This is a genomic window from Kocuria sp. 2SI, from assembly GCF_005502825.1.
GTDB lineage: Bacteria > Actinomycetota > Actinomycetes > Actinomycetales > Micrococcaceae > Kocuria > Kocuria palustris.
On record NZ_SCNB01000011.1, the window covers coordinates 1 to 56,580 of the forward strand.

Below are 56,580 nucleotides of genomic sequence, written 5' to 3' on the forward strand. Positions count from 1 at the left end.
CCACCGCCCGGCGACGGAACTCGTCGGTGTAGTTCTTCCTTGCCATCCTTGGATTCTCGCTTCCCCAGCATCGTGCTGGATTCCGCGTGTCCAAGATCAGGGGTTAAGCCCCCTGGGCCGTGTTCGGCAGCGCGCGCGAGGCTGAAGCCTTGTGGCCGCGAATCACGCAGGATGACATTGGAAAGCCTGTAGTGATGTCGTCTAGGTCCCAGGACGTGTCGAAACTTACGTGGAGTGACTCTTCCTTGGACGACCATGACCCGGTGCGAAAAGCTGCGTGGGACTGTCGGCTCAGAACGCCGTGGGGCATAACGAACGCGTAGGCACCGCCTTCACGCAGGTAAAGCTCGGCCGCGCGGGCGACGAACAGGGTCGACAGATCGCGCCCGGCTACGCCACGCCCACTGAGGAGTTTTTTCTCCTTCGCCATCACCCGGTATCGGTCCTGCATCGCCGGGGTCATCTTCGAGAATGCGAGCCACGGAGGATTGCCAACCAAGACATCGACCTTGTTATCGCCTCGGGTCAGCCACAGGGGGCGGATGAGATTACGGATGTAGTAGCCCCAGATGTGGTTACGACCAGAGCGATGCAGCTGGCGCCAGGTGTCGAAGGTCGTGATGAGCAAGGCTCGGTCTGACGTGCGCTGATCATTGTCCGGATCCTCGATCAGACGCGCACGCCGTAGAATTGGCTTCATCACGGTGGCGGCTTGCTGGGTGTCCTTGCGAGGATCCACAGCGGCGTCGGCCATCTCTGAGACGAGACGGTCGAATACACCCGCATCGTCCAAGATGCTCTGGGGGAAGCGCAGGTCGTCGCCGAAGAGGGCGCCGCCACCGCCCTCGATGAGGTCCTCGCCGCTGGTGGAGATGGTGATGTGGTTCGTTCCGGTGAGCAGGTCACGACGCTGCTCCCACTGGATGCTGTCACCGAGGTAAACAGGGATGGAGACCGGCCCGCGGGAGGGGTCCTGCAGGCGCCGCGTACCGATCGCGATCAAGTAGGTGACGCGGGCAAGTGCTACAGCAACGGGGTGGATGTCCATACCGATCACATGACGCGTCGTGCTGGCAATCGCCTCCCCGGTGCTCATGCCAGCCTGCTCGGCGGCCTCGAGGTGGGCAGTAACGGCATGCATGACGAAGGTCCCGGACCCGCAGCTGGGCTCCAGCAGGCGCATCGATAGAGGGTCGGTGTAGACGTCGGCAACCATTTTCTCAGCAAGCCAGTCGGGGGTGTAATACTCGCCGAGTGCTTCCCGGACGCGGGGAGAGATGACTGAGGTGTAGAGCGCTTTGAGGACGTCGTGGTCGGTGGTCTTGCTCCAATCGAAGCGCGCGATTCGTCGGGTGAGATCCGTGATGAACTCGGCGCCACCCTCGATGTCGAGGACCCAGTCGAAAAAGTCCTCCTCGACAACTCCGAAAATCTGTCCGTCGTGGAAGCGGGTGCCGCGCGCGATGTCCGAAGCAGTCAGCCCGTCGTGGGTCAGATCAAAACCGGCAACGGCGTGTGCGATAGCCTCGGCAGTCAGAACGAGCAGGGTGTGGTTGATGAACAGGTCCGGATCATCATTGAACCCGTGGCCAAAGGCGGTGCGCAACAACTTGGCCCATAGATCCCGTTTGACCTGAACCTCGGGATTATCTCGTCCTACGGCATACAGGCCCGCAAGTGTATCGCGGTCGAGCTTGTGCCCTGGGGAGTCGGCTCCTAGCCGCGCTTCGATTTGCGTGGACGTCGGGATGATGTGTGCTGCCGTGGCCAGCACGGACTCGAGCCAAACGAGCAGCCCGTCGGCATCGGTAGAGGCAGCGTCGAGAACGTCGACCTCAATGAGGGTGCCGTCTACGAGGCGATGCAGGTGCCACCGAGCTCCGTCGGTGAGGATGCCAACGTATCGCTGGCCGTAGGTCCGCGCCTGGTTCAGCACGTATCCGGCCAGCTGGGCCCGCGCATCAGTCAGAACATTGCCAACGCGTAGATCCTTCTTCACCTCGATGCAGCAGTGACCGATCTGCACGTCCAGACGACGCCGGGTGCCGTCTTGCGTCTGAACCTCAAGCTCGGCGACGTCGTCAACCTCTAGGTTCAGGGCACCCATAGTGAGCAGCTGGTAGATCTCGGCCTGCAACTGCGCCTCGGGCCGTTTCGGATCCCGTCGACGAATGCGGTCTACGACTTCAATAACCTGCTCCGTTGCCATGACGACCATCCTAGGCTTGAACGTCTCACACGCCCGGGCGTGTCGGACTTCTCAAGAACTAATCTGGTTACGCCTCCGGCACAGCCTCCCACGGGATCAAAAAGCCCTCCATCCGCACGGGGGTGTCATAGTGTCGTAGCAACACTCCCGGTCGGCGGGGGCCTGGAGGTGTAGGGCGGGCGTGATGGCGCGTGCAGGACTGACGTTCACCAACAGAGTGGAGATCTCCACCGCGACGAAGGCAGCCTGGGGGATCCGGGACATCGCGCACCACCTTGGGCGATGCCCCTCGGTGGCCTCCCGCGAGATCCGCCAGAACACCTCCGCGACCCGCGGCTATCAGGCCGTCACCACGGACGTCCGCGCTCAGCGCCGCCGCTCCCGCCCCCCAGCAGCGGAAAGTCGCGAAGGATTCCGTGCTGCAGGCTCGAGTGGAGGCGGACCTCGCAACGTCCTGGCCGCCGAACGAGAGCAATGGCCGCTTGCGCACGGAGCCGCAGACCCGACCGTGGAGCGCATGGATTCCTCACCCGACGCCCACGTCGCGACCGTCTCTGGCGAAACGACCTACCAGTACATCAATGCGATCCCTGCGGAGAACTCGCCAGGAGCGGGATCTTCCTGCAGTCCAAGTGCACCCGCCGCAGGCCCCGCGTCTCCGGCCGAACACAGGCGGGCCGATCGTGGGGATGATCCCCATCAGTGAACGCAGCGAAGACGCCGATGAGCGCATAGTGTCCGGTCGCTGGGAAGGCGAGTTGATCATCGGGAAGAACGGTGTTTCCTGCGCGGCGACTCCCGTGGAGCGGATGAGCAGGTTCACCACACAGCTCGCTCTGCCCTCGAAGCACGCGGAGACCACCGCTGACGCGGTGATCGAGAACTTCACCGGGCTGCCGGAGATGACGCGGGGTTCGCTGGCCTGGGACCGGGGCCCGGAGACGGCCAATCACCAGCGCGCGACCCTGGCGACGACGATGCCGGTCTACTTCGCCGATCCCCATGCCCCGTGGCAGCGACCCTCGAACGAGAATACAAACCGTCTCTACCGGGAGTACCTCCCCAAGGGCACGGACATCCCCGACCACCAGCCCCACCTCACCGCCATCCCCGACGAGATCAACAATCGCCCCGGCTGCCGCCTCGGCTTCCTCTCACCGAGAGAAGCGTTCGCCCGCCTCCTCGCCGGCGAACCGCACGTTGCTTCGACGCCTTGACACCACCATGGATCCTGATCCGGTAAAGGCGCACGACAGTTTGGATACCGTCATGGACAAGATTGTGGGAGCCAGCCGACGTTGTCGGATCGAGCTTGCGCGGAAGGAGCTACTGTTCAAGCGATTTCTGAAACACGAGAGCCGCTAGCTGGTGATCCCAGCGCTCACAGCGCCGCCGCGACCTCCACGCCCTGCTTGATCGCGCGCTTGGCGTCGAGCTCGGCGGCCACATCCGCTCCGCCGATGATGTGCAGGCTGATGCCGGAGTGCTCCAGGGGCTCCACGAGCTCGCGCTGGGAGACCTGACCGGCGCACAGGATCACCGAGTCGACCGGCAGCACCAGGGGCTCGCGCGGGGCGTCGGCGGCCTCGGTGTCGGAGGACTCCCCGGCGGGCACGGTGAGATGCAGGCCGTCGTCGTCGATGCGCACGTACTGCGCGCCGGTGATCTGGTGGACGCCGCGTGCCCGCAGGGCCGCGCGGTGGACCCAGCCTGTGGTGACGCCCAGGTCCTTGCCGATCGAGGACGTGCGGCGCTGGATGAGGTGCACCTGGCGCGGCGACGGCTCCGGCTCGGGCTTGCGCAGCCCGCCGATCTGGGCGTCGGGGCCGCTGAGCGGAGCCACGCCCCACTCCTTCTGCCAGTCCTCCACGGGCGTGGGCTGAGGGCCGGTGTGGGTCAGGAACTCGCACACGTCCACCCCGATGCCGCCGGCGCCGATCACGGCAACGCGCTGGCCGGCCTGGCGACGCCCGCTGATCAGGTCCGGGTAGGTGATGACCGAGGGATGCTCGAGCCCCTCGATCTCGGGGACCCGCGGCTCCACACCCGTGGCCAGGATGACGTGGTCCCAGCCGCCGTCGATCAGCTCCTGGGCGCTCACCCGGTGCCCCGTGCGCACCGCCACCCCCAGGTCCTCGAGGCGCTGCGTGAAGTAGCGCAGGGTCTCGGCGAACTCCTCCTTGCCGGGGATGCGCTGGGCCAGGGCGAACTGCCCGCCCAGGTGGTCCTGGGCCTCGAAGAGCTCCACCCGATGACCGCGCTCGGCGGCGGCCACCGCGGTGGCCAGTCCGGCCGGGCCGGCGCCGACCACCGCCACCCGCTGCGCGGTGCGCGTGGGCTCCAGCACCAGGGTCGTCTCCCGGCCCGCCCGCGGGTTCACCAGGCAGGAGGCCCGCTTCTGGGAGAACGTGTGGTCCAGGCAGGCCTGGTTGCAGGCGATGCACGTGTTGATCCGGTCCTCGCGGCCCTCGAGAGCCTTGCGGACCCAGGCGGGATCGGCCAGGAAGGGCCGCGCCATGGACACCAGATCGGTCTGTCCCTCGGCCAGGATCGCTTCCGCGTCCTGCGGCATGGAGATGCGGTTCGACGCCGCGACCGGCACCGAGACCTCGGCCTTCAGCGCGGCGGTCGCCTCCGTGAAGGCAGCGCGCGGGACGCTCGTGACGATCGTGGGCACGCGGGCCTCGTGCCAGCCGATGCCGGTGTTGAAGACGTCGACGCCTGCGTCCTCGAGCTCATGGGCCAGGGCGACGACGTCCTCCCAGGCCTGGCCGCCGTCGACCAGGTCCATCAGGGAGATCCGGTAGATGATCGGCAGCCCCGGGGCCGCAGCGCGCACCGCGCGCACGACCTCCACCGGGAAGCGACGACGGCGCTGGGCGTCGCCGCCCCAGTCGTCCTCGCGCTGATTCGTGCGCTGGGCCAGGAACTGGTTGAGCAGGTAGCCCTCCGAGCCCATGATCTCGACGGCGTCGTAGCCGGCCTCCTGGGCGAGCACGGCGCAGCGGGCGAAGTCCTGGATCGCGGCCCGGACCTGCTCGTCGGTCAGCTCTCGGGCGGGGAACGGGCTGATGGGGGACTGCGTGGCCGAGGCGGAGACCGCCTTCGGGTGATAGGCGTAGCGCCCCGCGTGCAGGATCTGCAGGGCCAGCAGGCCGCCGGCCTCGTGGACGGCGTCGGTGAGGATCCGGTGATGGGCCGCCTGGGCGGGATCCGAGAGCTGGCCGCCCCCGGGGGTGAGGCGGCCTTCGCCGTTGGGGCTGAAGCCGCCGGTGATCATCAGGCCGGCTCCGCCGCGGGCGCGCTCGGCGAAGTACGCGGCGAGCTCGGGGAACTGCTCGGGATCGTCCTCCATACCTGTGTGCATGGAGCCCATGAGGATGCGGTGGGGAAGCTCCAGCCTCCCGATGCTCAGGGGGGCGGAGAGGCGGGGGTGCTCGGTCATGCTGCTCCTGGGTGCGACGACTCTCAGCAGGTCGATGCAGTGGGGTATGTGACCTGCGCCATCATAGTGACGAAGCGTCAGCAGTAGCGAACATCACATTCGATTGTTGAACAATCGCCCTCAATGGTCCATCCTGTTCCAACCACAGCAAGGAGGCCGACTTCCATGAGCGCCATCACTTCCGGGCAGCCCCGGATCGATCTCAACGCCGACTGCGGGGAGTCGCTGACCTCCTGGTCCATGCCGGACGGAGCCGAGATCCTCGAGGTCGTCTCCAGCGCGAACGTGGCCTGCGGCTTCCACGCAGGCGATCCGTCGGTCGCCCGCGAGACCTGCCGCATCGCCTCGCAGCGCGGGGCGGCCATCGGCGCCCACGTCAGCTACGACGACCTCAAAGGCTTCGGGCGCCGCTTCATCGATGTGGTGCCCTCGGAGCTCACGGATCAGGTGATCTACCAGATCGGCGCCCTGCAGGCCTGCGCCCGCTCGGTGGGCGCGCAGGTCCGCTACGTGAAGCCCCACGGCGCGCTCTACAACACGATCGTTCACCACGAGGCCCATGCCGGAGCCGTCGTGCGGGCGCTCGCGGAGCTCGGCGACGAGCTGCCGATCCTGGTCCTGCCCGACTCCGAGATCGAGCGCCAGGCCGCAGCCGCCGGCATCCCCACGGTGCGCGAGGCCTTCGCCGACCGCGCCTACACGCCGGAGGGCCGTCTGGTCTCGCGCCGCGAGGAGGGCTCGGTGCTGCACGATCCGGCCGAGATCTCCGCCCGCGTGGTCCAGATGGCCACCCAGCGCACGGTCACCGCGATCGACGGCTCCACCATCTCCGTGGATGCCGAATCGATCTGCGTCCACGGCGACACCCCCGGAGCTCTCGAGATCGCCCGGCAGGTCTCGGCGGCGCTGTCCGAGGCCGGCGTCGAGCAGCGGTCGTTCCTCTCGTGAGCGAGTCCCGCGCGTCGTCCGAGGTGCCGCAGCGGCGGCTCCTGCCGGTCGCCGATCACTCGCTGCTCATCGAGTGCGCCGACCTGGCCGACGCCGTGGCCATGCATGCCGCGCTGTCCGAGCAGGGCTTCCGCGGGGTGGGCGGCGCCTCGACCGTGCTGATCCGCACGAGCGACCGTCCTGTGCTAGAGGCCGCGCTCGCACGCATCCCCCGGGGCTCACTGGCGGATCAGCCGGGCCGGGAGATCGCGCTGGACGTCGTCTACGACGGCGAGGACCTCCACGAGCTGGCCGAATCCCTGGGCGTCTCAGCCGACGGGCTGATCGAGTGGCACACTGCCGAGCCCTGGATCGCGGCGTTCGCCGGCTTCGCTCCGGGCTTCCTCTACTGCGCTCGATCGCTGGAGTCCGTGGATGGCCTCGAGCTGCCCGATGCCTTGCGCGGCACGCCCGAGATCCCGCGCCGCAGCTCGCCTCGCACCGTCGTGCCCGCCGGCTCGGTGGCGCTGGCCGGGCAGTTCTCGGCGGTCTACCCGCGCAGCTCCCCGGGCGGCTGGCAGCTGCTGGGGCGCACGACGACGCCCATGGTCGATCTGACTCAGGATCCGCCGGCGCTGCTGGCCCCGGGCGACCGCCTGACGTACCGGGCGGTGCGCGAGGCCGTGGAGATCCAGCCGGCCGCAGACCCGGAGCCGATCGAGGTCGATCCCGCGCATCACCTGGTGGTCGAGACCGCCGGGCTGCAGGCGCTGATCCAGGACCGCGGTCGCCCGGGGCGCTCCGACGTGGGGATCTCCTCCTCCGGGGCCCTGGACCGTGCCGCCGCTGATCGAGCAGCCCGCCTGGTCGGCAATATGCCGGATACGGCATGTCTGGAAAGCGTGCTCGGCGGTCTGAGCCTGCGCGCTGCGGGCGATCAGGTCCTGGCCGTGACCGGCGCTGCTGTGGAGCTGGAGGTCGTCCCTGCGCCGTCGTCGGACACGGAGCCGACGGACGCGGCGCCATCGGAGGAGCAGGCGCCCGTCGCGACGGACTCGGCCGATGTGCCTGAGACCGAGCAGACTGAGCCGGACGAGCGTGCCGAGCAGTCGACGAAGGCTCCGAGGGTCGACTCGGGCTGGCGTCCTCGCGCCGGCCTGCCCTTCGCCCTCAAGGACGGCCAGACGCTGCGTGTGGGAGCTCCCTCGGACGGGCTGCGCGTGTACGTGGCCGTGCGCGGCGGCATCGAGACCCCTGCGGTCATCGGCAGCCGTGCGACCGACACTCTCGCAGGGCTCGGCCCCGCGGCGCTGTCCGACGGCGACCGCCTGGCCGTGGGCCGCGATCCCGGCACCGCCGTGGACTGGCCGCTCGAGGTCGCCGGCGCGCCCGTCGCCGAGAAGACCTCGCCGCGCGGGCCGCTCGAGATCCGCGTGGTCCTGGGACCGCGCGCCGACTGGTTCACCACCGAGGCGCTGAGCTCCTTCCAGCAGCAGGAGTGGACCGTCTCGGCGGCCTCCGACCGCGTGGGCGCCCGGCTGGAGGGGCAGGAGCTGGCGCGCAGCATCGAGCGCGAGCTGCCCAGCGAGGGCACCGTGCCCGGCAGCATCCAGGTCCCGGCCTCCGGGCTGCCCGTCGTGTTCCTGAGGGACCACCCCGTGACCGGTGGCTATCCGGTCATCGCCTGCGTGCTCGAGGCCGACCTGGACCTCATGGCCCAGGCCGCTCCCGGCAGGACGGTGCGCTTCGTCGCCGTCGAGCCCGGATCCACCGCAACCACTGACTCCGTCGCAGCGCCTGCTGCCGAGAACCACTGAGGAGACCATCGTGCAGAAGGTCCTGATCGCCAACCGCGGCGAGATCGCCGTGCGCATCATCCACGCCTGCGCCGAGGCCGGCCTGAGCTCGGTAGCCGTCTACGCCGACCCCGACGCCGACGCCCCGCACGTCCACCTGGCCGACGAGGCCTACGCGCTCGAGGGCACCAGCCCGACCGAGACCTACCTGGATCAGGAGGCGATCCTGGCGATCGCCCAGCGCGCCGGTGCAGACGCCGTCCACCCCGGCTACGGGTTCCTGTCCGAGAACGCCTCGTTCGCCCGCGGAGTCATCGACGCCGGCCTGACCTGGATCGGACCGAAGCCCGAGACCATCGAGAAGCTCGGCGACAAGGTCCAGGCTCGCGACATCGCCCGCACCGTGGGGGCCCCGCTGGTGCCGGGCACCGACGGCCCGGTGGCCTCGGGTGCTGAGGCCACCGCCTTCGCCGAGGAGCACGGGCTGCCCGTGATCATCAAGGCCGCTCACGGCGGCGGCGGGCGAGGCATGCGCGTGGTCCGCGAGCTCTCCGAGGTTGAGGATGCCTTCGCCTCGGCGGCGCGCGAGGCCCAGAGCGCGTTCGGTCGCCCCGAGTGCTTCGTGGAGCGCTTCCTCGACGAGCCGCGCCACGTCGAGGCTCAGGTGGTCTGCGACTCCCACGGTGGCGTGGCCGTGCTCGGCACGCGCGACTGCTCGCTGCAGCGCCGCCACCAGAAGCTCGTGGAGGAGGCCCCGGCGCCGTTCCTGAGCGACGAGCAGCGCGAGCGGATCCACACCGCCGCCGCCGAGATATGCCGCGAGGCCGGCTACGTGGGGGTGGGCACCGCCGAGTTCCTGGTGGGCCGCGACGGGCTGATCTCCTTCCTGGAGGTCAACACGCGCCTGCAGGTCGAGCATCCGATCACCGAGGAGGTCTACGGCGCCGACCTGGTCCAGTTGCAGCTGCTCGTGGCCGACGGCGGGCACCTGCCCGAGGGTTTGGGCGCCCAGCCGCAGGGCCACGCCTTCGAGTTCCGCATCAACGCGGAGGACCCGGGCCGCGGCTTCCTGCCCGGCGGCGGGCGCATCGAGGCGATCGACGCCCCCACCGGCCCCGGCATCCGCCTGGACTCCGGCGTGCGCGCCGGTCAGGAGGTCGCCACGACCTTCGACTCGATGCTGCTCAAGCTGATCGTGCACGGCGCGGATCGGCAGGCCGCGCTGCGGCGGGCCCGTCGTGCCCTGGCCGAGATCCGCATCCACGGCGTGGCCACCACAGTCCCGTTCCACCGCGCGGCGGTCGAGGCCCCCGAGTTCGCCGCCGAGACCGCTGAGGACTTCACGGTCCACACGGCCTGGATCGAGAACGAGTTCGCCGAGCGGCTCAGCGCCGACGACGGCTACGCGGCCGACTACCTGCGCGCCGCCGAGCTGGGGCGCTCGCGGTTCAGTGTGGACATCGACGGCCGCCGGGTGATGCTGGGCGTGCCCAAGGCGCTGGCCGCAGCGCTCGAGTCCGGTGGGCAGGCGTCGTCGGCGGGCTCTGCGGAGACCGACGACGACGGCGCGATCAAGGCCGGTGTGGGCGGCACGGTCCTGAAGTGGCTCGTGGAGGAGGGTGCGCAGGTCCAGGCCGGCGACGACCTGCTCGTGCTCGAGGTCATGAAGACCGAGTCGAAGGTCGCTGCGCCGTGCGCCGGCACCCTGTCCGAGCGGGGCGCGGCCGAGGGCGATGCCGTGACGGCCGGTCAGGTGCTCGGACGCATCACGTCATGACACGGGAGGTCATCCTGGCGCCGACTGGCACGATGAGCTCATGACCATCGAGAGCAAGGCGCCGCTGCCCGACATGACCGTGCTCGCGCCGGTGCGCGATGCGGTGGACGCGGAGCACGAGGGTCGGGGCGCGGTCGCGCGCGGAGCCGAGGTGCTGCGCCGCGGCGTGGTCACGGGCCTCCTGCGACCGGGCGCCCGCCTGCCCGAGGAACGGCTGGCGGCGGTCCTGGGCATCTCCCGCAACTCCCTGCGCGCAGCCTTCGACGAGATCGAGCAGGAGCACCTGGTCGAGCGCGAGCGCCATCGCGGCATCCGCGTATGCCTTCCGGATGAGGCCACGGTCCATCAGCTCTACCGCGCCCGGCTGGCCCTCGAGGGGGCGGCTCTGCGCTGGCCGGAGGCGGGGACTCGTCATCGTGCGGTCGAGCAGATGAGCGCCGCCGTGGAGACCGGCCGCTGGGCCCGCAACGCCGGGCAGGTGGCCGCCATGGCCGAGGCCAACGACGCCTTCCACCGGGCCGTCGTCTCGCTGTCCGGCTCGCTCCGCCAGCTCGAGCTCATGAAGCGGGTGCAGTCCGAGCTGCGCCTGCTCTTCCACACGCTCGATGACACTCCGGCGTTCCACCAGCCGTGGGTCGAGCGCAATGCGGCGCTCGTGGACCTCGTGGCCCAGGAGCGCGATGCCGAGGCGACCGACCGGATCGGGGCATACCTGCGGGACTCCCGGGGCATGATCCTGGAGCTGTGGGGCCGCTCTTCCTGCAGCCGGCCATCACCGGCGAGCGGAAGGCCGTCTGGGTCCTGCTCGTGATCGCCCTGCCGCTGCTGGGCTCGTTGGGCTGGCTCTTCCTGGGGCGCCCCGGCGCCCGCCGCCAGCTCGCCGCCGTCGGACAGGGTTGAGGCACCCCTCGTCGGCGAGCCCCTCGGGCTGTACAAATTCTTGTACAGGGAGGTCGAATGAAGACGATGACCTATTCCGAATCGCGCCAGCGCTACGCCGAGGTGCTGGACTCTGTCGTGGATGACCGTGAGGGTGTCGTGATCACCCGCTCGGGTCGCGAGTCCGCCGTCATCCTCTCGCTGGAGGACTACGAGTCCTTGCGGGAGACGGCGTACCTCATGCGCCTGCCCGCCAATGCCCGGCGTCTCCTGGATGCCATGGAGAGGCTGGAGGCGGGGCAGGGCCAGGCCCACGAACTGCTCCCGGAGGACTGAGAGTGCAGCTGCTCTGGGACGAGGCCGCCTGGGAGGAGTATCTGTGGCGGCAGTCCCAGGACCGGAAGGTCCTCAAGCGCATCAACAGGCTTCTCGAGGACATCCAGCGCAACGGAAATGAAGGCATCGGCAAGCTCGAAGCGCTCAAGCACGACTTCGGCGGCTTCTGGTCGCGGCTGATCACCGATGAGCACCGACTGGTCTGCAAGGTCCTCGAGGATCGTGTGCTGATAGCCCAGTGCCGCTACCACTACGGCCGCTGACATGGATCCGCGCGTGGTGACCTGCGCTACAGTCTGAGGCTGTATCCCCTAGTGGGACCGCATATCCTCCTCCGAAGGGGCACGCCATGAAGACTGCTGTGCGCCGACCGATCACTCTTCTTGCGTCCGTGATGCTGCTGGCGTCGACCACGGCGGAGGGCATCCGCCGCCCCGGCCGCAACCCATGCCTCGCCGACAGGCGGGGACATCACCAAGATGCAGTACGACGTCCTGCTGCGGAACTTCAGCCCCCAGGAGATCATCGAGCTCGAGGAGATCTCGAGCCAGGCAGAGATCCAGGATCTCGTCAGGATCATCGAAGGAGCCTCACCTCGGCGTGCGGCTCAGGGCTCCGCCATTCCTCAGGCCACCGTCGTTCCACTGGCCGCGGCGACCGATGAGACCAACGGCTGCAGCTATTCCCCGGATCAGTGGGGACGTGCCGATTTCAAGCCCACCTGCGACGATCACGACCGGTGCTACTCGTCCACGAGCTACGTCAATCGCCTGGACTGCGACACGGTGTTCCTCTCCGGGCTCAGGGCCAGCTGCACCGGGGCCTACCCCACCGAGGCGTTCCGACGCAGCGCCTGCCTCGGGGTGGCTGATCTCTACTACTTCGCGGTGCGAAATACAGGTGGAGCCTTCTACGAGGGACAAGGCCTGAACAACTAGTCGGCCGAGCCTCAGCGCCGCTGGTGGCGTTCCGACTTGTAGCGCTCCACCGCCCGCCTGCTGGAGCGCCATGACCCATCTGGCGTTTGCTCTGCCTCCAACCGCCCGCGATACGCGGCTTGTCGCAGTGCGTCGTAGGTGAGCTCGTCGTCGACGAGTGCTTGAAGGGGCACGAATCGCGACGGCCCGGCGATCTCGGGAATGAGATGGTGGAGGTTGTCGATGACAGATCGGCAGATCTGCTCGGCGAGCGGCCCCATGTCTCCGGCGTCCGCCTTCGCCAGCGCCTTCAGGTACTTCTCACGGTTCTTCCTCAGGATGATGACCGGCGGCCACCCCAGACGCACCAGGATGAGGTTGAGGACCAGGCGTCCGGTTCGTCCGTTCCCATCGATGAAGGGGTGGATCTGCTCGAAGTCCCTGTGCAGCTGGGCCAGGTACTCGGGGATCTCTGAGAGGAGTCGGCTGTCGTCCTGGGTCATCGCCTTCAGCGCATTTGCGCGTTCGATCCACCCACTTAGATCGGCAGAGACCTGGACATGAGCTGGAGGCTTCATGCCGTCCGAGAACGCCTGGATCTCATGTTGCCGGAATGAGCCCGGCCCCTCATCTGGTCCGGCGTCCGGGTGCGGGCGCACGCTCCAGACCTTGTCCATGAGCGTGTGGTGTATGCGACGCACCTCCGTCATGGAGATCAGGTCCTCCGTGGCCCATCCCTCCGGTTCCAGTGCCTGTCCGTACACCCACCGGGATGCTTCGCCGTAGCCCAGGACCTCCATATAGTCGCCGACCTCCTTGGAGCCGACGGCCTTCTGGTCATCGAGAAGGCTCTTGACCTCCCGGAGCACGAGAGTGTTGCCCTCGATCGCGGTGGAGTGGTGCGCTTCGAGGTGCCATAGGTCATCCCAGATCTCCTTGGCCTCACGAGGCCTGGGCAGTCCTCCCCACTCGTCCAGCAGCCCGATCGCCTGGGCGAAGCGCTCGTACACACTGGCGCGCGATGGTCGGCCTCGACTCGGCATGTGCCCTCCCCGGAAAAGTTGTTACATCTCCCTCGCACTAAATGCACGCAACAATCTACTCGACGCCAGCTCGGGCGGGTAGATGCGTCTGTGCATGTCAGCCCATCCTTCAGAGCACCGCGATCTTCTGCCAGACCTTGCGGGCCATGTCGGAGGTCAGGGTCTCGAGGCCCTCCACGCCGTCGATGATCTCGCCGTCCGTCGTGTCCTCGGCGAACAGGGCAGCGGTCTTGCCCACGAGCGAGAGCATCTCCGTGCAGTAGTCCAGGTAGTGGCGCAGCTGCTCGCGACTGAGATCCAGGCCGCCGTCGGCGCGCGAGCCCCGCTCCAGGCGCTCGGGGACCTTGGTCAGCTGATGCATGTCGATCACGTGAGCCAGGGAGCGCAGGCGGTGCAGCAGCCGCATCACGCGCGCCCGCTCCATCCGCTCCGGCACGGCGATCAGGAAGAACACCGCCAGGCCCGCGAACACCGCGTTGTTGATGACGGTCTCCAGCAGCGGCAGGAAGTCGATCGGGCTGATGGCCTCCGGATCGGCCCAGATGTCGGCCGCGGCCAGCGCGATCGTCAGTGTCACGAACACGACGATGAGCGCGACCAGCAGCCGCGACATGAAGCGGGCGAACCGGATGCGACGGCGGCTGATGCCGCCCTCCGAGCCGACCTCGTCCACGAGCGCCGCGAGCTCGCCGCAGACCTCCCACAGCCCGCGATCCGGGAAGCGGGAGCGGATGCGATGCTGGAGCGCGCGCGTGGAATCGCGCACCGCCTCGTGCTTGAGGCTCTGGTACCGGCTGCCGTCGGGAGGGCTGTCGTCGTGGTCGTCGGGCCGCTCGGCCAGCTCATCGAGGTAGGACACCAGGAGAGGGTAGGGCACGCAGCGGCCCGCGCGGCGCCGTCGTCGGCAGGGTGCTGATCAGTAGGCTGTGGGGCTTCCCCGCGACCCCCGACGACGAGGCTGATGTGACCCCTGCGCGCTCCCGGATGACGACCCCCGCCAAGATCGGCATCGGCTGCGGCGGCTGCCTGGGCCTGCTGGTCCTCGCCTTCGTGGTTCTGGTGGTCATCGCGCTGATCGTCGGCTCGTCCGCCGAGGAGGCCGAAGGTCCGCGGCCGGGCTCGTCGGCGTCGTCCGCACCGCAGGCGCCGGAGGCCCCGTCATCGGAGGCGCAGGAGCCTGGCGGGGCCGAGTCGTCCGAGGCAGCAGAGGCACCCGAGGCGGTCGAGACGTCGGCGCCGGCCTCGGAGCCCGAGAGCTCGCCCGCACCCGTCGACGACAGCGCCGCCTCCGACTCCGCTGAGGCCCTGACCGTGCTGGAGACCCTGGACATCAAGGGCCGCGCGCCGAAGACCGGCTATGGCCGCGATCTCTTCGGTCCCACCTGGCACGACGTCGACGGCAACGGGTGCAGCACCCGCAATGACATCCTGGCCCGCGACCTCACGGGCATCGAGCGCGAGGACGGCTGCTCCGTGTCCTCCGGTCTGCTGCAGGACCCCTACACGGACACCGCGATCGACTTCACCGCGGGAATGGACACCTCCGCCGAGGTGCAGATCGATCACGTGGTGGCGCTGTCCGATGCCTGGCAGAAGGGCGCCCAGCAGCTGAGCGAGCAGCAGCGGCTGGTCTTCGCCAACGACCCGCTGAACCTCCTGGCCGTCGACGGTCCGACCAACCAGTCCAAGGGCGACGGCGACGCCGCGACCTGGCTGCCGCCGAACCGCTCCTACTGGTGCCCCTACGTGGCGCGGCAGGTCGATGTGAAGGCCAAGTACGACCTGTGGGTCACCCAGCCCGAGCACGACCGGATGGCGGAGGTGCTGCGGGACTGCGAGGGGGAGTCGTCGTCCGACTCCGGTTCGGGCTCGGACCAGAGCTCGACGCGGGCGCCCGCCGAGAGCGCACCGCAGCCCGCCCAGGAGCCTGCCCCGGCACCCGCTGCACCGGGCGCAGCCTTCGCGAACTGCTCCGAGGCCCGGGCCGCCGGCGCCGCGCCCCTGTACCGCGGCATGCCCGGCTATGCGCCGCGCATGGATGGCGACGGTGACGGGGTCGCCTGCGAGTGACCGGCGTCGCGGCCGTGTGACGCTTCTCGCGGGTCGGATGGCCCCGGAGGCCTGGCAGGCAGAGCGAGCCGAGGTCTAGCGTTGAGGGTTCTGCCGCGAGCGTGAGGCCTCCGCCGCGGTGATGCAGTTCTTCATCGATCCATCATCCCGGGAGGTGTCCTGTGACCGCTGTGCATGAGACCCAGGGCGGCGCCGTGCTGTCGCCGACGCGCCGCCGCATCGCGCTGATGGCCCTGGCCCTCGGAGGCTTCGGCATCGGCTCCGCCGAGTTCGTCTCCATGGGGCTGCTCCCGCAGATCGCCCAGGGGCTGCTGCCCGAGATGATGGCCGCGGACCCGGAGCAGGGCGTGGCCCGCGCCGGATGGGCCATCACCGCCTACGCGCTGGGCGTGGTGGTCGGCGCCCCGCTGCTGTCGCTGCTGGCCGTGCGCCTGAGCCGCACCCGCCTGATCGTAGTGTTCGCGGGACTGCTGTGCGTGTCCACCCTGGCCTCCGGGCTGATGCCGAGCTTCGAGCTGACGCTGCTGGCCCGCTTCATCGCAGGGCTGCCGCACGGCGCCTACCTGGGGGTGGCCTCGCTGCTGGCGGCCTCCCTCATGGGCCCCGGTTCGCAGGGCAAGGGCGCAGCCGTCGCCCTGTCCGGGCTGACCGTGGCCAATCTGGTGGGCGTGCCCATGCTCACGGCTCTGGGGCAGGCGGCCGGATGGCGCGCGGCCTTCCTGACGATCGCCGCGGTCTTCGCGCTGACCGCCGTCCTGGTGGCCACCACGATCCCGTCCCAGCCCGCCCCGCAGGGCCGACGGATCCAGGACGAGCTGCGCGCCTTCTCCCGGGTCCAGCTGTGGGTGGTCATGCTGATCGCCGCGGTGGGGTTCGCCGGGTCGTTCGCCGTGTTCAGCTACATCGCGGACATCGGCCAGCAGGTCGCCGGCATGAGCGCCGGATTCATCCCCGTGCTGCTGGCGTTGGCCGGACTGGGCATGACCATCGGCAACGCGATCGGCGGCTTCACGACGGACCGCTCCTTGGACAGGACGCTTCTGGTGGCCTTCCCGCTCTACATCGCGGCCATGGTGCTGATGGTCTCCGTGGTGACGGACCCGGTCGGGCTGAGCATCGCGTTCTTCCTCACCAACATGGGCCACGCGACGCTGGGCCCGGCCATGCAGACCTGGCTCATGCGCATCGCCGGCCCCTCCGAGATGCTGGGCGCCTCGCTGCACCACGCGGCGTTCAACGTGGCGAACGCGCTGGGCGCGCTGCTGGGCGGCATGGTGATCTCCGCGGGCCTCGGCCTGGCGGCCCCCACAGTGGTCGGGCTGGTCGTGGCGAGCCTGGGCTTCACGATGCTGCTGGGCAGCTTCGCCCTGCTGCGCCTGCGCTCGCGGCGATTCCGCCGCGAGCTCGACACCGCGCAGGTCCCGGTGCAGTCCCCCGAGGCCGCCTCGGCCCGCTGAGCTCGCCCGGCCCGTCCTGGCCGCGCGGCTCGCAGGTGCTCGCGCAGCCGATGCACCCCCGTCTTGACGGGCGTCCTACGATGAGGTCACCGCGTGCCGGAGACGCCGGTCGCGGATCGCGAGGAGGATGACATGGATCCCCTGTACACCACCGAGGCGCTCGCCACCGGAGCAGGACGCGACGGCAGCGTGACCGTCCCCGACGGAGGCCTGGAATTCGATCTGGCTTCACCCCGGGCCATGGGCGGCAGCGGCAACGGGAGCAATCCGGAGCAGCTCTTCGCCGCGGGCTACGCGGCCTGCTTCCACTCCGCGCTGCAGCTCACCGCCAAGCAGCGCGGCAAGGACCTGGGCGACTCCTCCGTGGGCGCCAAGGTCTCCATCGGCAAGGAGGGCGAGGGGTTCGGCCTGGCGGTCGAGCTCGAGGTCGTCATCCCGGGCATGCCGCACGACGAGGCGCAGGAGCTGGCCGATGCGGCGCATCAGGTCTGCCCGTACTCCAATGCCACGCGCGGCAACATCCCGGTGGAGGTCACGGTCTCGGACGACTGATCCGCGGCCTCACGGCACCTGGTACGACGCGTTCGGGGCATCTGTGATGAGCATGTGCCCCGGCGCGTGACCGATCGCGAAGGGGACGCCGCTGGCCGCGATGGCCGCCTGGGGCGTGACGCCGCAGGCCCAGAAGACCGGCAGCCATCCGTCGGGGATCTCCACGGCGTCGCCGTAGTCCGGACGGGAGAGGTCCTCGATGCCGATCGCGGCCGGATCGCCCACGTGCAGGGGTGCACCGTGCACGGCCGGGTAGCGCGAGGTGATGCGCACGGCGTCGGCGACCATGGAGCCTGGCAGCGGCCGCATGGAGACCACGGTGGGCCCGTGCAGCCGGCCTGCGGAGCCGGCTGAGATCGACGTGCGGTACATCGGCACGTTGACGCCCTGGTCCTGATGCGCCAGCGGCAGCCCGGCCTCCAGCAGCGCGGCCTCGAACGTGAAGCTGCACCCGATCAGGAAGGCCACCAGGTCATCGCGCCACAGCTCGGTGACGTCGGCGGGGGAGTCCACGAGCTCGCCGTCGCGGTGGACGGTGTAGCGCGGGATGTCGGTGCGGATGTCGCCGCCGGGCAGCAGGTCGCTGCTGAGCTGACCGGCCTCGAGTACGCCCAGCAGCGGGCAGGACTTGGGGTTGCGGTGGGCGAAGAGCAGGACGTCGTACGCCCAGTCCTGCGGCACCGCGATGAGATTGGCCTGGGCGAAGCCGTCCGACCACCCGGAGGTGGGGACGGCCCGCCCGGCGCGGAACAGCTCCCGAGCGGCGGCAGGGCTCAGCTGGGAGACGGGTGCGTCGCCGTTCATCGGAGCTCCTGTCGTCGCGCGGGTCATGGCCTTCAGGATGCCAGAGGCGTCACGCCCAGAGGGCCGCGATGCCGGACAGGGACTTCCAGCCGAGGATGTAGGTCAGGATCAGCACCAGGGCGCCGATGATGGCCAGCCACTTGGGGTAGCTGTAGCCGTGCAGCAGGTCCCGGCGGAACCAGGCCACGATCATGATCACCGTGAAGCCGATCGGCAGGATCAGCCCGTTGACCGCGCCGGCCACGATCAGCAGGGTCGACGGCGCCTGGCCGAGCAGCAGGAAGACGATCGCCGAGAAGACGATGAACGCGACCGTGAGGATGTTGCGGGCGCCGGCCTTGGTCTTGTCCGAGGTGAGGAACGAGACCGAGGTGTAGGCCGCGCCGATCACCGAGGAGACCGCAGCCGCCCAGAGGATGAGGCCGAACAGGCGCAGGCCGACTGCGCCGGCGGCCTGCTCGAAGGCCTGAGCCGCGAGGTTGTCGCCGACCAGCTCCGCGCCGCCGGCCACGACGCCCAGGATCGCCAGGAACAGCAGGAAGCGCATGATTCCGGTGATGATGATGCCGATCACGGAGGAGCCGGAGATCCGCTTGGCGTTCTCCGGTCCGGTGATCCCGGAGTCGACCATGCGGTGGGCGCCGGCGTAGGTGATGTAACCGCCGATGGTGCCGCCGATCAGGGTGACGATCACGACGTAGCTGATCTGCTCGGGGAGGACCATGTTCTTCATGGCCTCGCCCACAGGCGGGTCCGAGACGATGGCCACGTAGCCGGTCACCAGGATCATCACGACGCCGAGCGCGACCACGATCTTGTCCAGGGCCATGCCGGCCTTGCGGGACAGGAACACGCCGATGGCCAGCGCGGCGGTGATCAGGCCGCCCCACTTGGCGTCCAGGCCGGTCATGGCGTTGAGGCCCAGGCCGCCGCCGGCGGTGTTGCCGATGTTGAACACCAGGCCGCCCATCGCCACGAGCGCGGCGACGAGCCAGCCGACGCCGGGAAGCACTGCGTTGCCCAGCTGCTGTGCCTTGAGTCCGGAGACGCCGATGACGCGCCAGACGTTCAACTGCACCGCGATGTCCACCAGGATCGAGACCAGGATCGCGAAGGCGAAGGCCGCGCCCATCTGGACGGTGAAGTTGGCGGTCTGGGTGATGAAGCCCGGTCCGATGGCGCTGGTGGCCATCAGGAAGAGGGCGCCCAGGATGGCCTGACGGGTCGAGCTGGAGACCATGCCGGGGGAGGCCTTGGCGCTCTGCGCGTCGGTGGAGTCGGCGTCCTGCACGGGAGCCTGCTCGGGGTGCTGCTGGGTCATGGTCTGCCTCGAGACGATCAGCGGGGCGGCGTGGTGCGGCCCCGGGTGGTGCGCGCCGGGCGGTGCGGTTCACCGTCGGCGTGGAGCCCTTCGCAGAGGGGAGTCCGGGTCAGTGGAGGACACAGTACAGATTGTTCAACAAATTGACGAGATCTGCGCCACATCCGGGTTGATCTCCTTTTTGTGACCCGTCTCACGGTCGCCTACCGTAGAGTCACTGACCCCTATCCACCAGGAGCCCCCGTGCGCGAGATCAGCATTCCGCCTGCTGTCGAAACCCCCCGAGACACGAACGTGACGGAGCTGCTGCTGCGCAATGCGCGCAAGCCCTCCGATCCGGCGATCTACTCCCACCGCGTGGGTGAGCAGTGGGTCGATCTGCGGGCCAGCGAGGTGGTGCAGCAGGTCACCGCCCTGGCCAAGGGGCTGGTGGCCGCCGGCATCGAGCCGGGGGACCGTGTGGGGCTGATGTCGCGCAATCGCCTGGAGTGGAGCCTGATCGACTTCGCGATCTGGTTCGCCGGTGCGGTCTCCGTGCCGGTGTACGAGTCGTCGGCACCGTCGCAGCTGCACTGGAACCTGGCGGACTCGGGCGCCACGGCGCTCGTCGTCGAGACCCCGGAGCACAAGGCCGTGTTCGAGCGGGCGGCCCAGGACAAGGACCTCTCCGCCGTGCACAGCGTGTGGTGCTTCGACGAGGGCGCGCTCGATCACCTGCGCGAGGGTGGCAAGGACGTCCCGGAGGAGGAGATCGAGCGCCGCCGCGATCTCGCCGGCCTCGACGATCTCGCCACGATCATCTACACCTCGGGCACCACCGGGAAGCCCAAGGGCTGCGAGATCACCCACGGCAACTTCGTGGAGCTGGCCGAGGCCGCCCGGCTGTCCATCCCGGAGATCCTGCACGAAGGCTCCCGCACGGTGATGTTCCTGCCGCTGGCGCACGTGTTCGCCCGCTACATCTCGGTGCTGTCGGTGGCCTCGGGGTGCACCATGGCCTACACCGCGGATATGAAGAACCTGCTGCCGGACCTGCAGAGCTTCCACCCCGACTTCCTGCTCGTCGTCCCGCGCGTGTTCGAGAAGGTGTACAACTCCGCCCAGCAGAAGGCGGAGGCCGGCGGCCGCGGGAAGATCTTCGACCGCGCCGCGGCCGTCTCGATCGCCTGGTCGCGCGCCGAGCAGGCCGGGAAGGTGCCGCTCGGGCTGAAGATCCAGCACGCGATCTTCGACCGCCTGGTCTACGCCAAGCTGCGCGAGGCCATGGGAGGGAAGGTCACGCACGCGGTCTCCGGCGGCGGCCCGCTGGGCGAGCGCCTGGCGCACTTCTTCCACGGCGTCGGCCTGATGGTGCTCGAGGGCTACGGCCTCACCGAGACCACCGCGCCGCAGACCGTGAACACCCCGACCGCACTGCGCATCGGCAGCGTCGGGCGTCCCCTGCCGGGCAACGCGGTGCGGATCTCGGACATGGGCGAGGTCCAGGCCAAGGGCCTCGCCGTGATGCGCGGCTACTGGAACAGCCCGGAGAAGACCGAGGAGGCCTTCGAGGACGGCTGGTTCCGCACCGGCGACCTGGGCGAGCTCGACGACGACGGCTACCTGCGCATCACCGGGCGCATCAAGGAGCTGATCGTGACCGCCGGCGGCAAGAACGTCAGCCCGGTGGTCCTGGAGGACCAGATCCGTGCGCACACGCTGGTCTCGCAGTGCATCGCCGTGGGCGACAACCGCCCGTTCATCGCCGCGCTGATCACCCTGGACGAGGAGGCGCTGCCCGGCTGGCTGGAGGCCCACGGGCTGGATCCGGAGATGTCCCTTGACGACGCCCGCCAGAACGACCAGGTGCGCGCGGCGATCGCTAAGTCCATCGACAAGGCCAACCAGGCGGTCTCGCGCGCTGAGCAGATCAAGGAGCACCGGATCCTGTCCTCGGACTTCTCGGAGAACGACGGCACCCTCACCCCGTCCCTGAAGCTCAAGCGTGCCCAGGTGCTGCGGACCTACGAGGACGTCGTGAACGAGATCTACGGCGGTCCGCGCAAGGACTGAGCGGACGGGGCGGGGAATCAAGCGGGCCCGGGATCCGCTGTACGGGTCAGAGACCCAAGCACCTGCGATCCCGAAAGGCCCGCGCCATGCCCCTTCCTCTGTCCGTCCTCGACTTCGCCTCCGTCCGCAGCGGAAAGACCGTGGGGGAGGCCTTCCAGGAGTCCGTAGAGCTCGCCCAGGCCGCCGAGCGGCTGGGCTACGAGCGCGTCTGGTACACCGAGCACCACAACATGAGCTCGATCGCCTCGGCTGCCCCGGCCGTGCTGATCGCGCACATCGCCGCTCAGACCGAGTCGATCCGGCTCGGCTCGGGTGGCGTCATGCTGCCCAACCACGCTCCGCTGATCATCGCGGAGCAGTTCGGCACCCTCGCCGAGCTGCACCCCGGGCGCATCGATCTGGGCCTGGGCCGCGCGCCCGGCACCGATCAGGCCGCCGTGCGCGCCATGCGCCGCGACCCCCGTGCCGCCGAGGAGTTCCCGCAGGACGTCAAGGAGCTGCAGGCCTTCCTGCGCGACGAGTCCGTGGTCCCCGGCCTGCGCGCCGTCCCCGGCGCCGGCACGAACGTGCCGCTCTACATCCTGGGCTCGTCGATGTTCGGCGCCACCCTGGCCGCCGCCTACGGCCTGCCGTACTCGTTCGCCTCGCACTTCGCCCCGGAGGCCCTCGAGCAGGCCACGCAGGCCTACCGCGCGCAGTTCCAGCCCTCCGAGGTGCTCGATGAGCCGTACGTGATCGCCGCGGTCAACGTCGTGGGTCGCGACAACCCGGACGACGCGGCGCAGGAGCTTGAGTGGTACCGCCGCTCCCGCGTGCGCCAGATGGCCGGACGCGGCCGGGAGCTCTCCGAGGAGGAGCTCGACCTGGTCATGCACTCCCCGGCCGGGCAGCAGATCCTCAACATGATCCGCTACACGGCCGTGGGCGACGGCGCCCAGGTCAAGCAGTACGTGGAGGACTTCGCGGCCCGCGCCAGCGCCGACGAGATCATGGTCGCTCCGGTGGGCTCCACCTCCGAGGGTGCCATCGACTCCCTGCGCGTGCTGCGCGAGGCCTGGGGCCGTTGAGGCAGCCCCCACCCCGATCCAGGAATCGACCGGAAGGGCAGCAGCCATGCCCCGTCTCGTCTACGTCACCTTCTCCTCCGACGCGGCCCCTTCGGAGCCGAGGGCGCTGAGGCCTATGCCGAGGCGCCGGTCTCGCATGGCAGGGGATGTATGTCAGCGGAGCCGCTGAGCGGCCGGATCGACGGCGGCCGCCGTGCGGGGCCAGAATGGCAAGCATGATGAGTTCTCTGCGGCCCCGTCAGATCCGTGCCGAGCGCCGGCGCCAGCTCGCCCAGCATCGACGCACCATGCGCAGGCTTCGCAGGTCGGGAGCCGGGAGCTCCGCGACCTCGGCTCTCACCGCGTCGACCACTGCGGTGACGACCTTCCCCAGGGCGGCGGGGAGGTCGCCCGACGCGCTGGCTCGCCGCCAGGCGCGCATGTATGCCGTGACCGGCATGCTGCATCTGGCGGTCCCCGGCGTCTACGAGAGCATCATCCCGGAGGCGCTGCCCGGGACGCCTCGCCAGTGGGCTGTGTGGTCGGGCGTCGCCGAGCTCGGTGTGGCCGGGCTGCTGGCCATGCCTCGGACCCGTCGGCTGGGCGGTGCGGCGTCGGCCGCGCTCCTCGTGGGCGTGTGGCCGGGCAACATCAAGATGGCCGTGGACTGGCGGGACAAGCCGTGGCCGGCTCAGGCCGTCGCGATCGGGCGCGTCCCGCTGCAGATCCCGCTCATCCGCTCGGCGGTCGCCATCGCCCGCGGCTGAAGCGGTGCGGGCGTCGTCGAGCGTCAACTGGAACGCCGAGGGGACGCAGCTGACCCCGTACGCGCTGAGGGGACCCGTCCGACGCCTTCCTGCACCTGAAAGGGTGTCAGGTGAGTCCCCTCGGCGACGAAAGCGTCCGATGGGTCCCCTCGACGATGAATGCCGCGGCGCAGGGCGACCCGACGGCGTCGTCGTGCGGGATGCGCTCGCTCAGCGCGTCCAGGGGGCCTTGCCGCGGGCGGGCCCGTCGGCCCGGGGCTCCGCCTCGGTGCCGGACGGGGCCTCGGACCCGGACTCGCCGGCAGCCTCCACGGACGACATCTCGCCTGTCGCCTCGTCGGCCCAGCGGTCCTTCTCATAGTCGTACTCCGCCGGCTCGCCGTTCTCGTCGGTGCGGCGGTACCACTCGGTGTACTCGGGGGAGGTCGAGTCGAAGTCGCGTCCGGCGGAGGACCCCTCGGTCTCGTGCTTGACGGCCAGGGCGAAGTCGTCGCCGTGCTCGGACATGCCCGTGCGCATGGCGTCGTCGATCGCCACCCGCGCGTACTGGACGCGCAGCATCATGGGGTCGGTCGACAGCAGCCGGAAGAACGCCGGCATGATGCACAGCAGGATCACGGCGAAGGGCAGGGCCGCCACCGTGACGAGGTCCTGCAGCCCCTGCAGGGCATCGGCCCCGCCCACGACCAGCATCACGGCGGCCACGCCGGCCAGGGCCAGCGCCCAGAAGGCGACGACCGGCTTGGTCGGCTCGGGGTTGCCGCGCTGGGACATCGAGGCCATGACCACAGAGGCCGAGTCGGCCGAGGTGATGAAGAAGACCGCCAGCAGGATCATCACGGCCACCGAGCTGATCTGGGACATCGGCAGGGCGTCGAGCATCTGGAAGAGCATGTCCTCGGGGGAGGCCGCTCCGGCGATGTCGCTGCCCGAGCGCTGCAGCCAGATGGCGGTGCCGCCGAAGATCGAGAAGGCGAGCACGCAGATGGCGGTGGGGGCCAGCAGCACCACGGTCACGTACTGGCGCAGGGTGCGCCCGCGCGAGATCTGTGCGACGAACGCGCCCACGAACGGCGCCCACGAGACCCACCAGGCCCAGTAGAACAGGGTCCAGTAGCGCATGAACTCCTCGGCGTCGGGGCCCTTGGAGGCGGACATCGAGAGCATGTCGAACATCTCGCCGAAGTACGTGGCCACCACGGAGGGGATGAAGTTCAGCAGGAAGACCGTGGGGCCGACCACGAACAGGAAGAACGCCACGGCGGCGGCCAGGACCATGTTGACGTTCGACAGCAGCCGGATGCCCTTGGCGATGCCGGAGACGGCCGAGATCAGGAAGCACGCGGTGAGCACGGCGATGATCCCGATCAGCACGGCGTTGGACACCGGGCCGATGCCCGCCACGACCTCCACGCCGCGGCCGATCTGCAGGGTGCCCAGCCCGAGCGAGGCGGCCGTGGCGAACAGGATGCCGATCACGGCGAAGGCGTCGATCAGCCGCCCCCAGACGCTGCCCGGCGCCCGCTGGCCGAAGATCGCCGAGATCAGCAGGGGACGGCCGCGGCGGTAGGCGGCGTAGCCCATGGCCGCGCCGACCATGGCGTAGATCGCCCAGGCCTGCAGACCCCAGTGGAAGATCGTCTGCGCCATCGCCGAGTGCATGGCCTGCAGCGACTCGGGCTCAGCACGCCCCGGCGGCGGGGTCATGTAGTACGTCACAGGCTCGTAGGCGCCGAAGAAGATCAGGCCCACGCCCATGCCCGCCGCGAAGAGCATCGCGATCCAGGAGCGCATGGAGTAGGCCGGCTGCTCGCCGTCCTTGCCGAGCGGGATGCGCCCGAAGCGGGAGAAGCCCACGAACAGCAGGAACAGCAGGACGACGGCCGCCAGGGTCGTGAAGATCCAGCCGCCGTAGGTGACGGTGAAGCTCAGGGCGCTGGTCGAGGCGGAGGTGAGGCTCTCGGTGGACAGCGCGCCCCAGAGGATGAAGGCGACGATGAGGCCGCCGGCCACCCCGAAGGTGATCTTGTCGGTGCGGTAGCGCACCCGCTGCTCGTCGACGGCCACGCCGGGGACGAGCCCCGGGTGAGTGCCGTGGGGGTACTCGGCGTCGCCGGAATCGGGAGCCTGCTCGGAAGCCGGGCTGGAGGAGGGCATAGGGAAGCTCGAGTTTCGGTGGAGGGAGGGGCCCGAGAGGGCCGGTGAGCGCTCCACGGTATACCGACGGGCTCAGGCTCCCGGTGTGATGCCGCTCGCTGGGGCCGTGGGCGGCGGGATCTCGTCGGATGGGATGAGGGCCCGTTCATGCTTCCGAACGGCGACGCGGCCGCGGCGCGCTCCTACGCTGAGAGCCATGTCCGCCACCACGTCCCAGACCGCCGCCCCGTGGGCTGCGTCGGCGCCGGAGCCGCCCCGTCAGCCCTGCAGTCCGCGCAGGCTGCAGCGCCCGTGGTTCACCGCGATCCTCACGCTGCTCGCCTTCCTGCTCGGGCCGGTGGTCTGGGGGCTGATCCTGGTCGTGGTGCTGACCCAGGGCGATCCGCTGGACACCTTGGACGTGTACGGCCCGGGCCGGCCCGTGGTCCTGCTCTCGGTCCTGGATGTGGTCCTGGGACTGATCGCGGTGGCACTGGTCCCCGTGGCGCTGCGGCACGGGTTCACCGACGCGCAGGCGCTCGAGGACGGCTCCGTGGATCCGGCAGAGCTGGTGGACCGGCCCGAGCCCCGCTCGGCGCTGATCGCCGCCCTGATCATCGGCGTGTGCGTGTCCCTCTCGGTCTCGGCGTGGCTGGCCTCGCTGTTCACCATGATCTCGATCTCCTCACGGGGACGTCGGTCGTGGGCGGGGCTGGTCTACGTCGTCACGGTGGCCGCGACCATCGTCGGGTACTTCATCCAAGGCTCCGCCGAGGGGTGGTTCGAAGGCCTGCTGGTGTGCGGGGTCTCGGCCGTGATGCTCATGGTGCCTGTGCTGATCGGCATGTACCGGTGGTCTCGCCGCCGCCGGATCCGGGCCCTGCAGGCCGAGGCGCTGACGGCCCGAAGGGAGGCGGCCGCCCTGGTGCGCGAGGAGCACGCCCGCGCGGAGCAGTCCCGGGCGCAGGAGCGCACCCGGATCGCTCGGGAGATGCACGACACCCTCTCCCACCGCCTGGCCCTGATCAGCACGTACGCCGGTGCGCTGGACTACCGCGAGGACCTCGACCGCGACACCGTCCGCTCGACCGCTCGACTGGTGCAGCAGACGGCCGCGACGGCGTCGGCCGAGCTGCGCACCGTGCTCGACATCCTGCGCGACGACCCCGGGGACACCCGGCCCGAGCCCGATCTGCGGCAGCTGCCCGAGCTGCTGGCGGAGTTCCGCGCGGCAGGCGCCCGGATCGAGATGGTCGGCCGGGAGGTCGTCGACGCCGAGTCCGTGCCCGACACTGCGGCGCGCACGCTCTACCGGATCCTGCAGGAGGCGCTGACCAACGCGGTCAAGCACGCGCCCGGTGCGCCGGTGACCGTCCGCTGGTCTCGTCGCGCCGGGGCGGTGTCCCTGACGGTGAGCAATCCGCTGGTCGCCGACGCGCATCCGGAGCCCAGCGGCTTCGGCCTGGTGGGACTCGACGAGCGCGCTCGCGGTCTGGGTGGCACGATCAGCACTGAGCGCACCGAGACCATGTTCCGATTGGAGGCGTGCATCCCATGCCGCAGCTAGACAGCGATCCCGTCCGCATCCTGCTGGTCGACGACGAGTCCCTCATGCGTGCCGGACTGAAGCTGCTGCTCGACGGCGCCGAGAACCTCCAGGTCGTGGGCGAGGCCGCCGACGGCGCGGAGGCCGCCGAGCTCGCCGGTCAGCTGAGCCCGGACGTGGTCCTCATGGACATCCGCATGCCCCGTGTCGACGGGATCGAGGGATGTCGGCTCGTGCGCGCGCTGCCGCAGCCGCCCGAGGTCCTGATGCTCACGGCCTTCGACACCGACTCGTTCATCCTGGACGCCCTCGAGGCCGGGGCTCTGGGCTTCATGCTCAAGGACACCCCGCCGCGCCAGCTCGTGGAAGCCGTCCAGGAGACGGCCGCCGGCCGCTCCACGGTCTCCCCGCAGGTGCTCTCGCGGCTGATCGCCGTGGCCACGGCGCAGGGCAGGCAGCTCGGCACCCCTGAGGCGAGGCCGGGCTCCGTGTCCGTCTCGGACGGGGAGCAGTCCTCGTCGCAGGGCTCTGCTCCCCGGCCCCAGGTCGGGTCCGGGCCGGGGCTGGACGTCCTGAGCGCCCGGGAGCGCGAGATCGCCGAGGCCGTGGCCCGGGGACTGACGAACTCGGAGATCGCCGAGGAGATGTTCCTGTCGATCACCACGGTCAAGACGCACGTGGCCAGCATCTTCGCCAAGCTCGAGGTCACCAACCGCGTGCAGGTGGCCATCCGCGTGCTGGGCGCCTGAGGCGGCCGGGGCCTGGGCGCGCAGGACTCTGGGACAGCGCAGGGCGCTGAGACGACGCAGGGACCCCGCCGGTGCGATCCGGCGGGGCCCCTGGTCTGCGTGGTGCTGCGGTCGTGCGCGCTCAGGCGGCGGAGACGCCGAGCTGCTCGGCGAGCTCCGAGAGCCGCCGCGCCATGTTGACGTCCTTCTGCGTGATGGCCTCGACGTCGTGGCTGATCAGCGAGAGCTGCACGGAGGGATAGGTCAGCAGGACGTCGGGGTGGTGTCCGGCCTCCTCCGCAATCTCCGCCAGCGCGGTGACGAACTCGAGGCCGCTGAGGAAGTCGCCGGTGTCGAACGACGCGCGCAGCACGCCGTCCTCCACGCTCCAGTCGGCGAGCTGAGCCTCGGCGATCTCCTGGCCGGTGAGCTGTCCGGTGCTGTGATCCATGCGCCCAGCGTAGGACGGCGAGGAGCATTCGGGCAGGGGGCTGATGATCCGCGGCGAAGAGAGGCCCAGGACCCCTCCGGAAGGATGAGCGCCCGAAGTCGTCCCGGGGGCCGATGACCGGAGATGGTCGTCCTCAGTAGCTTCTGGAGCATGACGAGCGAGCAGCAGAACCAAGAGGGGGCTGAGGCCCCGCAGGACGTCGTGCAGCCTGCGCCGGGGCGGCCTCAGCCGGAGATCTGGCGCCTGCACCACCCGCAGCTCGGGCCGTTCAGCGTGGCGGTGGGCAATCGCGCCCAGCTCACCGAGGTCGATCCGCAGTTCCGCAGCGACGACATGGAGGGCCCGCAGAAGGGCTGCGTGTTCTTCCGCGGGACCCGCGTGCTCGCACGGGCCTCGCAGCTCGGCTCGCATCGCGTGGCCGTGCACCCGGAGGACGACGACGCCCGCACCGGATCCTCCGACGAGCAGCCCGACCAGGCGCCGGCCCCGGAGGCCAAGTCCCTGCTGCTCTCGTTCGCCGATCCCCGCATCGTGGTGAAGGCGGTCGGCGGCGGGACTCGGGTCGCCCACGTCCGCTTCAAGGACGGCAGCCAGGTGGCCGAGTTCGCACCGCCGGAAGGATCGTGGGCCGCACGTCGCCAGGCGGCCATGGAGGCCTCGCCCTGGAAGCGCGCGGTCTACCCGCTCATGGAGGGGATGGGGCGAGCGGGGGCGGCGATCGCGGGCATCGTGCTGCTGCCGCTGATCCTCCGTCTGCTCGATCCGGTGTGGAGCTTCCTGGGCCGGCTGCTGCCCGATCTCGGCATCCCGTGGCCGCAGATCAGCCTGCCCCGCCTCCCCTGGCCGGAGATCGACCTCCCCTCGATCCCCTGGCCCAGCATCGAGCTGCCCGAGTGGGCTGGCTTCCTGCTGGAGTACTCCAAGGTGTGGGTGCCGCTGCTGATCGGCATCGCGGTGGCCGTGGGAGCGCTGCGCGCAGCTCGGCGGACCCGGCGCACTCGCCAGGACTGGCAGGTCCGGCCGTCGTCACCTGCGACGTCCGCCGACGACCGGAGGCCGTCCTCCGGCGACGAGGCGGTGACGGAGGCCGACCGCCTCTCTGCGCTGTCGGGCGCCGACGCCGCGTCAGCGCCGGCCGCGGATCAGGAGCCGTCGAGGGCCGAGCGCAGCGCTCGCAGCTCCAGGCACCAGCCGCCTGCCTGGTCGTCGTAGGTCGGCCGCAGCGCGGCATCGGAGGCCCCGCCGTCGCGGAAGCCGGACTCCAGCATCCGGACCATGCACGAGCCGTCGTCCAGGGGATCGACCCAGAACTGCGTGAGGGTGCGAGGATCGTCGGAGCCCTCGAAGCCCTCCCAGCGGTAGGCGATGAACTCGCCGTCGAGCCTGTCCTCGACCGTGAGCGCGAAGGTTCCGTGCACGGGGTCGGTCACCGTGTGACGGTCGCCGTCCGAGGTGATCTCGTGCTCGCGGATCCGGCCGTCGTTGACCCACCACCCCGGGCGCGAGATCAGCTCCCAGGCCTCGTGCGCCGTGGCAGAGATGCGCACCGCGCCCTCGATGTGGTTCGGCACCCGGCCCTGCTCCGGGGCCGGTGCGGGCATCCGGTCCTGGTCCTCAGTGCGCAGCGCGATGCGGCGCAGCGTCTGCACATCCAGTCGGTGCATGGCGAGCATGGCCTGCGTGGAGCGCCGCGCGGCGACCGGGTCGGAGTCGGCCTGCAGCCGCATCATCTCCTGCGGGACGATCTGCCAGCTCATGCCGTAGCGGTCCTTGCACCACCCGCACATGGACTCGCTGCCCTCTCGGGTCAGCTCCTCCCAGTACCGGTCGACCTCGGCCTGGTCATCGCACATCAGGGAGATGGAGACGGACTCGTCGAGCTGGAAGTGCGGTCCTCCGTTGACGGCGCCGTAGCGCTGGCCGCCGAGCTCGAACTGGACGTAGAGCACGGAGCCCTCGCCGTCGGTGAATGGGTTGCCTCCGTGGTCGTGGAACACCTCCAGGATCCGCGAGCCGGGGACCAGGGAGGTCCAGTACTCGGCGGCCTCGAGGGCCTGGGTGTCGAACCAGAGATCGGTCTGCACGGAGGGCATGGGGTCCTCGTTCCACGACGATGGGCGCGCACCGGCGGCACCGGTGACGGCGCGGGCGCCGGAACGTCCTCAGTCCAGGGTGACCGGGACCGTGCGGAAGCCGCCCACGGGCGGCTGCTCGGGCACGGAGGCGCCTGCCCGCCCGAGCGTACCGGTGTCCAGCAGGACGCGCACGAGCTCGCGCAGGGGCGCGGTCACTGCGACGCTCCTGCGTCCTGATCGTGGGCCTGCTCAGCGGCCTCCGCCGCAGCCTCCTGGACGCCCTCGCGAGGCGCCTGGATGCCGACGTCGTGCAGGTGATGGCGCACCTCGTGCAGGAGGTAGTCGATCAGCCCGGCCACGGTGAAGGCGCGGCCGTCGGCCCGTGAGCCCGTGCGCCTGAGCTGCTGCTCGTCCAGGCCGTCCAGCAGGGCGGCCGTCTCATCGGCGGCCTGTGCGTACTCGGCGGCGACGACCGCCGGGTCCTGGGCTCCGTAGTCGGAGTCCACGGCGACCTGCTCCCCGTCCCAGGAGCCGAACCGCGGGTCGTCCTTCTCGAGCAGCAGCGAGATCCGCTCGTGGAACAGCCCCACCACATCGCGGGTGTGCGCGGCGTACTCCAGCGGGGACCAGACCTCAGCCGACGGGCGCTCGCGGACGTCGTCGCGCTCGATCGTCTCCTGCCACGAGGCGGCGGAGGCGCGAAGGGTCTCGGCGGCGGAGAGGTCGCGCAGTCCCGGGGAGAAGCCGCACTCGGCGCAGGGGCCCTCGGTCACGAAGGCCCAGTCGACGGTGTCGGGAGGGGTCGGGGTGGTGCTGTGAGTGCTCATGTCCTGAACCGTAGGCAGGCCGAACCCGCGATGACCAGGAGATGCCGCGGGTTCTGCGCCCCCGCAGCACGACGGGCCTCCCTCTGGTCAGAGGGAGGCCCGTCGATCGAGTCGGCTGGGGATCAGCCGGCCTCGGGGATGGTGATCGTCTGGCCGACCTCGAGCTGGTCGACGTTCGAGAGGCCGTTGGCCGCCGCGATGTCGTCGACCGTGATGCCCGACAGCGTCGAGATGTAGCCCAGGGTGTCGCCCTGGGTGACCGTGTACGGGCCGGGCTGGATCGACGGAGCCGCGCCCGGGTCGACGCCGACGGACTCCGGCACGCCGCCGTTGTACGGATCGACCGCTCCCGAGGCGGCACCGCCCTCAGCGCCTGCGGCATCCTCAGCGCCTGCGCCGCCCTCAGCGCCGGCAGCACCGCCGGCTGCGGCGTCGCCCTCAGCACCGGCCGCCGCGTCGCCGCCCTCGGCACCTGCTGCGGCATCGCCGCCAGCGGCACCCTCACCGCCGGCTGCGGCATCGCCGCCCTCAGCACCTGCCGCCCCGCCGGCGGCGGCATCGCCCTCGGCGCCGGCGGAAGCGCCAGCGGAGGCACCACCCGAAGCGCCGTCGGAGGCACCGCCCGACGCTCCCTCGGACGCCCCGCCCGAGGCGGACGAGCTGGACTCCGAGGCGCTGGAGTCGGAGGAGGACGAGTCGGAGGAGGCGTCGTCGCCACCTCCGCAGGCGGACAGCGTGAGCCCGGCGGCCAGGACGAGACCCAGGGGCGCGAGACGCAGATGCTTCTTCTCGGGGAACTGGAGAGCCATGGGGTGCCTTTCGATGAGATCGTGCCTGTCGTCACCCGCGAGAGCGCCGTGACCTGCGCTGATGGCGGCACAGGACCCTCGAGGCGTCGGACTGTCGGTCCGAGGCCCAGAGTAGGCCCGTTTGGTGATGGGGGCCACACCATGGTTTCCCGGGCATGTTCCTCTGCCCGTGCGCGTCGCCGTTCCCGGGCTGTCGTGGAGCGTCGATAGCCTGGTGGGATTGCGCGTCGGGTCCGTCTGTCGGGCTCCGTCGTCGTCCGACCTCAGCGCATCCGCGTTCATCCCCTGCATGAAGGAGAGATCCTGTGAGCATCCCCGCCTCCGAGGCACCGCAGCCGAACCCCCTCTGGAGCTCGCCGGACTGGTGGCGGCAGGCGGTCGTCTACCAGGTCTATCCGCGCAGCTTCCAGGACGCCGACGGCGACGGCCTGGGGGACCTGCGCGGCGTGACCCGTCGCGCGGACTACCTGCGGGACCTGGGAGTGGATGCCGTGTGGCTGAGCCCGTTCTATCCCTCGGAGCTGGCCGACGGTGGCTACGACGTCGCCGACTACCGCGACGTCGACCCCCGTCTGGGCACCCTCGAGGACTTCGACGAGCTCGTCGCGGCCCTGCACGAGCGGCAGATCAAGGTCGTCGTCGACATCGTGCCCAACCACAGCTCGGATCAGCACGTGTGGTTCCAGGAGGCGCTGGCCGCCGGGCCGGGCAGCCCCGAGCGCGCCCGCTACATCTTCCGGGAGGGCCGAGGCGAGCACGGCGAGCTGCCGCCGGCGGACTGGACCTCCATTTTCGGCGGCCCGGCCTGGACGCGCGTCACCGAGCCGGACGGCACCCCGGGGCAGTGGTACCTGCACCTGTTCGCCAGCGAGCAGCCGGACTTCGACTGGTCCAACCCGGAGGTCCACCAGGAGTTCCTGACCACGCTGCGCTTCTGGTCGGACCGCGGGGTGGACGGCTTCCGGATCGATGTCGCCCACGGGCTGGCCAAGGACCTGCCTGCGCAGCTGCCGGCCAGCACAGAGCTGCCGGACGAGTTCGAGTCCCTGGGTGCACATCCCTTCTGGGATCGCGACGAGGTCCACGAGATCTACCGCGAGTGGCGCCAGGTCTTCGACGAGTACGACCCTCCCCGCACCGCCGTGGCCGAGGCCTGGGTCCATCCCGACCGCCTGGCCCGCTACGCCAGCTCGGAGGGGCTCGGCCAGGCCTTCAGCTTCGATCTGCTGGAGGTCCCGTTCGACGCCTCCGAGTTCCGCCGCGCCATCCGCAAGAACCTGGCGGAGGCCGCACGTTCGGGGGCCTCGAGCACCTGGGTGCTGTCCAACCACGACGTCGTCCGCCACGCCACGCGCTACGGGCTGGACCTCGGCGGGCTGCGTCAGGCCCTGGGCGAGTTCCCGCGCAACTCCGCAGGCGGCGAGAATCTCAAGGTCGCCTCGCAGCAGTGGCTGCTGCTCGAGGACGGCATGCCACTGCTCGACCGCGAGCTTGGGGAGCGCCGAGCGCGTGCGGCTGTCATGCTCCTGCTGGCCCTGCCCGGATCGGCCTACCTCTACCAGGGCGAGGAGCTCGGACTGCACGAGGTCGTGGAGATCGCCGAGCACGAGCGCCAGGACCCGTCGTTCTTCCGCAACCCCGGGGTGGACCAGGGCCGCGACGGCTGCCGCGTCCCGCTGCCGTGGGATGCGGATCAGCCGCACAACGGCTTCGGCGGGCCGCCCCACCTGCCGCAGCCGGAGTGGTTCGCCCGCTATGCGGCCGCCCAGGAGGCGCAGGACCCGGAGTCCTTCCTGTCGCTGTACCGGCAGGCGCTGAGCCTGCGCCGGCAGCTGCAGGGCGATGAGGTGCTCGAGTGGGGCGGCCTGGACGCGGACGAGGTCCTGCATCTCGTGCGCCCCGGCGGCTGGGAGTCCGTGACGAACTTCGGTTCCGAGCCCGTGGACCTGCCCGAGGGCGAGGTCCTGCTGACCAGCGCCCCGCTGGAGGACGGTCGCCTGAGCGGACGCTCCACCGCCTGGATCCGCCGCGGCTGAGCCTCGGGTCGGTGCCGCATCGGAGAGCGTGGCCTCTGGTGCGGCCCCGGCCGCGGTGGCAGGCTCGGCTCATGCCGCATCTGATCATCGAGACCTCCGCTGACATCGCCGCTGCACCGGGCTATGACGCCCAGGAGCTGATCCGGGCGGGGCTGGGCGCCCTGCAGGGGATCGGCGAGTACGACATGTCCTCCGCCAAGGCCCGGGCGCGCGTGCTCGAGGACTTCGCCGTGGATCACCCGCATGACGGCACGGGCTTCGTGGCAGTGCAGCTGCGGGTCCTGCCCGGGCGCAGCCAGGAGCTGAGGACGCGCACCGCGGAGGCGATCCTCGAGGCGGTCGCCGGGGCAGTTCCGGAAGGGCCGGCAGGCAGCGTCTCCGTCGAGGTCGTGGAGATGGTGCGCGAGAGCTACGTCAAGCGGAAGCTGGGCTGAGCCGCGCTCGCTGTCGCTGCGCCTTCCGCCCGGGAGCCCGTCATGAGGGCCTGCGTCGTCGCCCCTGACGCGTAGGGTGCTTGAGTGATGACCAACCCCCCGGAGGCACCTGTGGACCAGCGCCGCTCTGCCCTGTACATCGACTTCGACAACTTCTTCGGCGGGCTCCTGCGCTCCGACCCGCAAGCCGCCGTGCGCATCGCCGAGCGCCCGCAGGTGTGGATCGAGGGGCTGACGCATCCGGACGGCGCCCCCTCGCGGCGCTGGCTGCAGCTGCGCTGCTACCTGAACCCGGGCGGCAGCGTCCCGCATCCCACCGAGCCCGGGCAGCGCATCCGCTTCGATGCCTTCCGCCCGTACTTCACCCAGGCCGGCATCGAGGTCGTGGACTGCCCCGCGCTGACCAAGCAGGCGAAGAACGGCGCGGACATCCGCATCGTCGTGGATGTCATGGCCGCGCTGAACCAGGGGGCCCTGTTCGAGGAGTTCGTCCTGGCGTCGTCGGACTCGGACTTCACGCCCCTGCTGCAGGTCCTGCGCGCCGCCGATCTGCGCACCTGCGTGATCGCCACCGGCTCGACCGCGATCGCCTATGAGGCCCTGGCGGACGAGTACCTCGACGAGCAGGACATCTTCGATCTGCTCGCTGCCACGGAGGGCGCCGAGCAGGCCGAGGAGGAGGCGGACGCGGAGTCCCCGGCGGACGATGACTCCGAGGACTGGGATGACGACGACCCCGCAGTGCTCGACGAGGACGAAGACCTCGAGGACGACTACGACGACGAGGACGACGACGAGCCCCGCCTGCTCCCGGAGCGCGGGGCGAGGGATTCCGGCGAGGATCGGTCGCAGGACGCGGACTGGGAGGACTTCCGGTCCTTCGTGACGCGGGCCTACCGCCGCTCGACCGCGCCGCTGACCTACACGCATCTGTCCCGGCTGGCGCTGGAGGAGCTCGGCGACGGCCTCAAGGCCAGCAAGTGGTTCGGAGCCGGGTCCTTCAAGAAGGCGCTGGAGCGGGTCGGGCTGCCGCACGCCCGCTTCGACGACCGCTGCGTCTGGGACGACACCCGTCACAAGGCCCCGGCCAAGACGGGCTCCGGCTCCTCGGGCGGGCGCCGCGATGACCAGACGGTGAACTCGTCCGTGGAGTCCAAGGCGCAGCACCAGGTGCGCGTCCCGGAGCCCGTGGGGCGCTTCTGCACGGTGGCCAAGGCGCCGCGGCTGTCGCGCAAGCAGTGGAACGCCGTGTTCACGGTGCTGGAGGAGTACTCGCGCACGGCGGAGAGCTTCAGCCTCTCGGAGGCCACCACGTGGTGCCAGCAGCGGGCCAAGCAGCTGGGGCATCACCAGATCTCCCGCGAGGACCTGCTCTACGCGATCCGCGGCTGCACCGATGCCGGCATCGACCTGGCCGGCGATGATCAGCCGAGCAAGGACGTGATGCGCAGCGCCGTGCACGCCTCGATCGTGGAGCAGGCCCGCCGCGTGGGCTTCAACGCCAGTGCCAAGGACACCCGGGCGCTGGCCGACTGGATCGGGCTGGACTGATCCCTTCCCGCTCCGATGCCCTGTGAGGCATCGGAGCGGGGGCTCACCAGAGGCCGGTGCGACTCAGGACCGGCAGCAGGACCACCAGCAGCGCCCCGGCGGCCGTGACACCCAGCAGGATCCGCAGGGCCGCCCTGTCCTTGGGCAGCGAGCCGCGCAGGGGCGGGTCCAGGAGCAGTCCAACGCCCGCGCCGAAGGCCGCTGCGCAGCCGATGAGCAGGAGCAGGTTCGCGGCGGGGCTGAGGATCGTCGCGATGCCCAGGGCCACCGCCAGGACGGCGGCGATCGCCGCGGGCCCTGGGCGGGATCCCGACGCACGGGAGCGGTTGCTGCGGTTCTCGGATGCTGGTTCGTGCATGTGCTCTCCTTCCCGACGGCCGGCTGCCGTGGACTCACAGGCCGGCGAGCTGGTCCTTCCAGGCCGCCCGCCAGCGCTCGAGCTGCTCGATCGAGGGCAGCTTGGTGTGCGTGGCTGTCAGGAACGCCCGGCCCTGGCCCTTGGCCTCCGCGGACACGACGGCGCGCGTGCCGTCGGCAAGGCCGATCCGCCAGTGGCGCCGCTTGGCCGTGCCGGTCTCCCGGGGGCCGTCGACGATCTCCGTGCCATCGATCTCGGTGAGCTCCTGGGCTCGGGCCAGCCAGGCCTCGAAGACCTCATCCATGGTCCCGGGCAGCGTGCGGGTCGCGGAGACCTGGAAGGTCCCGTCCGCGACCTGTCCCTTCACGCGGCGGCCGGTGTCCTGCTCGTAGGCCACGGCCACCGACTGCGCCCACCAGCCCGGGTTCTCCACGCGCTCGCCCATGGCGGCCAGCGCGATCCTGGCCAGGCCGGCGTGATCTGCGTCCGCGGCGCCGCCGTCCGCCATGATCCGCCGCCAGTCCGGCCACGAGGTCCCCGTGGCCCGCTCGATGGCACCTGCCTTCTCCGGCGCGCTGCCCTGCGGGGCCTCCGTCTGACTCATGACCCCAGAGTAGCCAGAGCCTGTACTCGCGTCAGGCGCGGGCGTCCAGAGATGCGACCCCGCTCTCAGTGAACCATCAGGGAACTGGGTGACTGTGCGGAGCGAATTCGTCAGAAAAGTTGATGCAGATGGATGCCAAACCTGCTTATGGTTTACTCAGGCAAGCAGCCCCCGGACCGAAGGGACTCTGTCCGACAAGGGACGATCCATCGAACCGGGCCCCGCATCAGTCCACAAGATCGATGCGGGGACGTGCACGACACTTGACTTAAGGAGCACGACATGGCGAACAACATCAGCATCGAGGACCTGCAGCGCAGCACCGTCATCGATCAGGACGGGGACAAGGTCGGCAAGGTCGGTCAGGTCTACCTGGACGACGCCACCGGTCAGCCCAACTGGGTCACGGTCAACACCGGCCTGTTCGGCGGCAACGAGACCTTCGTCCCGCTCGATGAGGCCACCCAGGACGGCGACGACCTGCGCGTGCCCTACACCAAGGCCTTCATCAAGGACGCCCCGAACCTGGACGCGGACTCCCACGTGGATGAGTCCCAGGAAGACGAGCTCTACCGCTACTACGGCCTCCAGGCCGGCGGCACCGAGCGGGTGCGCGATGGCCGCGACTCCCGCGATGGTGCGGCCGACGGCCGCGAGACCGCTGCCGCGGGCACCGCTGGCACGGCCGCAGGTGCGGCCGGTGCGGCGCACACCGGCGACCGCCGCGACGGCGACCGCCGCGACAACGACCTGCGCGACGGCGACGCCCGGCACCGCGACAACGCGGCCGACGGCCCCCTCGCCGGCGATCGCCGTGAGGGCGACCTGCGCGACGGCGATGCCCGTCACCGCGACGATGTCGCTGCTGCAGGCACCGCCCGCGGCGATGACGCCAACTCCGTGGTCCGCCACGAGGAGGAGGTCAACGTCGGCACCGAGCGCGTGCAGACCGGCCGTGCTCGCCTGCGCAAGCACATCGTGCACGACACCGAGACCGTCACTGTCCCGGTCGAGCGCGAGGAGGTCGAGATCGTCCGCGAGCCGATCGCCGATGGCGAGCACGGCGGCCGCCTGTCGGACGAGGACGTCGAGGTCAGCCTCTCCGAGGAGCGCCCCGTGGTCGACAAGGATGTCGTGGCCAAGGAGCGCGTGGGCCTGGACAAGAACGTGGTCCAGGATCAGGAGCAGGTCCAGACCGATGTCGCCCGCGAGGAGGTCGACATCGAGCGCGACGCCGACGCCCGCGGAGTCGACGGTCGTGACGTCGACGGCCGCACTGATCTGGATGGTCGCAACGACCGCATCTGATCCGGTCCGGGTCCGCTGACCCGATCTCCGCCGGCCGCGTGCTCCTCCGGTCACGCGGCCGAGCCGAAGGGGCGCTTCGCACCATGGGTGGGCGAAGCGCCCCTTTCACATGCCCGGGCCACCGGCTTCGGGCCATGCTCCTGTGGGGGAGGCCTCCGGGGCGGGGCTGACCGCTCAGGTGCCGAGCTCCAGGTGGTGCCCGCGCCACCGATCGCGGATCCAGCGGTCGTGCGTGCACAGCACGACCGTCCCCGGCCAGTCCGCCAGCGCGCGCTCGAGATCCTCGGCCAGCCCCAGGGACAGGTGGTTCGTCGGCTCATCGAGCAGCAGCACGTCCGCCGAGGCGGCCAGCACCCGCGCCAGCTCGAATCGCTGCCGCTGCCCGGGAGAGAGCTCGTGCAGGGGACGCTGCAGGTCCTCGGGGCGCAGCAGTCCCAGCTCCACCGGCCCCGGCGGCTGCGTCCGCTCGACGTGGGGTTCGCGCGCGGCCTCGGCGGCCAGCTCCGTCGCCGCCAGAAGCCCAGCCGGCGTCGGGGGCTCCCTCGGGTCGGTCGACGGGCACGCCGCGAGGCCATCCCCGGCGGCCTGTGCCAGGACGGCCATCCGCAGGCCGTCGCGGCGCAGGACCTGGCCGGTGTCGGGCGCCACGGAGCCGTCGAGGACTCCGATGAGCGTGGACTTGCCCGCGCCATTGGGCCCGGTGAGCAGGACGTGCTCGCCGCGGCGCACCACCAGGTCCTGGGCGCTCAGCCGTCCGGAGACCCCGGCCCCGTCGAGGACCAGCACCGCCTCGGAGGGGCTTCCGGGGGCCGGCGCAGGCACCTCGCCCAGGCGCAGCGGGACGGGCGGCGGCGGCACGGCCTGGCGCTGCAGCTCCTCCAGGTGCCGGTGCGCCGCCCGTGTGCGTCGGTTCAGCGTGGTGGCGGCACGGTCGGCGTAGAACTTCTGCGCGATCCGCGCCTCGGACCTGCCACTCGAGCGGTGGAAGACATCGGCGTGCTCGAGCCGGGCCTCCGCCTCCCATCGCTGCCGCTGCTGCTCCTGCTCCCGCCAGCGGGCCGCCCAGGTGCTGCGCAGCTGCTCGCGCTGCTCGAGATAGCTCGAGAAGCCGCCGCTGAACAGCGTCCCCATGCGCCCGCCCCCGCGTCCTTCCGGGTCCAGGCCGGGGTCGAGGTCGACCACGGCATCGGCGGCGGCATCCAGCAGCCACCGATCGTGGCTGGCCAGCAGCACCGGCCCGCGCCAGGAGTCCAGCTCGGCCACGAGGAAGTCCGCGGCCTCGTCGTCGAGGTGGTTCGTCGGCTCGTCGAGCAGCAGCGCATGCGGGGTGTGCAGCAGCGCGGCGGCCAGGTCGAGCCGTCGCCGCTGGCCGCCGGAGAGCTCCTGCAGGGGGCGGCTGCGGGGCAGAGCGCCCAGGCCCAGTCCGTCCAGCACGGTCTCGACCCTGGCCTCCAGGCTCCACAGGCTCCGGTGCTGCGCTTCGGTCAGAGCCTCGTCCCACTGCTGTGCGAGGGAGGAGGGGTCATCGGGTGGTGGGTCTGCGGCCATCCGGGCGGCCAGGGCCTCGATCCGGTGCTCGAGGGCGCGCAGGGGTGCGGCGGCCTGTCGGAGCAGGTCCGCGATGGTCCCGTCCCGACCGGCCGCAGCCGGCATCTGCTCGAGCACGCCGAGGGACTCAGGCGCCTCGACGATGCCGTGATCCGGCAGCGCGGCTCCGCTGAGGAGGCGCAGCGCCGTGGACTTGCCGCTGCCGTTCTCGCCGATCAGCCCGACCGTCCGTCCGGGCGGCACGGTCAGCGACACATCCGTCAGGACGTGCTGCTCCGGACGGGAGTCGTATCGGAAGGAGACGCCGTCGAGGCGCAAGGGGCTTGGGGCCGAGGCAGTGGAGGGGTGGGCACGCTGTGGGTGCATGGGGGCTCCTGGAGGATCGCGGGATCCCCACCGGGCGCGCCGGTCGCAGCATCAGGTGCGACAGGGGCCTCGGGCGTGGGGCGGCGGCGACTCACAGGAACATGGCGGTCACTCTAGCGGCCCCGCCGGGAGCCGTCGAGGGCCTCTGCGCGGGGCCGCGCTGCCGCGGTGCCCTCAGACCCGGTCTGCGGTGGCCAGCTCGGGGCGGCGGCGGGCGAGGGCGGCACCGATGACCCACAGGACGACCACCAGGGCACCGGTGGCCAGCAGCTGGAAGCGCACGTCCGGCACACCCATGCCCAGCACGATGATGGCCGCGATGATGGCCAGCGCCAGGTAGTTGACGTAGGGGAAGCCGCGGCCCTTCACGGGCATGGGGGTCCCGTCGCGCTCGGCGCGTCGGCGCAGGATCAGGTGGGAGACGATCGTGGCCACCCACGTGACGATCAGGGTGGAGCCCACGATGTTGAGCAGGATGCCCAGCACGGCCTCGGCCCACAGGTAGTTCAGCAGCACGCCCACGAACCCCAGGGCGACCGAGGCGAGCACGGACAGCAGGGGGACGCGGCGGCCGTCGACCCGGTGCAGGCCCGCCGGGGCCAGGCCGCGCTCGGACAGCGAGTAGACCATGCGGGAGGCGCCGTAGAGGTTCGCGTTCAGCGACGACAGCAGGGCGACCACGATGATCACTCCGAGCACCGCGCCCAGCCCGGGCAGGCCGGCGGCGTCCAGGGTGGCCACGAACGGCGAGGCCAGCAGCTCGTCCGAGTCCCAGGGCAGGGCGATCACCATGAGCGCGACCGAGCCCATGTAGAAGATCAGGATGCGCCACACGATGGTGCGCACCGCGCGGCGGATGTTCTGCGCGGGGTTCTCGGTCTCGGCGGCCGCCACCGCCACGATCTCGATGCCGCCGAAGGCGAAGGCCACCACGAGCAGGCCCGCGGCCACGCCGCCCAGGCCCAGGGGGAAGAAGCCGCCGTGATCGCTCAGGTTGCTCAGCCCCGGGGACTCGGTCGGCGTGCCGCCGAGCAGGAACACGATGCCCACGATGAGGAAGGCCACCACGGCGCCGACCTTGATCATGGAGAACCAGAACTCGAACTCGCCGAACTTCCCCACGCCGAGCATGTTGACCGCGGTGAAGGCGACCATGAACACGAGGGCCAGCACCCACTGGGGGAAGACGGGCCACAGGCCGTTGAGCAGCTGCGCGGCTGCCGTCGATTCGGCGGCGATCACCAGGCATAGCTGCAGCCACCACAGCCATCCGACCGTGAAGCCGGCGGCCGGGCCGAGTGCTCGGGATGTGTAGACGGAGAAGGCCCCGGAGGAGGGGTGGGCGGCGGAGAGCTCTCCCAGGCTGCGCATCATGATGATCACCACGAGCCCGGCGATGACGTAGGAGAGCAGGACCGCGGGACCAGCGGTGTGGATGCCGGCGCCCGAGCCCACGAACAGACCTGCGCCGATCGCGGAGCCGAGGCTCATCATCACGAGATGACGGCCCTTCATCCCGGCGCCGAGGCTGGAGGATCCGATGGGTGCGGCGGCGCTGTCCGGCGCGTCCGCGCGGGAGGAGGGAGAGCTCATGCCGGTGAATCTAACACCGGAGGCGGTGCCGTCCTGCGCGAGTGTCACGGGGTGAGGCATTGCACCCGGTGCAACATTGCTCTCAGTGCAAGGTGCCCGCTAGGGTCCACTGCGTGAAACTGTCATGCCGCACTCCGCCGACGGACAAGCGCGAGGCCACCAAGTGGCGTAATCGCCGGGCGATCGTCGGGGCCGCCGCGCAGCTCACGGCGGAGCACGGGATCGACGGATTCAGCGTCGAGAGCCTCGCCGAGCGGGCGGGCGTCTCCCGGCGCACGAGCTTTAACCACTTCTCCTCGGTGGACGAGGCGATCTTCGCGTCGTTCGCATCCAAGGTCGATCAGCTCTACGTGGAGGTCGAGAAGGCCTTGGGGGGCGAGCCGTTCGCGACGCTGTCGGAGGCGTGCCTCGCCTTCACCGCCGCCCTGCGCTCGGTCGACATCCTCACGCCCGTGCATCCGTCCATCGTCCTGCTCTCGGCCATGGACCAGGAGCGGCAGCGTCCGAATGCCGAAAGGCTGCGCAGCGAGGAGATCTGGATGATCGGGCTCATGGAGGGCATGGTGCGCGACTGCGTCGACTCCCTCCATGAGCGCATGGGCGAGGCCGAGCTCTGGGAGATCCGCCTGCTCGTGGAGATGGCCATCGCCGCGATGTCCTCGAGCGTCAAGCAGTGGGCCGAGACCACGGACCAGACGCTCTCCGAGCGCAACCGCCGCACCTGGACCACCCTGTTAGATCGGTCGCTGACGCGGCTCGAGACCGGGTTCGCCCGGCCCGAGCCCTGAACGCACCGAGACTCCTGCATTCCCCGAAACAACCGCCGGGCGGCGTCGCTGCTCGGAACCGTCTCCTGAAGGGAGCCACGCCAGTGGCCAAGTTCCTCTACCGCCTGGGCCGGGGCGCAGCCACCCGCGCCTGGGTGGCGATCATCACCTGGCTCGTCCTGCTGGGCCTCGCCGGGGGCGCCTTCGCGGCGTTCGGCGGGACCCTGTCCAACTCCTTCGAGATCCCGGGCACCGAGACCCAGCAGCTGGCCGACCGTCTGGCCGACGAGCTGCCCGAGGCCAATCAGGGCATGGGAACGGTCGTCTTCAGCACCGAGGACGGCTCGGAGTTCACGGATGAGCAGAAGACCGAGATCGGCGAGGCTCTGGATGCCGCGGCGGACGTGGACGGCATGGCCTCGGCCATGAACCCGTTCGACGCCCAGGCGGATCTCGACGATCAGCGCGACCAGGTCGAGGAGGGCGCCGAGCAGCTGCCCCAGCTGATCGAGCTGCGCGACAGCGGCCGTCTCGATGCTGCCGTGCAGGCCGGCATGCTGCCCGAGGGCACCACAGCCGAGTCGGTCACGCAGCAGGAGCAGCAGCTGCAGGTCGGCCAGGACACCATGGACATGATGGGCGACTACGGCTTCGTGTCGCCCGAGGGGTCCACCGCGGTCGCCACGGTGAACTTCGACGAGGACCAGATGTCCATCGAGCAGTCCACCAAGGACGATCTGATGGCTGCCGTCGAGGATCACCCAGTCGACGGCGTGGAGGTCGACTACTCCACGGAGATCGCCCAGGAGATGTCGGCGATGGGCGCCGGCGAGATCGTGGGCGTGGTCGTGGCGGTCGTGGTCCTGCTGATCATGCTGCGCACCGCGGTCGGCGCGGCCCTGCCGGTGCTGACCGCGTTCGTGGGCGTGGGCTTCTCCACCATGCTGGCGCTGTCGCTGTCGGGACAGGTGCAGATGGCCTCGGTGACCCCGATGCTCGGCGTGATGCTGGGCCTGGCCGTGGGCATCGACTACTCCCTGTTCCTGCTCAACCGCTACCGCACCGAGCTGCGCCGCGGCACGGAGGTCACGGAGGCCATCGGCCTGGCCACGGGCACTGCCGGCTCGGCCGTGGCCTTCGCAGGCATGACCGTGATGATCGCGCTGATCGGCCTGTCCGTCACGGGCATCCCCTTCTTGGCGCTCATGGGCGCCGTGGCCGCGCTCGCCGTGCTGGTGGCCGTGCTGATCACGCTGACCCTGACTCCTGCCCTGCTCGGGCTGGTGGGCAAGCGCCTGCTGCCCAAGTCGCAGCGCGATGTCACGGTGGATGAGGCCGAGCACGTCAAGACGCCCCTGGCCGTGCGGCGCCCGCTGCCCGTGCTCCTGGCGGCAGTGGCCGCGCTGGCGATCCTGGCGATCCCCATGGGCTCCATGCGCCTGGGCCTGCCGGACGGCTCCACCGAGCCGCAGGACTCGACCCAGTACCGGGCCTACGAGACCGTCGCCGAGGACTTCGGTGCCGGCAAGAACGGCCCCATGACGGTGGTGGCCGATCTGCCCGAGGATGCCGACGAGCAGTCGGCTCAGGAGCTGCAGCTGGCAGTCGGCCAGGAGGTCTCCGAGCTCGACGACGTCGCCTCCGTGGTCCCCTCGCCGATCGATGTCGACTCGGGCATGGCGCTGCTGCAGGTCGTGCCCGAGAGCGGGCCGTCCGATGAGGCGACCGAGACCCTCGTGGACGACATCCGCGGCCTGTCCGGGAACGTGGAGGCGGCCGGTGATCCGACGATCGGCGTGGCCGGCATGACGGCGGCCAACATCGATGTCTCGCAGGTCCTCTCCGATGCGCTGCCCGTCTACCTGGCGGTCGTCGTGGCGATCTCGATGGTCCTGCTGATCCTGGTGTTCCGCTCGATCCTGGTGCCGGTGATCGCGTCGCTCGGCTTCCTGCTGTCGCTGCTGGCGGCCTTCGGCGCCGTCGTGGCGGTTTACCAGTGGGGCTGGCTGAGCTGGCTGTTCAACGTCACCGAGCCCGGGCCGGTGCTCAGCTTCCTGCCCACGCTGATGGTCGGCATCCTGTTCGGCCTGGCGATGGACTACCAGCTGTTCCTGGTCACCGGCATGCGCGAGGCCCATGTCCACGGCTATCCGGCGCGGACCGCGGTGGTCCGCGGCATGGTGGGCGGCCGGGCCGTGGTGACCGCGGCGGCGATCATCATGACCTCGGTCTTCGCGGGCTTCATCTTCTCCCACATGGCGATGATCCGGCCCATGGGCTTCGGTCTGGCCACGGGCGTGCTGTTCGACGCCTTCCTGGTCCGCATGACGATCATCCCGGCGCTGATGACGCTGCTGGGGGAGAAGGCCTGGTGGTTCCCGCGCTGGCTGGATCGCATCCTGCCGAACGTGGATGTGGAGGGCGAGTCCCTGCAGCAGGGCAAGCCCCAGGCCGAGGCCGCGGCCTCGCGCGACGAGCGGCTGGCCCGGGAGGTCGTCGCCGCAGAGGAGGAGCAGGCGCTGGCCGGATCCTCCCGGTCCTCGCGGGGCAGGCACGCAGCCGAGTGAGCCGGGCCCTCGGCTGAGCGGCGCCCCGGGCCCCCGCGAGGGGACCCGGGGCGCCGCTCGTTCTGCCTCTTGTTTATCGTGAACAGCTCTGGATAACGCACCCGAAGGGTGCCATCATGGAGGCATGGAGACATCCGCCGACTGATCAGATCGATCGGGCTCCGCCAGACGCGGAGCGCAGGCTGATGGCGACGGAAGGAGCAGAACCATGGCTGAGGCATTCCCGAACAACGCCAAGTACACCCTGCCCGGATTGACCGCTGAGCAGGGCAACCGCATCGCGACGATCCTGCAGGACCGCCTGTGGGCCCTCAACGACCTTCAGCTCGTTCTCAAGCACGCGCACTGGAACGTTGTGGGCCGCAACTTCATCGGAGTCCACGAGATGCTGGATCCCCAGGTCGACGAGGTCCGCGCGGCCGTCGACGACATCGCCGAGCGCATCGCCGCGCTGGGCTACTCCCCGGACGGCCGCGCCAGCTCGCTGGTGCAGGGCCGCACCTGGGATGACTACTCCGTGGGCCGGGCCGGTGCGCTGGAGCACCTCGGCGCCCTCGATCTGGTCTACAGCGGAGTCATCGAGTCCCACCGCAAGGCCATCGACGAGGTCGGCGAGCTCGACCCGGTCACCGAGGACATGCTGATCAGCCAGACCGGCGGCCTCGAGGCCTTCCAGTGGTTCGTGCGCGCCCACCTGGAGAACGACGAGGGCGATCTCGCCACCCGCGGCGCGACCTCCGAGAACGACGCCGCCCAGCGCGCCGTCGGCAACGGCTGAGCGAGCTGAGCGCCCCGCTCGGTCCGCCTGAGCGGCATTGAGGGAAGGGCCCCGACGACTCCGGTCGTCGGGGCCCTTCCCTCTGAGCGCCCCGCTCGGCGCCCAGAGGGTGGGACGCCCCTCACACTGTGCTCTCACCGCATGTCCGGGCATGTAGCGTGCTGCGGCATCCCTGTGCGCCTCAGCCCCGGCCCGGGACGCCGAACCCCCGCCCAGAAGTCCAGGAGGAACCCGTGTCGCCCTCAGTCGAAGAGCCCCGGCCCGCGCAGCCCGACCTCGAGCCGGCGCGCGTGCGCACCCTGCTGGTCATCCTCATCACCGCCGCGTTCGTGGTGATCCTCAACGAGACGGTGCTCTCCGTCGCGCTGCCCGATCTCATGGACGAGCTGGACATCCCGGCACCCACCGCGCAGTGGCTGACCACAGGCTTCATGCTCACGATGGCCGTGGTCATCCCCACGACCGGTTTCGTGCTCCAGCGCTTCGCCCACCGCCGGGTGTTCATGGCGGCCATGGTCCTGTTCACCCTGGGCACCCTGCTGGCCATGCTGGCCCCCGGATTCCCCGTGCTCATGGTCGGGCGCGTGATCCAGGCCTGCGGCACCGCGCTGATGCTGCCGCTGCTGATGACCACCGTGCTCAACGTGATCCCGGTCGAGCGCCGCGGCTCCGTGATGGGGCTGATCTCCGTGGTGATCTCGGTGGCCCCGGCCGTGGGGCCCACGATCTCCGGGCTGATCCTGGACTCGCTGAGCTGGCGGTGGCTGTTCGCGATCATGCTCCCGATCGCGCTGGCCGCCCTGGCTCTGGGTGCGTGGCTCATGCCCGCCATGGGGGAGCAGCGCCGAGTGGGCCTGGACCTGATCTCGGTGCCGCTGTCCGTGCTGGGCTTCGGCGGGCTGGTCATGGGGCTCAACGGCATCGGAGCCTCGGACGCGGCCATCCCGGCGGTGCCGGCCTTCGTCGTCGGCGTGATCGCGCTGGTGCTGTTCGTGCTGCGCCAGCGCTCGCTGCAGCGCGAGGATCGCGCCCTGCTGGATCTGCGCCCGTTCACCTACCGCGTCTACACGATCTCGCTCGGGCTGATGATCGTGTCCTTCGGCGGCCTGTTCGGGATGATCATCCTCCTGCCCATCTACCTGCAGTCGGTGCAGGGCCACTCCACGCTGACCACTGGGCTGGTCATGCTGCCGGGCGGTCTGATCATGGGCCTGCTCTCCCCGTTCGTCGGACGGCTCTACGACCGCCACGGCGCGCGGGTCCTGGTCATCCCGGGGACGATCCTGCTCAGCCTCGGCATGTTCACGCTGAGCCGGCTCGCGCTGGAGACCCCGCTGTGGACCGTCGTGATGGCCCACGTGATCATCTCCTGCGGCCTGGCCCTGCTGATCACGCCGCTGATGACCTCGGCGCTGGGAAGCCTGCCGCAGCCGCTCTACTCGCACGGCTCGGCGCTGCTGAACACCCTGCAGCAGGTGGCGGGCGCGGCCGGCGGCGCCCTGTTCATCACGCTGATGTCCGTGGGCACCCTGGCCGCCGTCCGGGGAGGGGAGTCGGAGCTGGAGGCCACGGCGCACGGCGTCCATGTGGCCTTCCTGGTGGGCTTCGGGATCGCCCTGGTGGCGCTGGCGCTCTCGTTCGTCGTCCCGCGCAAGCCGGCGAGCCCCGCGGGGCGCCAGACCCTGGACTGATCGACGCACTGCCGTGAAGGCGCCCGGTCCGGGAGGACCGGGCGCCTTCCGTCTCTGTCACCGTCAGCGGGTGGCGGCCTCGAGGTGCTGCAGGACGTGGCGGTACGGCCTGCCGGTGGCCTCCGTCATCCCGAGCTCGCAGGTGCGGTTCAGGGAGGCGTAGGCGTCGAAGCCGTGCTCGCCCACCTCGGCGGCCTCCCGGCGCGTGGCCGAGGCGGTCAGCTCGGGGTGCAGCATCCCCCGGTCCCCGGCGTAGGCGCAGCAGCGCCACTCGAGGGGCACGACGACCTCCTCGGCCATGGCCTCGGCGATCTTTCGCAGGGATTCGTTGAGCCCGAGCTGGGTGGAGGAGCACGTGGGGTGCAGCGCCATCGACCCGAGGCGCTCGTGCACCTGCAGGCCGGGCAGCACCTCCCGGGCGACGAACTCCACCGAGTCCACGAAGCGCAGACCGGCCCAGGGGGAGTCCGGCCTGGCCGCCGCCTGCATGGCCTCGAGGCCCTCGGTGCACGACGACGCATCGCAGACCACCGGCAGGCGACCGTGGTCCGTGGCCTCCCAGAGCATCGGCAGCGTGGTCCGCGTCATCCGCTCGAAGCCCGAGGTCATGCCCTTGGACTTCCACGGCGTCCCGCAGCAGGTCGAGGCCAGTCCCTCGGGCACGGCGATCGGCACCCCTGCCCTCTCGCACAGCCGCAGCAGCGCCTGGGCCGCCGACGGCTCGCCGGCCTCGGAGCCGCCGAACATCGAGGACACGCAGGCGGCGAAGAGGACGGCCTGCGCCTCCGGAGGCGACTGCGGCTCGGGTCGGGGTCCTCCTCCTGCGGGCAGATGCTGCGAGTACAGCGGCACGCGATCCGAGCCGAGCACGGCTCGCGCCGCCGCGGTGGCCGCGCGGGGCAGAGCGGCGGGAACGGCGTCGGCCGCGCTCAGCGCGCCCGAGGCCGCCCGCACGCCCACGTCCCATCGACGCGCCGCCGTGTCCCAGCCGAGGTCCTCGATGCGGGAGGCGCTCTCCGCCCGCAGCCGTCGGACCAGATCGCCGGTGTCGATGTCCACGGGGCAGGCCGTCGAGCACATGCCGTCCACGGCACATGTCTGCTCCCCCAGGTAGGCGTACTCCCGCAGCAGGGCCTCGGCCTGCTCCCTGTCCCCGCGCTGCTCGGCGTCGCGGATCTCGCGACGCCCCACGATGCGCTGGCGCGGCGTGAGCGTCAGATCCTGCGACGGGCACACCGGCTCGCAGTAGCCGCACTCGACGCAGCGATCGACCTCCTCCTCGACCGTGGGAGCGATCTTGAGGTCCTGGAGGTAGCAGCGGGGATCGTCGTTGAGGATCACGCCCGGGTTGAACGCCCCGCGCGGGTCTACGAGGGCCTTGAGCTCGCGCATGACCTCGTAGAGCTCGTCGCCGTACTGGCGGCGCACGAACGGCGCCATGATCCGCCCGGTGCCGTGCTCGGCCTTCAGCGAGCCTCCGGCGTCCAGGATGAGCTCGACCATCTCGTCGGTGAAGCGCTCGTAGCGCGCCAGCCCGTTCGTGTCTGCGAACTGCTCGTTGAGCATGAAGTGGACGTTGCCGTCCTTGGCATGGCCGAAGATCACCGACTGCTCGTAGTCGTGGGCGTCGAACAGGCGGTTGAGCTCGTTGCAGGTCTCGCCCAGGCGCTCCACCGGGACCACGACGTCCTCCAGCAGCGCGTTCGCCCCGGAGGGCCGGTTCCCGGCGACGGCGGCGTACAGGCCCTTGCGCACGGTCCACAGCCCGGCGCGGGCTGCGGCATCGCTGGTGAGCCCGGGGTCGGCCGACAGGTCCAGGCCGACGAAGTGCTCCCGCGCCGCACCGCTGCGCTCGGCGAGGTCCTCCGGGCTCGACCCGTTGTACTCGACCAGCAGCGCGGCGTGATCGGCCACGTCGATGTCCATGATCTGGCGCGGTGCGGTGCCGGAGGACTGGGCCACCCGCAGCGAGGTCGCGTCCATGAGCTCCACGGTCGCCGAGCCGATCTCCACGAGCCCGGGCACCGAGGAGGTGGCCTCCAGCAGCGTGGGGAACACGAGCAGGCCGGTGGCGACCTCAGGGGCGATCTCGACGGTGCGAAGCACAGCCTCGGCCACGAAGCCCAGCGTGCCCTCCGAGCCGATCATCAGCCGCTGCAGGATCCGCACCGGCTCGGTCTCGTCCAGGAACGCGTTGAGGCCGTAGCCCATGGTGTTCTTCATGGCGAAGAGCCGCTCGATGGTCGCTGTGGAGGCGGCATCACCCGTGACACGGCGGCGCAGGCGCAGCAGACCCTCGTGCAGCTCGGGCTCGGCCTCGCGCAGCTGCCGGTCGGCGTCGTGGTCCGCGGTGTCCAGGACCGTGCCCGAGGGCAGCACCATCACCATGGACTCGAGCGTGCGGTAGGTGTTCTGCTCCGTGCCGCAGTGCATGCCCGAGGAGTTGTCCGCGATGACCCCGCCCAGGGTGCAGGCGGACTCGCTGGCGGGGTCGGGGCCGAGCTTGCGCCCGTACGGGGCCAGCACCGCGTTGACCTCCCGCACCGTGCTGCCCGGGCGCACCCGCACCCGCGCCCCGTCGTCCAGGACCTCGACGCCGCGGAAGTGCCGCCGCACGTCCACGAGGACCTGGTCCGTGACGGCCTGCCCGGACAGCGACGTCCCGCCCGAGCGCAGGGTCAGGCCGGTGTCGTGACGCTCCAGGATCCGCAGCAGGGACCCGAGCTCGTCGGCCGAGTGGGGGCGGACCAGGGCGCGGGGTTGCAGGAGGTAGTGGGAGGCGTCGTGCGCGGCTGCTCGGCGCTCGAGCTGCGAGTCCACGAGCTGGCCCGGCCAAGCGCCGAGATCCCGCAGCAGGGGATCCTGCGGCTCCTGCGGGGCGCGGGAGGCGAGTCTGGCGGGCAGCGGCAACGTTGACTTCATGAGACTGATTCTCCCACGCTCGCACGGGGATCGCGTGATCTGCGTCGCTGTTCGACGACCCGTGGCCGTCGGCGGGGAGACTCTCGGCGCCGACTCCATCGGCGGAGTTTCCGGCGGGAACGACCGAGCCCTCTGGGATCTATGCTCCTGCCATGATCTCGATCGGGCCCCTCGTCGTCCTGGGCATCGCGCTTCTCGTCATCGTCGCTCTGGTGCTCATCATCGTGGTGGTGATCGTGCGCGCCTCCACCGACCGCTCGCGCCGACGTCCCGGCTCAGGCGCCGATGGCGCGGCCCTGGGCGGGGCCACGTACGCGGACTCCCAGGGCTGGGGCTCCGACGACAGGCACCATGACAGCGGCTCGGGCTGGTTCGGCGGCGGCGACTCCGGCGGCGATTCCGGCGGGGGCGACGGCGGCGGCGGAAGCGACTGAGCGGGTCACCGCTTTGCTCCGGGGGCCGCGGCAGGGAAGCATGGAGCCATGGCCTCTGATTCCCGCGCATCCGTCGTGTCCGACCGTCCTGAGCTGAGCGATCTCTCGAGCACGACCGAGGCCGTCGAGGCCGCCCGCAATCGGGCCGTCGCGCAGCTGCGCGAGCTCGTGGCCGAGCGGAAGGTCGCCCCGTGGCAGGCCGCCGGGTTCCTCGAGCGCTTCGATGAGCACTTCCCGGCGCTGCTCGAGCTCTTCCGGCGCACCTACGGATCGGGTGAGAAGGCCGCCGTCGTCGTGGTGGAGATGGGAGCGCAGCTGGCCAGCGCGTGGGCGCGGCGCCCCGCGGAGCTGCGCGCGGTGGACGACACCCGCGGCGAGGATCCCGAGTGGTACCTGCGTCCCACGGAGGTGGGCGGGGTCTGCTACATCGACCGCTGGGCCGGCGATCTGGCGGGGCTGCGCTCGCGGATCCCGTACCTGCGCGAGCTCGGTCTGACGTACCTGCACGTCATGCCGCCCTTCAAGGTGCCTGCGGGCAACAGCGACGGCGGCTATGCGGTGTCGTCGTACCGAGAGCTGCGTCCCGATCTGGGGACCATGGCGGAGCTCGCGGACACCGCCGGGGAGCTTCGCGAGGCCGGCATCAGCCTGGTGGTCGACTTCGTGCTCAACCACACCGCCAGCGACCACAAGTGGGCGCAGCGGGCGAAGGCCGGGGACCCGGAGTTCGAGGAGCTGTACTGGATCTACCCGGATCGCGAGATGCCGGATGCCTTCGAGCGGACCACGCGCGAGATCTTCCCGGACGACCATCCCGGCTCCTTCACGCCCGTGGCCGCCGATGACCCCCGCTGGGTGTGGACCACGTTCCACGACTTCCAGTGGGATCTGAACTGGACCAATCCGCGCGTGCTGGCGCTCATGGCCCAGGAGATGCTCTTCCTGGCCAACCAGGGGGCGGAGGTGCTGCGCCTGGATGCGGTCGCGTTCCTGTGGAAGCAGCTCGGCACCACCTGCGAGTCGCTGCCGCAGGCGCACTGGATCGTGCAGACCCTCAACCGCGTCTGCCGCATCGCCGCCCCGGCCACGATCTTCAAGTCCGAGGCCATCGTCCACCCGGACGAGGTCGTGCAGTACGTCCACCCCGACGAGTGCCAGATCTCCTACAACCCCCTGCAGATGGCGCTGACCTGGGAGGCGCTGGCCACGCGGAAGGCCACGCTGCTCGACGACGCCCTGGCCGAGCGCCACGAGCTGCCCGCCGGGACCGCGTGGGTCAACTACGTCCGCAGCCACGACGACATCGGCTGGACCTTCTCCGACGAGGACGCCGCTCGCCACGGGATCGACGGCTACGGGCACCGTCGTTTCCTCAACGACTTCTACACGGGCCGCTTCGAGGGCTCCTTCGCCGACGGCGTCGCGTTCCAGTACAACCCCCGCACCGGCGACGCCCGCGTCTGCGGCACCACGGCCTCGCTGGCCGGCACGAGGACCGAGCCCGAGCTCGGCGTGCGCCGCGTGCTGCTGGCCCACGGCATCGCGTTCTCGACCGGCGGGCTGCCGCTGATCTACCTGGGCGACGAACTGGCGCAGACCAACGACGAGGACTGGGCGCAGGACCCCGATCAGGCCGGCGACGCCCGGTGGGCCCACCGCCCGCGCTTCCCGGAGGCGGCGTTCGAGCAGCGGCTGGACCGCTCGAGCGTCCCCGGGCAGGTCTATGCGGGGCTGCGGCACATGCTGGCCGTACGTGCGGCGACCCCGGAGCTCGACGGCGCGGATCTGATCGGCTTCGACGCCGGCAGCGAGCACCTGGTCGCGTATCAGCGCCCGGGTCTGGATCCGGAGGGGCGCCCGTCGGTGATCCTCAGCCTGGCCAACGTCTCCGAGGAGTCGGTGCGGGTCGAGGCCCTGACGCTGTCGGGCTTCGAGCCGGAGGCGACCTCGCTGCTGGCCGAGCAGGACACGGCGCTCGATCTCTCGCAGGGCTTGGAGGTCGGCCCGCTGGAGACCCTGTGGCTGAGGGTGCGCGCCCGCTGAGGCACCGCTCGCCGCTGTCGTTGAGGCCGCAGTTGCGCAGCTGATCAGCGCTGATCGACTGCGCGCGTGCGGCCTCGACGGCGGGCCAGCGGGGCAGCCGGCCTCAGGCGTCGGCGAGGTCCTGATCGACCGTGTGGTTGCCGCCCAGCATGAGCCCCGCGCCTATCAGCAGCACGGCGCTGGTGATGAGTAGCGCCAGGGGAGCGGTCCAGCCGCCGGTGACTTCGCGCAGCAGTCCCACCACGAACGGGCCGGCCGCCGCGAACAGGTAGCCCACCGGCTGGGCGAAGCCCGAGAGACGAGCCGTGGTCTCCGGGGTGCCCGAGCGCGTCACGATCAGCGACAGCGCCAGCGGGAACGTGAACTGGCCGATGCCCAGCAGCAGCACCCAGGCGATCATCCCGGCAGCAGGCGCCAGCAGGAGGCCGAGCCAGCCGCTGAGCATGCACAGGCCCAGGGCAGTGGTCCACACGGTGATCCGCTGCGAGCGGGCGGCGATCTGCGGCATGAGCAGCCCGCCGGGGATGCCGAACAGGGACATGCTGCCCACCAGCAGGGCCGCCGTGCCTGCTGAGACGCCGGCGTCGCGGTAGATCTGCGCGAGCCAGCCGAACTGGACGTAGGCGTTCATGGACTGCAGGCCGAAGAACGCGCACAGCGCCACCGCGGTGCGGGAGCGGTGGATCGGCAGACCGGTGGCGCGCTCGCCGACCCCCTGATCCCGGCCGCGCACACGCAGCAGCATGACGGCCCAGATCACCGCGGCGATCAGGGCCACCACGGCCCAGGTGCCCAGCGCATAGTGCCACCCGGCGCCCTGGCCGCCCAGGGACAGCAGCGGAGCGGTGGCCAACATCGGAAGCGCCGCGCCGAGGCCGAGCCCTACGGTGTATACGGAGGTGACGGCCGCCGTGCGCTGTCCCGAGTAGCGCTTGATGACGGCCGGAACGAGCACGTTGCCCAGGCCCATCCCCGTCAGCGCGAGGGCGCTCAGCAGCAGGAAGACCACGGCGGAATCGGTCACGGAGCGCACCAGCCCTGCGACGCCCACCAGCACCAGGCCGCCGCAGATGGTCCCCACGAGACCGAATCGCCGTGCGATGCCCACCGCGGTGAGCCCTGCGAGGCCGAAGATCAGCCCGGGAAGCGCCGTCAGGATGCCGGCGACGGCCGCGGAGACGCCCAGGCCGCTCTGGATCTCCTCCAGCACGGGGCCCACCGAGGTGGCGATCGGGCGCAGGTTCAGGGAGACCGCGGCGGCGGCCAGCACCAGCAGCGTCAGGGACAGCGCGGCCGGCGACGGACCCGCGGCCGGCCGGACCTGCGCAGATCCCTCGAGCGGCGGTTCGACGGGGCGATCCTGCGGGGGCTCCGGGATCTCAGGGGTCGACGACGGCATTCAGCAGCTCCTGGGCGCGGAGGTCCAGGCGTGGCGCACCAGCTGCTCCAGGACGTCCGGATCGATGTCGGCGAGCTTGTTCACGTACACGCAGGACACCGCGGTGCGGTGCTTGCCGAGCCGCCCCAGCAGCTCCTCGGAGCGGGGATGGCCTTGCAGCCGGTACAGGCTCACGGCCGACTTCCGCGGGCTGAAGCCCACCCGGAAGGTGTCGCCCTCGCGTCCGGTCGCATAGCGGTAGTGGATCTCCCCGTAGCCGATCATCGACGGTCCCCACATGACCGCCGGCTGCTCTGTGACTCGGTCGAAGAGCTCGAGCAGGGCGCGGCCGTCGTCGACGCGGCGCTGCGGAGACAGCCCGTCGATGAACTCCGCCGGGCTGACGTCGGTGGGGTGCGTCTTGAGGTCGGCAGCACCCTCCCCGGTGTGTCCTGCGGTGACCACGGCGTCGCGGGGCTGCGGTTCGGGAACGTCCCCGCCCAGCGACATCCCCCGCTCCTCGAGGGCGGCCTGCAGCCGCTCCAGAGCGCGGGCGCCCACGCCGTGCAGCGCCAGCAGGTCGTCGTGATCCGCACCGTCAAGGGACTCGAGGCTCGTGTGCCCCGCGGATTCCAGGGCGCGGCGAGCGGGCGCGACGAGGCCGCCGATCCTGTCCAGGGGAGTGGTCATGGCCCGAGCGTACGGGAGAATGGGAGTCCCGCCGTCCTGAGCCGAAAGAGGATGAGATGTCCGCGAGCTGCCGCTGCTGCCAGGGTGATCAGGCCCGGGTCGATGCCTCCGGGCGCGTGCGGATGGACCCCGACCACCGTCTGGCCTGCGTCAGCCGGGTACCCATCTTCCGGGATCTGCCGGAGGGGGATCGGCGCCGGATCGCCGCCCGCGCCACGACCCGCCTGGTCCCCAAGGGCGAGGTGGTGCAGCAGCAGGGCGGCATGCCCGCGCTGCAGATCGTCCACTCCGGGCAGGTCAAGCAGTGCCTGCTGGCCGAGGACGGCACCCAGCGGCTGCTGCGGATCCTGGGGCCGGGGGAGTTCATGGGCGAGCACTCGGTGCTCACCGGACGGCCCGCCCCGCGGGAGGCCACGGCCATGACGGTCTCCCAGGTCTGCACGCTCTCGCGCCTGGACGTCCAGCAGTGGCTCGAGGAGACCCCGCAGCTCGCGCTGAGCCTGCTCGATGCCGTGACCGCCCGGCTCGAGGACACCGAGGCGCGGCTCAGCGAGCTCGTGGGCACCACGGTGGGTCACCGTCTGGGCGAGTACCTGGCCGGTGCCGCCGACGGGGTCGAGGGCGTGCCGTTCGACCTCCCGATCAGCAAGCGGGACCTCGCCCAGCTGCTGGGCACCACTCCCGAAACCATCTCCCGGAAGCTGCGGGCGCTGTCGGACGAGGGCCTGCTGCGTGTGGGGCCCGGTCGGCGGATGGTCGTCACGGACATCGCGGGCATCCTGAGGGCCTGAGCCGACGGGGCCCCGGGTCTCACACGCCCAGGAAATCCCGCCAGGACGGCAGCTCGCGCTGCGCCTGCAGGTAGCCGGCGGCGTAGGAGGCCTGCAGCCTGGGCAGGCGGCGCTCGCCGTTGGAGACCGGCATGTGGTCCGGGACGAAGACCATGGCATCGCCCGAGGCCTCGAGGTCGAAGACCTGCTCGCGCATGCGGTTGTAGTTCTCCGCGCGGGCCTCGAGCGCCTCCACGACGGCCGGCAGGTCACGGAACCGACGGCGAATCACGGCGCTGAAGCGCTCGGCCGCCTTGGTGAAGCCGCGCTCCTGGCTCAGCACGATCAGGAACTTGGTGTAGCCGTCGACCTGCGCGGCATCCAGCGGGATGCCGCCGGAGGGGCCGATCGCGCCGTCGTAGTAGAGGTCGCCGTCGCGCTCGACCGGCGGCATCACCAGCGGCATGGACGACGACGCCCGGGCCAGGCGCATCAGATCCAGCTCGCTGCGGATCGCCTCCCGTCCGACGTAGTGCATGGTGCCCTTCGAGGCGTTGAACGTCCCGATCCGGAACGAGGCCGGGTTGGCCAGGTAGGTCTGGTAGTCGAAGGGCAGAGGACCGCCCGGTCCGGCCGCATCCTCGTAGATGAACTGGGAGTTCAGCAGACCGTGGCCGCGGGCGAAGGTGGAGAGGTTCCCGAAGTCCGGCTCCTGCGAGAACTCCACGAAGGACCGGCGCGCCCGCCAGATGTCCCGGGACAGGTAATGCGC

Annotated in this window: 48 protein-coding genes and 1 pseudogene (1 of these 49 only partly in view); 29 read left to right on the top strand and 20 right to left on the bottom strand. The window is 70.6% G+C overall.

All coding sequences use genetic code 11. The features are described 5' to 3' along the window. Nucleotides 1-103: 103 nt before the first annotated feature. Nucleotides 104-2,209, bottom strand: a complete 2,106-nt coding sequence (locus FFS25_RS07745) for an Eco57I restriction-modification methylase domain-containing protein (RefSeq protein ID WP_137802453.1) — start codon at nucleotides 2,207-2,209, stop codon at nucleotides 104-106. A 184-nt stretch (nucleotides 2,210-2,393) separates the two neighbouring features. Here FFS25_RS07745 and FFS25_RS14135 point away from each other — a divergent pair. Continuing rightward, a pseudogene (locus FFS25_RS14135) lies at nucleotides 2,394-3,426 on the top strand (IS30 family transposase). A 164-nt stretch (nucleotides 3,427-3,590) separates the two neighbouring features. On the opposite strand, the gene FFS25_RS07755 reads toward FFS25_RS14135, so the two are convergent. Beyond that, nucleotides 3,591-5,654, bottom strand: a complete 2,064-nt coding sequence (locus FFS25_RS07755; protein WP_137802454.1) for an NADPH-dependent 2,4-dienoyl-CoA reductase — start codon at nucleotides 5,652-5,654, stop codon at nucleotides 3,591-3,593. A 165-nt stretch (nucleotides 5,655-5,819) separates the two neighbouring features. Here FFS25_RS07755 and FFS25_RS07760 point away from each other — a divergent pair, with 165 nt between their 5' ends. The 8 genes from FFS25_RS07760 to FFS25_RS07795 all read left to right on the top strand — a co-directional run bounded on the left by FFS25_RS07760 (nucleotide 5,820) and on the right by FFS25_RS07795 (nucleotide 12,307). Then, nucleotides 5,820-6,602 carry a LamB/YcsF family protein gene (locus FFS25_RS07760; RefSeq protein WP_137802455.1) on the top strand — a complete coding sequence of 261 codons (783 nt, stop codon included), beginning with the start codon at nucleotides 5,820-5,822 and terminating at the stop codon, nucleotides 6,600-6,602. Continuing rightward, entirely contained in the window at nucleotides 6,599-8,398 is a 1,800-nt protein-coding gene (locus FFS25_RS07765; protein ID WP_171004137.1) for a 5-oxoprolinase subunit B/C family protein, read from the top strand. The genes FFS25_RS07760 and FFS25_RS07765 overlap by 4 nt, the downstream gene beginning before the upstream one ends. A 10-nt stretch (nucleotides 8,399-8,408) precedes the next feature. Beyond that, the gene (locus FFS25_RS07770; protein WP_053446644.1) at nucleotides 8,409-10,154 is read left to right on the top strand and encodes an acetyl/propionyl/methylcrotonyl-CoA carboxylase subunit alpha; all 1,746 of its coding nucleotides are present in this window, start codon (nucleotides 8,409-8,411) and stop codon (nucleotides 10,152-10,154) included. 40 nt (nucleotides 10,155-10,194) lie between these two features. Beyond that, nucleotides 10,195-10,965, top strand: coding sequence for a GntR family transcriptional regulator (locus FFS25_RS07775; RefSeq protein WP_137802457.1), 771 nt, complete (start codon nucleotides 10,195-10,197; stop codon nucleotides 10,963-10,965). Continuing rightward, entirely contained in the window at nucleotides 10,962-11,054 is a 93-nt protein-coding gene (locus tag FFS25_RS14140; protein WP_197017333.1) for a hypothetical protein, read from the top strand. Before FFS25_RS07775 ends, FFS25_RS14140 begins: the two co-directional genes overlap by 4 nt. 57 nt (nucleotides 11,055-11,111) lie before the next feature. Then, a complete protein-coding gene (locus FFS25_RS07785) occupies nucleotides 11,112-11,369 on the top strand; it encodes a type II toxin-antitoxin system Phd/YefM family antitoxin (RefSeq protein ID WP_137802458.1) in 258 nt (85 codons plus the stop codon). Nucleotides 11,370-11,371: 2 nt separating this feature from the next. Further along, the gene (locus FFS25_RS07790) at nucleotides 11,372-11,632 is read left to right on the top strand and encodes a Txe/YoeB family addiction module toxin (RefSeq protein WP_137802459.1); all 261 of its coding nucleotides are present in this window, start codon (nucleotides 11,372-11,374) and stop codon (nucleotides 11,630-11,632) included. A 216-nt stretch (nucleotides 11,633-11,848) separates the two neighbouring features. After that, nucleotides 11,849-12,307 (top strand): phospholipase A2, encoded by a 459-nt coding sequence (locus FFS25_RS07795; RefSeq protein ID WP_137802460.1) that lies wholly within the window; start codon nucleotides 11,849-11,851, stop codon nucleotides 12,305-12,307. Between the two features lie 11 nt (nucleotides 12,308-12,318). On the opposite strand, the gene FFS25_RS07800 is transcribed toward FFS25_RS07795, so the two are convergent. Together FFS25_RS07800 and FFS25_RS07805 are read right to left on the bottom strand one after the other, a co-directional pair. Then, nucleotides 12,319-13,296, bottom strand: coding sequence for a Fic family protein (locus FFS25_RS07800; protein WP_249933819.1), 978 nt, complete (start codon nucleotides 13,294-13,296; stop codon nucleotides 12,319-12,321). A gap of 142 nt (nucleotides 13,297-13,438) precedes the next feature. After that, nucleotides 13,439-14,188 (bottom strand): hypothetical protein, encoded by a 750-nt coding sequence (locus FFS25_RS07805; RefSeq protein WP_137802462.1) that lies wholly within the window; start codon nucleotides 14,186-14,188, stop codon nucleotides 13,439-13,441. A 104-nt stretch (nucleotides 14,189-14,292) separates the two neighbouring features. Between FFS25_RS07805 and FFS25_RS07810 the strand changes: the two genes are divergently transcribed. The 3 genes from FFS25_RS07810 to FFS25_RS07820 all read left to right on the top strand — a co-directional run bounded on the left by FFS25_RS07810 (nucleotide 14,293) and on the right by FFS25_RS07820 (nucleotide 17,408). Beyond that, nucleotides 14,293-15,399, top strand: coding sequence for a GmrSD restriction endonuclease domain-containing protein (locus FFS25_RS07810; RefSeq protein ID WP_502704724.1), 1,107 nt, complete (start codon nucleotides 14,293-14,295; stop codon nucleotides 15,397-15,399). 161 nt (nucleotides 15,400-15,560) lie between these two features. Next, the gene (locus FFS25_RS07815) at nucleotides 15,561-16,856 is read left to right on the top strand and encodes an MFS transporter (RefSeq protein WP_137802464.1); all 1,296 of its coding nucleotides are present in this window, start codon (nucleotides 15,561-15,563) and stop codon (nucleotides 16,854-16,856) included. Between the two features lie 132 nt (nucleotides 16,857-16,988). Further along, nucleotides 16,989-17,408, top strand: coding sequence for an organic hydroperoxide resistance protein (locus FFS25_RS07820; RefSeq protein ID WP_137802465.1), 420 nt, complete (start codon nucleotides 16,989-16,991; stop codon nucleotides 17,406-17,408). A gap of 9 nt (nucleotides 17,409-17,417) precedes the next feature. Here the strand turns inward: FFS25_RS07820 and FFS25_RS07825 are convergent, their stop codons facing one another. Together FFS25_RS07825 and FFS25_RS07830 are read right to left on the bottom strand one after the other, a co-directional pair. Beyond that, entirely contained in the window at nucleotides 17,418-18,212 is a 795-nt protein-coding gene (locus tag FFS25_RS07825) for a putative hydro-lyase (protein ID WP_137802466.1), read from the bottom strand. A gap of 49 nt (nucleotides 18,213-18,261) precedes the next feature. Further along, nucleotides 18,262-19,452 (bottom strand): NRAMP family divalent metal transporter, encoded by a 1,191-nt coding sequence (locus FFS25_RS07830; RefSeq protein ID WP_249933828.1) that lies wholly within the window; start codon nucleotides 19,450-19,452, stop codon nucleotides 18,262-18,264. Between the two features lie 324 nt (nucleotides 19,453-19,776). Between FFS25_RS07830 and FFS25_RS07835 the strand changes: the two genes are divergently transcribed. From FFS25_RS07835 to FFS25_RS14145, 3 genes are all read left to right on the top strand, one after another. Next, nucleotides 19,777-21,585: an AMP-dependent synthetase/ligase gene (locus FFS25_RS07835; protein ID WP_137802468.1), complete on the top strand. Its 1,809-nt coding sequence runs from the start codon at nucleotides 19,777-19,779 to the stop codon at nucleotides 21,583-21,585. 86 nt (nucleotides 21,586-21,671) lie between these two features. Continuing rightward, nucleotides 21,672-22,652 carry an LLM class flavin-dependent oxidoreductase gene (locus FFS25_RS07840; RefSeq protein WP_006215365.1) on the top strand — a complete coding sequence of 327 codons (981 nt, stop codon included), beginning with the start codon at nucleotides 21,672-21,674 and terminating at the stop codon, nucleotides 22,650-22,652. Between the two features lie 215 nt (nucleotides 22,653-22,867). Beyond that, nucleotides 22,868-23,398, top strand: coding sequence for a DoxX family protein (locus tag FFS25_RS14145; RefSeq protein ID WP_412457614.1), 531 nt, complete (start codon nucleotides 22,868-22,870; stop codon nucleotides 23,396-23,398). 210 nt (nucleotides 23,399-23,608) lie between these two features. Here FFS25_RS14145 and FFS25_RS07850 read toward each other — a convergent pair whose 3' ends face one another. Beyond that, nucleotides 23,609-25,555 carry a BCCT family transporter gene (locus FFS25_RS07850; RefSeq protein ID WP_137802469.1) on the bottom strand — a complete coding sequence of 649 codons (1,947 nt, stop codon included), beginning with the start codon at nucleotides 25,553-25,555 and terminating at the stop codon, nucleotides 23,609-23,611. A gap of 196 nt (nucleotides 25,556-25,751) precedes the next feature. On the opposite strand from FFS25_RS07850, the gene FFS25_RS07855 reads away from it, so the two are divergent. Both FFS25_RS07855 and FFS25_RS07860 read left to right on the top strand, forming a co-directional pair. Beyond that, the gene (locus FFS25_RS07855; RefSeq protein ID WP_137802470.1) at nucleotides 25,752-27,101 is read left to right on the top strand and encodes a sensor histidine kinase; all 1,350 of its coding nucleotides are present in this window, start codon (nucleotides 25,752-25,754) and stop codon (nucleotides 27,099-27,101) included. Next, the gene (locus FFS25_RS07860) at nucleotides 27,089-27,829 is read left to right on the top strand and encodes a response regulator (protein ID WP_137802471.1); all 741 of its coding nucleotides are present in this window, start codon (nucleotides 27,089-27,091) and stop codon (nucleotides 27,827-27,829) included. The genes FFS25_RS07855 and FFS25_RS07860 overlap by 13 nt, the downstream gene beginning before the upstream one ends. Before the next feature lie 121 nt (nucleotides 27,830-27,950). Here FFS25_RS07860 and FFS25_RS07865 read toward each other — a convergent pair whose 3' ends face one another. Next, nucleotides 27,951-28,259, bottom strand: coding sequence for a 4a-hydroxytetrahydrobiopterin dehydratase (locus FFS25_RS07865; RefSeq protein WP_137802472.1), 309 nt, complete (start codon nucleotides 28,257-28,259; stop codon nucleotides 27,951-27,953). A 150-nt stretch (nucleotides 28,260-28,409) separates the two neighbouring features. On the opposite strand from FFS25_RS07865, the gene FFS25_RS07870 reads away from it, so the two are divergent. Further along, nucleotides 28,410-29,471, top strand: a complete 1,062-nt coding sequence (locus FFS25_RS07870; RefSeq protein WP_137802473.1) for a hypothetical protein — start codon at nucleotides 28,410-28,412, stop codon at nucleotides 29,469-29,471. Here the strand turns inward: FFS25_RS07870 and FFS25_RS13595 are convergent. From FFS25_RS13595 to FFS25_RS13600, 4 genes are all read right to left on the bottom strand, one after another. After that, nucleotides 29,402-30,352 (bottom strand): VOC family protein, encoded by a 951-nt coding sequence (locus tag FFS25_RS13595; protein ID WP_212742729.1) that lies wholly within the window; start codon nucleotides 30,350-30,352, stop codon nucleotides 29,402-29,404. The genes FFS25_RS07870 and FFS25_RS13595 overlap by 70 nt on opposite strands. A 69-nt stretch (nucleotides 30,353-30,421) precedes the next feature. Beyond that, complete coding sequence (locus FFS25_RS13940) at nucleotides 30,422-30,550, bottom strand: hypothetical protein (protein WP_006215372.1); 129 nt, start codon at nucleotides 30,548-30,550, stop codon at nucleotides 30,422-30,424. Further along, nucleotides 30,547-31,161: a DinB family protein gene (locus FFS25_RS07880; protein ID WP_137802474.1), complete on the bottom strand. Its 615-nt coding sequence runs from the start codon at nucleotides 31,159-31,161 to the stop codon at nucleotides 30,547-30,549. Before FFS25_RS07880 ends, FFS25_RS13940 begins: the two co-directional genes overlap by 4 nt. 122 nt (nucleotides 31,162-31,283) lie before the next feature. Further along, nucleotides 31,284-31,970 (bottom strand): LysM peptidoglycan-binding domain-containing protein, encoded by a 687-nt coding sequence (locus tag FFS25_RS13600; RefSeq protein WP_212742730.1) that lies wholly within the window; start codon nucleotides 31,968-31,970, stop codon nucleotides 31,284-31,286. Between the two features lie 305 nt (nucleotides 31,971-32,275). On the opposite strand from FFS25_RS13600, the gene FFS25_RS07895 reads away from it, so the two are divergent. The 3 genes from FFS25_RS07895 (at nucleotide 32,276) to FFS25_RS13410 (ending at nucleotide 35,991) form a co-directional block, all read left to right on the top strand. After that, complete coding sequence (locus FFS25_RS07895; protein WP_137802476.1) at nucleotides 32,276-34,006, top strand: glycoside hydrolase family 13 protein; 1,731 nt, start codon at nucleotides 32,276-32,278, stop codon at nucleotides 34,004-34,006. 71 nt (nucleotides 34,007-34,077) lie between these two features. Beyond that, nucleotides 34,078-34,440: a 5-carboxymethyl-2-hydroxymuconate Delta-isomerase gene (locus FFS25_RS07900; RefSeq protein ID WP_137802477.1), complete on the top strand. Its 363-nt coding sequence runs from the start codon at nucleotides 34,078-34,080 to the stop codon at nucleotides 34,438-34,440. An 87-nt stretch (nucleotides 34,441-34,527) separates the two neighbouring features. Further along, on the top strand, nucleotides 34,528-35,991 hold the full coding sequence (locus tag FFS25_RS13410) for an NYN domain-containing protein (protein WP_081609558.1): 1,464 nt from the start codon (nucleotides 34,528-34,530) through the stop codon (nucleotides 35,989-35,991). A gap of 43 nt (nucleotides 35,992-36,034) precedes the next feature. Here FFS25_RS13410 and FFS25_RS07910 read toward each other — a convergent pair whose 3' ends face one another. Next, complete coding sequence (locus FFS25_RS07910; protein ID WP_053446658.1) at nucleotides 36,035-36,349, bottom strand: hypothetical protein; 315 nt, start codon at nucleotides 36,347-36,349, stop codon at nucleotides 36,035-36,037. 34 nt (nucleotides 36,350-36,383) lie between these two features. Then, the gene (locus tag FFS25_RS07915; protein WP_137802478.1) at nucleotides 36,384-36,953 is read right to left on the bottom strand and encodes a hypothetical protein; all 570 of its coding nucleotides are present in this window, start codon (nucleotides 36,951-36,953) and stop codon (nucleotides 36,384-36,386) included. Nucleotides 36,954-37,235: 282 nt separating this feature from the next. Between FFS25_RS07915 and FFS25_RS07920 the strand changes: the two genes are divergently transcribed. Next, nucleotides 37,236-38,261, top strand: coding sequence for a DUF2382 domain-containing protein (locus FFS25_RS07920; protein WP_137802479.1), 1,026 nt, complete (start codon nucleotides 37,236-37,238; stop codon nucleotides 38,259-38,261). 174 nt (nucleotides 38,262-38,435) lie between these two features. Here FFS25_RS07920 and FFS25_RS07925 read toward each other — a convergent pair whose 3' ends face one another. Further along, a complete protein-coding gene (locus FFS25_RS07925; RefSeq protein WP_137802480.1) occupies nucleotides 38,436-40,175 on the bottom strand; it encodes an ABC-F family ATP-binding cassette domain-containing protein in 1,740 nt (579 codons plus the stop codon). A gap of 174 nt (nucleotides 40,176-40,349) precedes the next feature. Next, nucleotides 40,350-41,768, bottom strand: a complete 1,419-nt coding sequence (locus FFS25_RS07930; protein ID WP_349654417.1) for an amino acid permease — start codon at nucleotides 41,766-41,768, stop codon at nucleotides 40,350-40,352. A 113-nt stretch (nucleotides 41,769-41,881) separates the two neighbouring features. Here FFS25_RS07930 and FFS25_RS07935 point away from each other — a divergent pair, with 113 nt between their 5' ends. The 4 genes from FFS25_RS07935 to FFS25_RS07950 all read left to right on the top strand — a co-directional run bounded on the left by FFS25_RS07935 (nucleotide 41,882) and on the right by FFS25_RS07950 (nucleotide 47,571). Beyond that, nucleotides 41,882-42,556, top strand: coding sequence for a TetR/AcrR family transcriptional regulator (locus tag FFS25_RS07935; RefSeq protein ID WP_171004138.1), 675 nt, complete (start codon nucleotides 41,882-41,884; stop codon nucleotides 42,554-42,556). An 83-nt stretch (nucleotides 42,557-42,639) separates the two neighbouring features. After that, nucleotides 42,640-45,102, top strand: a complete 2,463-nt coding sequence (locus FFS25_RS07940) for an MMPL family transporter (protein ID WP_137802482.1) — start codon at nucleotides 42,640-42,642, stop codon at nucleotides 45,100-45,102. Nucleotides 45,103-45,310: 208 nt separating this feature from the next. Further along, the gene (locus FFS25_RS07945; protein WP_137802483.1) at nucleotides 45,311-45,880 is read left to right on the top strand and encodes a Dps family protein; all 570 of its coding nucleotides are present in this window, start codon (nucleotides 45,311-45,313) and stop codon (nucleotides 45,878-45,880) included. A 233-nt stretch (nucleotides 45,881-46,113) separates the two neighbouring features. Then, on the top strand, nucleotides 46,114-47,571 hold the full coding sequence (locus tag FFS25_RS07950) for an MDR family MFS transporter (RefSeq protein ID WP_024289430.1): 1,458 nt from the start codon (nucleotides 46,114-46,116) through the stop codon (nucleotides 47,569-47,571). Between the two features lie 63 nt (nucleotides 47,572-47,634). On the opposite strand, the gene FFS25_RS07955 is transcribed toward FFS25_RS07950, so the two are convergent. Then, a complete protein-coding gene (locus FFS25_RS07955) occupies nucleotides 47,635-50,493 on the bottom strand; it encodes an FAD-binding and (Fe-S)-binding domain-containing protein (RefSeq protein ID WP_137802484.1) in 2,859 nt (952 codons plus the stop codon). A gap of 152 nt (nucleotides 50,494-50,645) precedes the next feature. Between FFS25_RS07955 and FFS25_RS07960 the strand changes: the two genes are divergently transcribed. Beyond that, nucleotides 50,646-50,927, top strand: a complete 282-nt coding sequence (locus tag FFS25_RS07960; protein ID WP_137802485.1) for a hypothetical protein — start codon at nucleotides 50,646-50,648, stop codon at nucleotides 50,925-50,927. 48 nt (nucleotides 50,928-50,975) lie between these two features. After that, nucleotides 50,976-52,970 carry an alpha-amylase family protein gene (locus tag FFS25_RS07965; RefSeq protein WP_137802486.1) on the top strand — a complete coding sequence of 665 codons (1,995 nt, stop codon included), beginning with the start codon at nucleotides 50,976-50,978 and terminating at the stop codon, nucleotides 52,968-52,970. Between the two features lie 103 nt (nucleotides 52,971-53,073). On the opposite strand, the gene FFS25_RS07970 is transcribed toward FFS25_RS07965, so the two are convergent. Further along, complete coding sequence (locus FFS25_RS07970; protein ID WP_137802487.1) at nucleotides 53,074-54,369, bottom strand: MFS transporter; 1,296 nt, start codon at nucleotides 54,367-54,369, stop codon at nucleotides 53,074-53,076. Continuing rightward, complete coding sequence (locus tag FFS25_RS07975; RefSeq protein ID WP_137802488.1) at nucleotides 54,370-55,038, bottom strand: DUF1801 domain-containing protein; 669 nt, start codon at nucleotides 55,036-55,038, stop codon at nucleotides 54,370-54,372. 56 nt (nucleotides 55,039-55,094) lie between these two features. On the opposite strand from FFS25_RS07975, the gene FFS25_RS07980 reads away from it, so the two are divergent. Then, on the top strand, nucleotides 55,095-55,829 hold the full coding sequence (locus FFS25_RS07980) for a Crp/Fnr family transcriptional regulator (protein WP_249933820.1): 735 nt from the start codon (nucleotides 55,095-55,097) through the stop codon (nucleotides 55,827-55,829). Between the two features lie 19 nt (nucleotides 55,830-55,848). Here the strand turns inward: FFS25_RS07980 and FFS25_RS07985 are convergent, their stop codons facing one another. Next, nucleotides 55,849-56,580: the 3' portion of a patatin-like phospholipase family protein gene (locus FFS25_RS07985; protein ID WP_249933821.1), read on the bottom strand. Its footprint extends 195 nt past the window's final position; the window shows 732 of its 927 coding nt (coding positions 196-927); its start codon lies off the right edge, out of view; its stop codon occupies nucleotides 55,849-55,851.

Excerpts from the sequence above, each read along its gene's own strand:
- FFS25_RS07970 (WP_137802487.1), bottom strand. The coding sequence starts at position 54,369 with ATGCCGTCGTCGACCCCTGAGATCCCGGAGCCCCCGCAGGATCGCCCC.
- FFS25_RS07825 (WP_137802466.1), bottom strand. The coding sequence starts at position 18,212 with ATGAACGGCGACGCACCCGTCTCCCAGCTGAGCCCTGCCGCCGCTCGG.
- FFS25_RS07870 (WP_137802473.1), top strand. The coding sequence starts at position 28,410 with ATGACGAGCGAGCAGCAGAACCAAGAGGGGGCTGAGGCCCCGCAGGAC.
- FFS25_RS07920 (WP_137802479.1), top strand. The coding sequence starts at position 37,236 with ATGGCGAACAACATCAGCATCGAGGACCTGCAGCGCAGCACCGTCATC.
- FFS25_RS07960 (WP_137802485.1), top strand. The coding sequence starts at position 50,646 with ATGATCTCGATCGGGCCCCTCGTCGTCCTGGGCATCGCGCTTCTCGTC.
- FFS25_RS07795 (WP_137802460.1), top strand. The coding sequence starts at position 11,849 with ATGCAGTACGACGTCCTGCTGCGGAACTTCAGCCCCCAGGAGATCATC.
- FFS25_RS07840 (WP_006215365.1), top strand. The coding sequence starts at position 21,672 with ATGCCCCTTCCTCTGTCCGTCCTCGACTTCGCCTCCGTCCGCAGCGGA.
- FFS25_RS07775 (WP_137802457.1), top strand. The coding sequence starts at position 10,195 with ATGACCATCGAGAGCAAGGCGCCGCTGCCCGACATGACCGTGCTCGCG.
- FFS25_RS13410 (WP_081609558.1), top strand. The coding sequence starts at position 34,528 with ATGACCAACCCCCCGGAGGCACCTGTGGACCAGCGCCGCTCTGCCCTG.
- FFS25_RS07925 (WP_137802480.1), bottom strand. The coding sequence starts at position 40,175 with ATGCACCCACAGCGTGCCCACCCCTCCACTGCCTCGGCCCCAAGCCCC.
- FFS25_RS07955 (WP_137802484.1), bottom strand. The coding sequence starts at position 50,493 with ATGAAGTCAACGTTGCCGCTGCCCGCCAGACTCGCCTCCCGCGCCCCG.
- FFS25_RS14145 (WP_412457614.1), top strand. The coding sequence starts at position 22,868 with ATGATGAGTTCTCTGCGGCCCCGTCAGATCCGTGCCGAGCGCCGGCGC.
- FFS25_RS07850 (WP_137802469.1), bottom strand. The coding sequence starts at position 25,555 with ATGCCCTCCTCCAGCCCGGCTTCCGAGCAGGCTCCCGATTCCGGCGAC.
- FFS25_RS07945 (WP_137802483.1), top strand. The coding sequence starts at position 45,311 with ATGGCTGAGGCATTCCCGAACAACGCCAAGTACACCCTGCCCGGATTG.
- FFS25_RS13600 (WP_212742730.1), bottom strand. The coding sequence starts at position 31,970 with ATGGCTCTCCAGTTCCCCGAGAAGAAGCATCTGCGTCTCGCGCCCCTG.
- FFS25_RS07930 (WP_349654417.1), bottom strand. The coding sequence starts at position 41,768 with ATGAGCTCTCCCTCCTCCCGCGCGGACGCGCCGGACAGCGCCGCCGCA.
- FFS25_RS07910 (WP_053446658.1), bottom strand. The coding sequence starts at position 36,349 with ATGCACGAACCAGCATCCGAGAACCGCAGCAACCGCTCCCGTGCGTCG.
- FFS25_RS13595 (WP_212742729.1), bottom strand. The coding sequence starts at position 30,352 with ATGCCCTCCGTGCAGACCGATCTCTGGTTCGACACCCAGGCCCTCGAG.
- FFS25_RS07745 (WP_137802453.1), bottom strand. The coding sequence starts at position 2,209 with ATGGCAACGGAGCAGGTTATTGAAGTCGTAGACCGCATTCGTCGACGG.
- FFS25_RS07830 (WP_249933828.1), bottom strand. The coding sequence starts at position 19,452 with ATGGTCTCCAGCTCGACCCGTCAGGCCATCCTGGGCGCCCTCTTCCTG.
- FFS25_RS07965 (WP_137802486.1), top strand. The coding sequence starts at position 50,976 with ATGGCCTCTGATTCCCGCGCATCCGTCGTGTCCGACCGTCCTGAGCTG.
- FFS25_RS07820 (WP_137802465.1), top strand. The coding sequence starts at position 16,989 with ATGGATCCCCTGTACACCACCGAGGCGCTCGCCACCGGAGCAGGACGC.
- FFS25_RS07975 (WP_137802488.1), bottom strand. The coding sequence starts at position 55,038 with ATGACCACTCCCCTGGACAGGATCGGCGGCCTCGTCGCGCCCGCTCGC.
- FFS25_RS07900 (WP_137802477.1), top strand. The coding sequence starts at position 34,078 with ATGCCGCATCTGATCATCGAGACCTCCGCTGACATCGCCGCTGCACCG.
- FFS25_RS07880 (WP_137802474.1), bottom strand. The coding sequence starts at position 31,161 with ATGAGCACTCACAGCACCACCCCGACCCCTCCCGACACCGTCGACTGG.
- FFS25_RS07855 (WP_137802470.1), top strand. The coding sequence starts at position 25,752 with ATGTCCGCCACCACGTCCCAGACCGCCGCCCCGTGGGCTGCGTCGGCG.
- FFS25_RS07980 (WP_249933820.1), top strand. The coding sequence starts at position 55,095 with ATGTCCGCGAGCTGCCGCTGCTGCCAGGGTGATCAGGCCCGGGTCGAT.
- FFS25_RS07760 (WP_137802455.1), top strand. The coding sequence starts at position 5,820 with ATGAGCGCCATCACTTCCGGGCAGCCCCGGATCGATCTCAACGCCGAC.
- FFS25_RS07860 (WP_137802471.1), top strand. The coding sequence starts at position 27,089 with ATGCCGCAGCTAGACAGCGATCCCGTCCGCATCCTGCTGGTCGACGAC.
- FFS25_RS07865 (WP_137802472.1), bottom strand. The coding sequence starts at position 28,259 with ATGGATCACAGCACCGGACAGCTCACCGGCCAGGAGATCGCCGAGGCT.
- FFS25_RS07785 (WP_137802458.1), top strand. The coding sequence starts at position 11,112 with ATGAAGACGATGACCTATTCCGAATCGCGCCAGCGCTACGCCGAGGTG.
- FFS25_RS07755 (WP_137802454.1), bottom strand. The coding sequence starts at position 5,654 with ATGACCGAGCACCCCCGCCTCTCCGCCCCCCTGAGCATCGGGAGGCTG.
- FFS25_RS07915 (WP_137802478.1), bottom strand. The coding sequence starts at position 36,953 with ATGAGTCAGACGGAGGCCCCGCAGGGCAGCGCGCCGGAGAAGGCAGGT.